This window comes from Streptomyces sp. NBC_01241 (assembly GCF_041435435.1).
GTDB lineage: Bacteria > Actinomycetota > Actinomycetes > Streptomycetales > Streptomycetaceae > Streptomyces.
On sequence record NZ_CP108494.1, the window covers coordinates 5,848,206 to 5,905,876 of the forward strand.

Here is a 57,671-nt window from a genome sequence, read left to right on the forward strand (position 1 = left end):
CCATTCGGTCGGCGATCCCGGGCGCCTCGGCCCGCCACTGCGGAGTGTGGAATTCCACCACCAGATTGGCCGCCCACATCAGCGAGGCCAGATCCTCCACGACCACCTGTCCGGCCTGCTTGTCCTCCTGGTGCGGCACCGGGGTGGTCCGTACCCAGGACGGCGTACCCGGCGGCGGATTCTTGGTGAAGAAGAGCTGCCCGTCCGGCCCGTCCGGATAGCGCAGGAAGGACACGGGCCGGCCGCGCAGATGCGCCAGCAGGGCCTTTGCCGCGGTGGTCGCGTAGTAGTGCAGCACCTCTCCCTTGGTGGTTCCCGTGGCCGGATACAGCACCTTGTCGAGATTGCTGAGCGCCAGCCGCCGCCCCTCCACCTCCGTGATCGGCGTCATACGATAAGAATCACATGTTTCGTGGATCTATAGGCATCTATGCGGATACAAGGGGTGAACGGTGAGGTCCATTTGGAACGGCGCCATCTCCTTCGGGCTGGTCAGCATCCCGATCAAACTGGTCAACGCCACCGAGAACCACTCGATCTCCTTCCGTCAGATCCACCTCGCCGACGGCGGCCGGATCCGTTACCGGAAGGTCTGCGAGATCGACGAGGAGGAGGTCACCGCGGCCGAGATCGGCAAGGCGTACGAGGACGCCGACGGCTCGGTGATCCCGATCACCGACGAGGACCTCGGCGCGCTCCCGCTGCCCACGGCCAAGACGATCGAGATCGTCGCCTTCGTGCCCGCCGCCTCGATCGACCCGCTCCAGATGGACGCGGCGTACTACCTCTCCGCCAACGGAGTTCCGGCGGCCAAGCCGTACATCCTGCTGCGTGAGGCGCTGAAGCGGAGCGAGAAGGTCGCCCTGGCGAAGTACGCGCTCCGCGGCCGCGAACGACTTGGCATGCTGCGGGTGGTCGACGATGTAATCGCCATGCATGGCCTCCTGTGGCCGGACGAGATCCGTAGCCCCGAGGGTGTCGCCCCGGATGCCGAGGTCAAGGTCCGCGACGCCGAACTCGACCTGGCCGACGCGCTGATGAACACACTCGGCGAGGTCGACATGGACTCGCTCCACGACGACTACCGCGAGGCGGTCGAGGAGCTCATCGCGGCGAAGGCGGAAGGCCGGAGCGTGGCGCCGGCGGAGACGGCGGAATCCGGCGGCAAGGTCATCGACCTGATCGCGGCGCTGGAGAGCAGCGTCCGGGCGGCGAAGGAGGCCCGGGGCGAGGAGCCGTCGGCGAAGTCCGAGGAAGAATCGGCGAACGCTCCCGTGGCCGAGGTCACTTCGCTCGCCGGCCGCAAGAAGTCGGGCGGAACCGGAGCGAAGAAGAAGGCCACGGCGTCAACCAAGAAGACGGCCGCGAAGAAGTCGACGCCGAGCAGGGCACCCGCCAAGAAGTCCGCCGGGCGATCGACGGCGAAGAAGCCGGCCGTCAAGTCCTCAGCAAACACGGGGACTTCGGGGAATTCCGCGCCCTCGGTGTCCTCGGCGAAGAAGTCGACCCCGAAGTCGGGCACCAAGTCGGATACGAAGCCGACGGCGAAGAAGGCCCGCCCCCGCAAGCGCGCCTCGGCCTGACGAGGCTCACAGAGGGAGTGCGTAACGGCGCCGGGGCCAGTCGGAACATGGTCTACGCCCATGGCAGTTGGGTCACCGAAGTGGTGGTGACGATACAGTTCGGGCCGACGTGAAATGCCGAACCCGTTCTGCGTTGGTGTAGACGTTCATCTGGGAACGCCGGAACACCGGGAATGCCAAAACGCCGGGAACCCCACCGCGAAATCGCCCCCCGGAAGTCGCGGTGTAGTGCATTCCCTATGGCGCGAATCCCGTCGGCCTGAAACCGCTCATCCGCCGCACGTATTTCCGGGCCACGGAATAACTCCGACAGCCCTGCCAGCAGGGTAATTTGACGATTACGCCGCCATTGCGAAACGAGGGTTTCGTCTACGGGTGGTACGGAGACCGCGAGAGAAAGGCGGAGGCCTGTGAAGAGGACTCTGATGTCCGGTGTTATCGCTGGGGCATGCATGGCGGCAGCCTCGGTTGTCACGGGAGCGGCGCCGGCGAGCGCCAACCCCAATGATTGCCCCAAAAATTACGTATGCGTGTGGGGCGACAGCAACTACGAGGGACGTTTCCTCTTCGTGCCGGGAACGGACCGTGCCAACGTCGGCAGGGCGATGAACGATCTGACCACCTCCCTCTGGAACCGCACCGGTTCCCGGGTCTGTTTCTACGACAACGACAACTACGGCGGATCGGTCCTGGCGATCGTGAGCCCGGGCGAATCGCGCGGCAATATCGGACGGACAGCCAACGACAGAATCACCTCATGGCGAGCCTGCTAGGACCTGTCTGACGGGTCCGTGACGGGTCGGGCCGGTGCAGCGTTGCGGTACGAACGGCTGCCCCGGAGCAGCGGCTCCGGGGCAGCCGGGTCATCAACCCGTACGTCAGTGCCGACGGTACGAGTTCACATATCCGGGCGCCGGAGTCCCGACCCCCGTCACGTCGTCGTACCCCTTGACGGCCTTGAGGGAGGCGTCCTTGCCGAGGCTGCGCACCGACGTCAGCAGTCCGTCCGTGGCGTCGAAACCGTTGGCGAAGTCGACCCGGGCCACCGCGAGGTCGCTCTTCGAGCCCAGCGGGTGGTCGGTGACGTCGTGGTACGCCTTCGAGCCGTACCGGGCGTAGATCGCCGGGTTGGCGAACCCGATGGGCAGACCGTGCCGGGCCTGCTGCGCGAGCGCCTGGACACCGGCGATGACCGGCGCGGCCAGCGACGTACCGCCGATGCGGTACTCGTCGTAGCCGAGCGAGCCGTCGGGCAGCGTCTGGGTCTGGCCGACCAGGAAGCCCGTGTTCGGGTCGGCGACGGCCGCGATGTCCGGGGCCGTGCGCATCCGCTGCTTCCCGTTCGCCTGCGCGAGCGAGTCCGGGACGACTCCGCGCTGGTAGGACGGCTGCTTCACCGTCGAGCTGGTGCCGCCGCCCGCGCCGGAGGTGTACGCGCCGGGGAAGCCGGTCCAGCTCTTGCTGTTGTCGGCGAGGTTGGCCTTCAGCGTGCCCCAGCCGGTCTCCCACTGGTACTTGTCGTTCTTGCCGACGGCCAGCGCGGTGCCGCCGACCGACGTCACCCAGGCGGAGTTGGACGGCACGTCGATCTGCTTCGTGCCCGTGGACGCGACGTTGTCGCCGTCGTCGCCGGAGGAGAAGTAGAAGCCGATGCCCTCGATCGCGCCCATCTTGAAGACCTGGTCGTACGCTGCCGCGATGTCCGGGGTCTCATTGGCTTCGATGTCGCCCCACGAGTTGGAGACGATGTCCGCGAGCCGGTGGTCGACGATCTTGTTCAGTCCGTCCAGCAGATCGTCGTCGTAGCAGGAGGCGCCACCCACGTACACGATGTCGGCGTCGGGCGCGACCGCGTGCACGGCCTCGACGTCGAGGGTCTCCTCGCCGTACCAGCCGGAGGCCCCGCACTCCTCGGTCTTCGTGTAGTCGGCCGGCAGCACCTGGCTGAGCTGCCCGCGACGGTAAGGGGCGTCACCGTTGCGCTTGGCGTACTCGGCGGCGTCCTTCGCGATGGTCGGCGAGGCGTACGCGTCGGTGATCGCGACGGTGACGCCCTTGCCGGTCCAGTCGCCCGCCCCGTACGCGGCGCGCAGCTGCTTGCCGGTGTAGCCCTTGACGGCGTACGGCACCGTGTGCCCGTAGGCCTTCGGCAGCGTCGACGCGGTGTTCGATCCATAGTACGAGGAGAAGGGGCCGGCGTTGCGGAACACATCGTCCGGCGGCGGCAGCGTCTCGTCGTGGGTCGACTTGTGCGGCGCGTTGTCCAGGCCGGAGACGGCGAGAACGGCATCGCTCAGCGCGGCGGGCACGGAGGCGGTGGAGGCCGGGGCGCGGTAAGTGTGCCCGCCCTTGCGGTAGTTGCGCAGCTGAGTGCCGAACGCCTTCTCGGTGGCGGCGACATCACCGGTGGCCGACACGTAGTGCTGGTTGGCTCCGGTGACGGTCAGCCCGTTCGACTTCAGCCACCGGCTGACCTGGTCGATCTGCTGCTGCGTGGCCCCGAACTGGGCCTGCGCCTGCTTGGCGCTCAGATACTTCCCGTACGAAGCGGACTGCGGATCGGACACGGCGGCGGCGTAGGCGGCCAGCCCCTTCGGGTCCCGTCCGGACAGATGGACCCGGATACCGACCTTCCCGCTGTCGGCCGAGGCCCCCTGGTCGGCGGCGGCGGTCGCCCAGGCCGGCTTGGTGCCCTGCAGCGCGTTCCGTCCGCTCGGCGCGGAGTCGGCGCTGGCGTTCGGTATCCCGAGGGCGAGCGCACCGGCGAGCAGTGGCAGTGTCGCTGCCATGCTCAGCACGGCGCGACTTCTCGCGCGGCTGGTTCTCATATAACCCCCTGCGATGTGGTTCTTCGCGTGTGGAGCATGTGCCGGATGATGTGCACATGTAATGCGCCACTCTGGCGAGGAACCCCTCATGTAAGGGGCATGCATTCACCAAGAATCGACCAAGTGAGCGTGACAATGGGGTACTTGGTGTGGATCCTCCAAGATTACGCACGAGGGCGTATCGCACTCGTGTGCGCTGCCGGCCCAGGCGGAGGGTGCCGCGGGGCGGGGGACCGGCTTCCTGCCGGTGCCCGGCGGCGCCGAGGGCGGGGGCTACCCGAGATCCCTCACGAACGCCTGCCAGGCGCCCCGCCCGAACCCGATCACGGGCCCGGCGGCGCGCTTGCTGTCGCGGACGGGGACGAGGTGGGGGAGGTTGGTGGCGATCTCCACGCAGTCGCCCTGGCCGCCGCTGTAGCTGCTTGTGCGCCACGCCGCCCGGATCATGTCAGGTGCTGGACCTATGGCAGGGTCATTGCTGATGCTCCTTGGCGATGCGATGGATCAATGCGAGCGATTCCGTCTGCGGCAGTGCCGCTGTGCGCGCGTCGTCGAAAAGGGCGCGGTAACGGGCGACTTCGGGCTCCCGCTCCGTCCAGATGTTGCCGGTCGGAGTCTCCGACAGTGCCAGGTCGAGAGACGAAACCTGCGGAAAGCTGAGCAGTAGGTACGGACCGAACATACCTGAATGCGCCCCGCGTTCGAACGGCAGAACCTGGACGGTGAGCTCGATCTGGTCCCGAAAGGTGTCGCTGAGCACATCGGCGTACTGGTGCCACCAGCCGTCGCGCCGACGCCGGTTGGCCCTGCGCGTGAGGGCCTCCAGGCGCTCACGGGCAGCTTGATCAGTGACCCCATATGCCTTCATCAGTGCGACAAGATCAGGCGTAGGGACGGGAACGTGGCCATTATCTATGCGGCTGATCTTGCCCTTCGTGCAGTCCAGGCCTCCGCCGCGATGGCGGTGGTGAGGCCGGCGGCTCCGCGGAAGCGCCGAAGTTCGTCGCCGAGTTGGCGCCCGAGCACTGTGGAGGGGCGCGGGGCACTGCTCCGGCTGGAGGTGAGCGACGCGGGGGAGGGACGGCCACGGATGCGGCGCCCCGGCACGCTCGAAACGACCGGCCGCGGCCTCCAACTCGTCGACGCACTGGCGGACCGGTGGGGCGTGGACGAGCGGCGGGGCGGCATCGGGAAGACGGTCTGGGCGGAGCTGCTGGCTCCGGGAACCGTCCCCGTAGCCCTGCCCGTCGGTACGGAGGTCGCGGCGGTGACCGTACGGCCGGGACAGTCGGTACGCGCATGGGGTACCTGGCACACCGTTCGCAGCGTGCGCAGTGAGCGGTACGCGTCCGGCGGCCTCGCGGTCGTCATCGGGCTGGACGACGGCCCGGCCCTGCGGCTGCCCGCGTCGGAGCCCGTGACGGTGCGGACCGAGGACGGGGCGACGACGCGCGCGGGCCAGGTCTTCCCGTGCTGAGTGCGTGGTGGACCAGGCTCCGACGGCGCCGGGCTCGCTCGCTCACCCGCCCGGTCGAGTCGGGCCTCGTCATCTCGGACCGACGGCTGCGGGAAACGCCGACAGATCACCGACCGCACGTCTCCGCGCCTATGCTCGCTGGATGGAGCAGAGCGAAGTGGTGAAGCGTGTGGTGGGAATCCTCACGGAGGCGGGGGAGATCCGTCGGCTCCTCGAAGAGAACGTCGACCGTGACGACGTGGAAACCGACTCGAGCGTGGTGACCGCGCTCCTGAACGAGACGATGCCCCGGATCACGATCCCCGAGGATGCCTCGATCGAAGAGGTCGCGGTCCTGGTCGGCCGGGAGGTCGGCGGTGCGGTGGAGCAGCTGGTCGGCGCGTTCACGCTGGCCTTCGCGATGCTGGCCCAGGTGCACGACTCCGGGCAGACGGACGTGTCCTCCGCCGACGTACTGCAGGATCTGGCGCTGCGAGCGGAACAGATCGGTTCCGGCGGACCGGACGACCTGGACTCGTAGGCCGCGCCGTGGTCGCCCCGGGTCGGGCCGGCTCGTTTGCTGGCCCAGCGGACCGACCTGCTCGGTGTTCCCGTGACCGACGCGGGAACACCGGCAGGCCAGAACCGCTGTCGATGGGCGCGGGCGCAGAAGGTCAGGGGGCCCGGAGTACGGTCACTTCCGCGGCGGCCGCGAACTGCTGGCCGTTCACGGCGCTCAATGCGGTGAACCGTACGTAGCGAGCCTGCTGCGCGGCGAAGGTCACCTCCTTCTCATTCTTCGAGCCGCTGCAGGTGCCCGCGAAGACCTGGCGGAAGGACTCGTTGTCGTCGCTGATCTCTACGGTGAAGCGGGCCACGTCACCATTGGCGCCGCTGTCCTGGCGGGGCAGATAACGCAGACCCGAGACGGGCTGGGTGGTGCCGAGATCGAGGGTCAGCTGATGGGGCATCGGGGCGACGGAGGGGCTGTACGCCGTGTGCCACTTGGTGGCCGGGTTGCCGTCGATGGCGTTGGCGGCGCGGCCGTTCTCCGCGGCGGTCTCCTCGCTGTCCACTGAGGCGATCGTGATGCTCTTGCGATCGACCGGGACCTGGCCACTCAGGCCCGGCTTGATCGTTGCTGTGTCGGCGGCGTACGACCTGCCCTTGTCGGTGGTCAGGCGGGCGGTGTATGGGTACGCATCGGCGATCGCCGTGTCCGGGACGGTCACAGGGACGGTGACCGAGATCTGCCCCCCGCTGGGGACCGTGGGTACCTTGACCGCCGGAGCCGACCATCCGTCGGGCAGGTCGAGCCGAAGCTCGCCGCCCGTGAGGCGGTTCCGTTCCTGGTTGGTGACCATCACGGTGAAGCCGCTGGTCCGGCCCGCGGGAAGCGACTCCGGCGGGGTCACGGTGAGAGGCGCGCAGACGCCGTTCAGCCAGTCGTCGCCGAAGCGGGCGAAGGTGATCTTCTCGTAGGGGTGGGACGTACCGCGCTCGTAGAGCAGTCCGACGGAGCCGTCGCGAAGACGGGTGAGGGTGGAGTAGGCGGACGGGCCCGCCTCGACGGTGCGGCGGATCGGCCAGGTCCTGCCGTCGTCGCAGGACATCTTGACGGTGGTGTTGGCGCGGTCGGTGGTGCTCTCGTTGTTGCTGAAGAGCAGCTTGTGGGCCTCCGGACTGCGCGGCGCGGCATTGGGGTTCCAACGGATGACGGAACCGTTGTCACCCGGGTCGATCAGGTTCGGGTCGGCGTGCAGTCCGGACCAGGTGGCACCGCCGTCGGAAGAGTAGGCGACGAGGCGATGGGGGCTGGACCGGACGTTGAGCATGAGACGGCCGTCGGCCAGCTCCACGCTCTTGTTCTCGTCGGTGCCGGGGCCCACCAGCTCTCCCATGTGCCAGGTCTCACCGTGATCGTCGCTGTAGGCGCTGGCCGCCCAGTTGCCGTTCTTGTACCGGACGGAGTACTGCTGAACCAGTCGCCCCGCATACGGGCCACGCTTGATCTGGATGCCCTGGCCGCTGGCGGCGAACATGCCGCCCCAGGCGGGATCCTTGATCTCGTGGGTGATGCGGCGGTGCTTCCAGGTGCGGCCGTCGTCGTCGGAGTAGCTGTAATCGGCCTGGAGCACGTTCGGATCGTTCTCGTCCGTGCCGGTGGCGCTGCCGAAGTACCCCTGGTTCTGTCCGGCAGCGTAGAAGAGGAAGATCCGGCGGCTCTGTCGGTCGACGAGCAGGCTCGGGTCGCCGTAGCCGTGCGGGGACGGGTCCTTGCGGACGATCTGCTGCGACTGCCAGGTCCGGCCGTCGTCGGTGCTGCGCCGCAGCATGATGCCGATGTTGCTGGGCAGGTCGCCGAGGGTCGGGCGGGCGTCGTAGGCCGCCAGAACGGTTCCGGACTCCGTCGTGGTCAGCGCGGGAATGCGGTAGTAAGGGGAGCCGGTGCCTGCGGTCGCCAGGTCCTGCTGGGAGAGGGTCCCCGTGTCGGAATGCGCGGGCGCTGCCAATGCGGTGCCCGTCGCCAGTGCCAGGGCGACTGCTGCTGCCACGGTGGCCGGAGCGGTTCTCTTCATGCCGGAGATGCCTTCCTCGGAAGCGTACTGATGGGCGGCGGCCCTACTGGACTAGACATCAGATGTCGGAGGTCTGATGTCTCGGACCGTAGATGTGCCCCGGGTGCACGTCAATGGCTGGAACCGTGAAAGATCAGGGAATGTGGGGGAGTTGGTGGCGAGGGTGACACCGACGACGGAACGCGAGTCAGCCCTCTCTGACCGATGTGGTCGTGCCGTGAACAGCCCGGCAGCCCGGAGAGGCGTTCTGTTCGCCGCCGACCCTGCCGAGCACGGTTTCCTGGTCGACGAGCCGCACCGCGTCCGGGCCGGCGCCGGCCTCTTCGGCGGTCACGGCGAGGGCGACCGTGTTGGTTCCGCGGGCCTTGAGGAAGCCCGACGGGATGACGAACTCGCTCTACGGCCCGACGTTGTTGACGTATGGGCCTGTGTTCCATCCGTTGACGAAGATCTGGGCCCGGTACGTCGCCGCTCGCGCGGAGGCGTCCTCGATGCGCAGCCCCACCTCGGTGTCGGCGCCGCGGGCAGATCGAGGTCGACGGCGGTGCGATACCACCGCACACCGTATTGGCGGCATCCGGCTTTCCAGAATAATTTCTGCAAAAATACTTTTGGAGAGCCTCTGATGGTTCTACTCTCCCGTCATGGTCAGCGACGAGCAGAGACGCGTACTCGATCCCGAGCGGGACGCAGCAGCCCTGAAGGCCCTCACGCACCCGCTACGTATCCGGCTGCTCGGGTTGCTGCGGCAGGACGGCCCAGCAACCGCGAGTGAACTCGCGGTCAGGACCGGGGAGTCATCCGCTTCCACCAGCTATCACCTGCGGGTTCTGGCGAAGTACGCGTTCGTCGCCGAGGCCGAACACCGTGACGGGCGGGAGCGCCGCTGGCAGGCGGTGCACGCCGTGACTTCCTGGAGCAGCAAGGCGATGGAGGACTCGCCGGGCAGCCGCGCCTACGTCAGCTTGTCGCGCAGGGCCCAGATCGAGCACCTGGAGGCTTCTCTCGTCCGGCACGAGGCCGACATCGCCGATGGGCGGCTGGGACAGGAGTGGGTGGAACCGTCCGGGATCAGCGACCTGATGCCCCGTCTGACCCCCGAGTCGCTCACCGAACTCTGGGACGTGCTCGATCGGAAGCTGGAGGAACTGACCACCCGCGATGCAGAAGATCCGCGCGCTGCGCAGGTCATACTCCTCACCGCCGGATTGCCCTTGGCGCCGCGCGGCCCCGGCACTGAGGCCGACACCTCTGCCCCTGCGGGGACAGATGCCGAGGACGCGTCATGACCGGCCCGCTGGACATACGCACCGCACGCCGCCGCTACATCACGGTCTGCGTTCTGTTCTGTCTGCCGCTGGGGCTGAGCATCGCTCCCCAGATCCTGCTGTTCACCGAGCGCGGCATGACCATGGCGGCCATCGCGGGCTTTTTCGCCGCGCACTCCCTCACCGCCGCCGCGCTGGAACTGCCCACCGGAGGACTGTCCGACGTCCTCGGACGCCGCGCTGTTCTGGCCTCCGCCGGCCTGCTGAACCTGGCCGCGTTGATCCTCGTGGGTCTGGGCACCGCCCCCTGGCTGCTCGGCCTCGGCATGGCTCTGGTGGGCGCGGGCCGTGCCCTGTCCAGCGGACCGGCCGAAGCCTGGTACGTCGACACCGTCCAGGCGCACTCCGGCCCCGACGCCGAACTGCACACCGGGCTGGCCCGCGGCGGCACCGCGACATCCGCCGCCCTCGCCACCGGCACCCTGCTCGGCGGTGCCCTTCCCTGGCTGCTCGGACTCGGCCCCGACCTCGGCGCCCGACTGAGCGAGGCAACGTCCGAGCTGGTGCTGCCCCTTTCCGTTCCGATGCTGCTCGGCGCAGCAGTAGAAATAGCCTTCGTGCTGTATGTCCTGACCGCTCTGCGGGAGCCGCCCCGACCGGCGGCCACCTTGCGCGTGGTACTCCGAGGGATCCCGGCCACCGTCGTGGGCGGACTGCGGCTGGGGGGCCACGATGCGCTGATCCGCCGGGTGCTCCTCAGCGCAGGGGCCGCCGGCAGCGCCCTGGTCGCGATCGAACTGCTCACGCCGGGTCGTGCCGCGGCCCTCACGGGCGCGTCGGAGTCGGGGGCGGTGCTCTTTGCCGCACTCGCCTGCGCAGGATTCATCTGCTCGGGTATCGGCAGCCACCTCTCACCGCTGACCGCGCGGCTTGCGGGCAGTGGCGAGCGTGCGGTCATGGTCAGCCTCGGCGCGAGCGCGAGCGGCATGCTTCTGCTCGGCGTCACCGCGGCGTTCACAGGAGTGGGCTCCATGGTCCTCGCGGCCATCGGCTACGGCCTGGTCTACCTCGGGCTCGGCGCATCCGGGCCGAGTGAGAACGACCTCTTGCACCACCGTGTCACACGTTCGGGCCGGGCCACCGCGCTGTCCGTCCAGTCTCTCGCTCTGCAACTGGTGGGAGCGCTCACGGGCTTGGTTATCGGTGTCCTTCCGTCAGGTCCGCTGCCGTGGCTGCTGGGAGGCACCGCACTGCTTGCAGGAGCTCTCCTGTGGATGCACCGCAGCGGGCCCACACCCCCGACTCCGGCGGCAACGCCTCAGCCACACCCGCACACTGTGTCGTCCTCCCCGAGCGCCGTCGGCTCCGACCCTCATCACCAACATGCCGATCAGTAGCGCCGGGACCAACAATCCGAAGACCGCGCAAGCGCATGGGTGACCGAAGGGTGCCGCGCCTGTTCGCGAACACACGGCCCGTTCGCGCGGCAGTGTCGCCGCCACCGCTCGCCGCCGGCCGGTTCGTGCGGAGCCGCGCCGTTCACGACCGCCGGACCGAGTCCTGGGGTGGGGCAGGCCATACCGCAGGTCCTCGGCCTGGAGGGATGGTTCGAGCAGAGAACGGGCTTCTACGGTGGTGCCATGCGCTCACGCAACGTGTGGCAGGCCATGGCCCGACCCGGTTACCTGCTCTCCGCCTGGCCCTGGCGGTCGGCCGGATATCTGCTCAGCAGCGCGCCGGTCGGCATTGTGGTGCTGCTGGCGATCGTCATCGGGGTGTCGGTGGGCAGTGCGCTCGCCATCGTGCTGATCGGGCTGCCACTGCTCGCGCTGCTGGCGTTCACCGGAGTGCCGGTGGCCGCGTTGGAGCGCCGCAGGCTGCGGCTGGTCGACAGCAGGCCCGCCCCCACCCCGCACCACGAACCGGCCGAACCGGGGCTCCTGCCCTGGGCCCGGACCCGCTTCCGCGAGCAGGCGACCTGGCGGGAACTGGGCTACGCGCTGGCGTTCGCGACTCTGCTGTGGCCGCTGGACCTGCTGGCGGTCGGAATGGCGCTGAGCGTGCCGCTGGGCCTGCTGGCGACGCCCGTGATGATGGCCATGCTCTATGACGGCACCGAGGCACCCGTACTCAAGCTCTGGACGGTGACCTCCTGGCCGGAGGCGATCGGCGTCGCGTTCGTGGGGCTGCCGATGCTCGGGGTGTGCGGATACGTGCTCGGCGTGGTGGCCGTCGCACGCGCGGAACTGACCCGGATGCTCATCGCCCCCCGGGAGCCGGAACTGGGGGAGCGGGTCACCGAACTCGTGCGTTCCCGAGCCCGGTTGGTCGATGCCTTCGAGGCGGAGCGCCGCCGGATCGAACGCGACCTCCACGACGGTGCGCAACAGCGCCTGGTCGCCCTCACCATGACGCTCGGCCTGGCCCGCCTCGACGCCTCGCCCGGCCCCCTCGCGGACCAGCTCGCGAAGGCCCACTGCGAAGCGGGCACGGCCCTCGCCGAACTCCGCGACCTGATCCAGGGCATCCACCCCAAGGTCCTGGCCGACCGCGGCCTCGGCGAGGCGATCGCCGACGCGGCCGACCGGTCAGCCGTCCCCGTGGACGTGGGCATCGACCTGCCCGGACGCCTGTCCGAAGCGGTCGAGGCCGCCGCGTACTTCGTGGTCTGCGAGGCGCTGGCGAACGTCGGCAAGCACAGCGGGGCGAGCCGCGCCGAAGTGACCGGCCGTCACGAGGACGGCCGCCTGACCGTCGAAGTGCGCGACGACGGCCGCGGCGGAGCGGACGCCGGTAAGGGCACCGGACTGACCGGACTCTCGGACCGGGTGTCCGTACTGGATGGCAGACTTGCGCTGTCCAGCCCGCCCGGCGGACCGACCCTGCTGCGTATGGAGATTCCTTGCGAGTGGACCGAGACCGAGCGCTCCGCGTAGTGCTGGCCGAGGACAGCGTGCTGCTGCGCGAAGGGCTGATCGGCCTGCTCGGCCGGTTCGGACACGAGGTCGTCGCAGCGGTCGGTGACGCCGACGCCCTGGTGGCGGCGGCCACCGAGCACGGACCCGACATCGTCGTCACCGACGTCCGGATGCCGCCGGGCTTCCAGGACGAAGGCCTCCACGCGGCCGTACGCCTGCGCACCGACCGGCCCGCGCTCCCGGTCCTCGTCCTCAGCCAGTACGTCCAGCGCACGTACGCCTCGGAGTTGCTCGACTCCGGGGACGGCTCGGGCATCGGCTACCTGCTCAAGGACCGGGTCGGCCAGGTCGAGGAGTTCCAGACCGCCCTCCAGGACGTCGCGGCGGGCGGCACGGTCGTCGACCCCGAAGTCGTACGCCAGCTGCTGCGCCGCCGCCGCGATCCCCTGGAGCGCCTGACGGCCCGCGAACGCGAGGTGCTCGGCCTGGTGGCGGAGGGCAAGTCCAACGCGGCGATCGCACGCCAACTGGTCGCCTCCGAGGCGGCGGTGGGCAAGCACATCGGCTCGATCCGCGCGAAACTGGACCTGCCCCCGGCGGACGACACGCACCGACGGGTGCTGGCAGTGCTGGCGTTCCTGCGCTCGTGAGGCCCGACGCGTCCACGACCGGCGAACGTCGGCGCGCGCACCTTTACTCCGGACAGCTGGCCCAGCCCCTCGGACACGCCGCCGATACGGCGACGTCGCAGCACCCTCCGCAAGGCTGGGACAAGCCCCTGCGGGTCCCCCGCCGGGCACCGTTCAGCAGCCCGTACGGAGGAGCTCGATGCACCGTCGTCCCGCCACCACCCTGACCGCCGCCGCTCTCGCCCTGCCTCTGACGCTCGGCGTGGCCGCCTCCCCGGCCTCGGCCGCCCCCGCCGACAAACCCCAGGTCCTGAGCAGGTTCACGCAGACCCGCGCGAGCAGCTACCACGCCTGGCTGGCCGCCCGCCGGAATCAGTCCGCGTGGAGCGCGTACGGCTTCGACTGGTCCACCGACTACTGCACGGCCGCCCCCGACAACCCCTTCGGCATCCCCTTCCAGAACTCCTGCGCCCGCCACGACTTCGGCTACCGGAACTACAAGGCCGCCGGCACCTTCACCGCCAACAAGGCCCGCCTGGACAACGCCTTCTACGCCGACCTCAAGCGCGTCTGCGCCAACTACCGGGGCCTGAAGAAGAATGCCTGCGCCGCCGCTGCCTGGACCTACCACAAGGCCGCCGACGAATTCGGCTCCGCCGCTTTTCCCATCGCGGTCACGCGCTGAACCTGCGTGAGCACGGATCGCGGACCGGGGCTCGCCGGAGGCGGCGTCACGGTCGGTTCGATGGTCGACCGGACATAGATCCGAGTGGTGCCGGGCCTGAATTCGTGCACGAACAGGTCGATGCAACGCTGAAGGTACTTGCCTTCAGGAGAGTCGAGTTCGTCGGGGCAAAGGCTGGTCTTCCGCAGTCCTTGGACGAACGTCTCCGGCTCGGCCAGCCCAAGATGGGCGAAGGCAGCAGCAGGCCGGTATTCCTTTTTCTCGGGATGAAAGTTCCCGATCATCTTGGTGCCTTCCCGGACAAGCCGGCCCGTGTTGGCTTCAGCCTCCTCGCTGGGCAGAACGAAGGACAGCAATCCGGTGTCGTAGCGCTGCCCGACCTTGTAGCCCGCGCGCCGGTCCGATGCCGTCTCCGGGATACGGATGCCCATCTGCCCGCTCATCCAGGCCGGGGTGGCTCCTTCCTTCCAACAGCAGTTCATCTCCTGGTCCGACAGGTCCGACGACACATCGTCGGCGACGCAGGCGACCACGCCGATCGCGGCGGCGACGCAGGCGACGAAGACCAGAGCGATATCGACGGCGACCGGCAGCCGACGGTGACGCGCGGGCTGCTCGTCGGCAGCGATCTCGCTGGAGCTGTTCATCGGGTGGATCTCTATCGCCCTTCCTGCTGCTCGCGGCCGGGGTCTGTGCGGTCACCCCTGCCCGCCATGTCAGTCTTCTCCTGTCGCATATCCCAGCTGCCCACTGTGTAGCTGGGATATCCTGAACAGTTCTGTCAGCAACGGCTGTTGGGAGCGGAATGGGTAGCAGCGTGCAGGGAATGCCTCTCGAGGTGCAGCACATCAGGAAGGCGTTGCTTCGGGAGTTCCAAGGTCTGATCTCCATGGATGACTTTGAGAAGAAGGATCCCAAAGAGCGCGAGACGGCGCTGCTGTCGAGGGCTGTGTCTGCCAAGGCGGCCCGGATTCTCGCCGACTGCACTCCGGAGGAGGCGGCGGCCGGGGTCATCGATGGCCGTGACGACTTCGGGATCGACTGTGTTGCGTTCTCTGCGTCGGGTTCCGAAATCTGGTTGATCCAGGCGAAGTGGAGAGACAAGGGGACGGCCGGCTTCGATACGGAGGCTGCCCTCAAACTGGTGCACGGGCTGAAGAAGCTCGACAACCGCGACCTCGACCACTTCAACGAGAGGCTGCAACTTCTCTCCGACCGTGTCCACGGCGTCCTTCAGCTGCCCACCTGCAAGGTGAACCTGGTCATCGCGCTCATGGGAGATGGCCGTCTGTCTCAGGAGACCCGCGACATACTCGACGAGGCGGCGCGCGAGTTCGGCGGGCTCGGGCGGACCGTTGCATATCGGGTGGTAAATCAGGCCAACTTCCACAGGGCGATCCGGGAGGATCTGGAGCCCCAGCCGATCACACTCAAGGCAACCATGAACCGGGAGTGGTATACCCGCGACACTCCCTTCAAAGCTGTGATCGGCGAGGTCAGCGCCGACCAGCTGGCGCGCTGGTACGGGGGCAAGGGGGAGGGCGAGGGGCATGGCGAGCGCCTCTACGACCGCAACGTGCGTCGATCGCTCGGGCTGACAGGGGTCAACCAGACCATGGTCGACTCGATGCTGGAGGACCCCGAGGGCTTTCTCTACCGCCACAACGGCATCACCGTGCAGTGCGACGAGATCGCGCAGGAATACCCCTTCAAGAGAGCGGTGGGGCAGCCGACCGTCCTCACCCTGACCAACGCCAGCGTCGTCAATGGCGCGCAGACGGTCACCTCCGCATTCCGGGCGTACGAGAAGAACGCCGATCTTGTGGCAGAGGCATACGTCATCGTGCGGATCATCTCTTTGGACGGAACGCCGGAGGGGTTCGGCCGGTCCATCACCAAGGCCACCAACACCCAGAACCACATGGAGCGCCGGGACTTCATCGCCATCGACCCCGTCCAGAGCGAGATCCAGAAGGATTTCCGACTGTCCCTCGACAAGGAGTACGTGTTCCGGCGGGGCGAGCTGGACCCCGCACCCGAGTCGGGCTGCTCGGTCACGGAGGCTGCGACGGCCCTTGCCTGCATGCACCGGGACTCGTCGCTCGCCGTCCGGGTGAAAGGCTCCACCAATGCTCTGTGGAGCGAAGGGCAGGGCGGCGCCTACACCCGCCTCTTCGGACAACAACCGAGCGCCCAGCAGGTGTGGCGTGCCGTCCAGGTGTTCCGGCTGGTACGTGACGAACTGACGACAACGCGAGCGAAGCTCAGCGGGCGTCCGGCCGCGGTGGCGGACAGCGGTGCGCTCCTCGTCGCCCACTTGGTCTTCCAGCGTATTGGCCGGGAACGGTTCGACGAGTCCGAGGGTGAATGGGAGAACACGCTCGCTGAGACTCCGGACCAGGTGCGGGCCGTGCTGGCCTGTCTCATCAGCATGGTTGACACCCTCTTCAACAACAAGAGCTTCATCACCAGCACCTTCGCGAATGAGGAACGCTGTGCGCGGCTGGCCGTGGCCGTGCTCGGGACACTCGATCGGGGGGTCGGACCTGACTCCCCGATGAACCTCAAGGCCCTGATGGAGACGTCCGGCCGGAAGCGCCAACGACGACCCCAGACGGTGCGCCTGCTGGTCGACCACGACGCCATCGAGGAGGGCACTCGCTTGGAATACGCCCCCAGCGCCGTGGAGGAGCTCGCCATCGGCGCATGGCTCGACGCCGATCCGCGCCGCCGTCGCGCGAGCTGGGTGAACGACCGCAAGACACCGCTTCTCTGGGAGGCCGACGGCCGGCGCTACTCGCCCACCGGGCTGGTTTCCCAGATGTGGAATGCAGCCGACTGGAAGGAACAGTGGAGCGCGGTTCAGGGCCCCAAGCAGTGGCGGGTTCCGGGAGAAGGGACGCTGGTAGAAATTGCCGAGCGGCTCTGGCAGCGGATCTCCGATGGGGAGGAGCTGCTGGAGGAGGACGTGCCGTAGCCGCGCGGGGCTGGTGAACAGGGGCAGGAGCCTGCGCCTGGTCGATCACGTGCTGCTTCCCCCGGGTGGGCTGGGCAGCTCGGCCCAGACGACTTTTCCGGACGGAAAGCGGGGCTCGACGCCCCAACGGGAGGCGAGCACACCCACGAGGAGCAGCCCCCGCCCCTGCTCACTGTCCGGGCACGGCTTCGGTACCGGGGCGGGATGTCGCTCGCCCCGGCAGTCGGCTACCTCGATCCGGAGAGTGCCAGGTGCGCCCTCCGGACGAGTAGTCAGTGTCATCGCGAGCAGGAAATCCCGCCCTCGCACGTGGCCGTGAGTGACGGCGTTCGAAGCGAGCTCGGCAACGACGTGTGCGGCAGCCGCCATCGGGTCGCTGTCCCTGCCCCACCCCCATCTCGCCAGTTGCTCGACCGCGAGCAGGCGGGCAAGACGCGCCCCGCGCCGTGTCGCGCTGAACTGCTGGTGGAAGTGCGCTGGGTGAGGTGCAAGGAGAGACACAAGAGGACTGCTACGGATTTCGTCTTTCACGTGACAGAGAGTGTCCGGTTGGTCGTACGCTGACCAGAGGAACCACCGGTACGGCACGCGCCTGTACCGCTGCTGAGGGTTGCGTGTCCGTGTTGACGAGAGTAACCGGGCGGTGCGCGGGCGGGTTGGGGGATAAGTGATGACATCAGGGTCCCGCCAGGGCGACAGCGAAGGCCGCCCCGATGCGTCGGCGGAGGAAACAGACGGTCTCGTCGACTTGAACCGAGCTGTGGGCAAGCAGGTCAAGTTGCTGCGGGAACGGGCCGGCCTCACCCAGAAGGAATTGGGTGACCGCCTTGGGTACGGCGAGGACCTCGTCTCGTCCTTGGAGCGGGGCCGCAGAACGCCACAACCGGAGTTCTTGGACGCAGCGGACGATCTGCTCGGTGGCGGAGGGCTGCTGAAGGCGACCAAGGACGACGTGTCGCGGGCAAAAGCCAAGGCGAGGGTGCGGCATCCGGCGTGGTTCCGGGACTACGCGCGGCTGGAGGCGGAGGCCGTCGAGGTCAACTTCTACAACAACCACGACATTCCGGGGCTCTTTCAGACCGAACGGCGCACTCGCGCGTTATATGAGATGCGCAAACCGCTACTTGACGAAGAGACGATCGACCGGCGAGTGGCGTCAAGAATGGACCGCCAGCAGATTCTGACGCGTTGGCCTCCGCCCATCGTGACCGCTGTGGTGGAAGAAGTGGTACTGCGGCGGCCTGTCGGAGGGCTGGAGGTACACAAGGAGCAGTTGGAGCGACTGCTTGGGCTTGGTGAGCTGCGCACCGTCGAGTTGCAAGTGATGCCCACGAACCGGATCGAACATGCTGGCATGGGAGGCCCGTTCACCTTGCTCACGCCCAAAGGGAAACCGCAAGTGGGGTACACGGAAGTGCAGAACGTTGCACGACTGGCTACAGACGTTGACGAGGTTCGTATCCTGGCCGCACGCTACGGCAGCATCAGGGCTCAGGCTCTCACCCCGAGCGAGTCCATGACCCTGATCGAGAGGATTCATACAAACGATGAGTACTGAGAGCTCCCGACGGCTTGTCTGGCGCAAGAGCAGCTACAGCGGCAACGAGGGGGGAGAGTGCATCGAAGTAGCCGTCACTCCGGCAGGCGTGTACGTACGCGATTCTAAGGACACACGCCGACCACATCTCTCTGTACGGTCTGCTGGCTGGGCCTCGTTCGTGCAATTCGCGGCTGAAGGCTGAGCAGCCGCGGCTGACCACCGTGCGCGCGGGGAGGGGCCGTTGGGTTCACGCTCGAACCCCAACGACGCCTCCCCGCGAACGTCGCGACTACGGCAAGGCCTCCGCCACCTTGCGGAAGTGTGCGGCTGCCTCGTCGAGTTGGGACGCGACTTCGAAGGCGATCTCTTTCGGGGAGCCGAAGTCCTCAACGTCCGGGGCGAGGTAGGCCGGTAGGTCGAGGTTCGTCTTCGGGCGGTCCAGCAGGTCGTTCACCGGATAGCGGCGGAAACGCTTCGACTTGGTCCGTGCGGCGAAGCCGTCCGCAGGCAGGCAGGCGGCGATGAAGTCGTCGAAGTCTTCTTCGGTCACAGGGTTGCCCGTGTCCGTGTGGTGGTTTCCGGTGCGGGCGTCGTACACCCACAAGTCGCCCGTGACGGCCTTCTGATCCGGCCTGGGGGTGGACACGGTGAAGAAGAGAATGTTCGACTTCACGCCCTTGCGGTGGAACAGCCCGGTGGGCAGGCGAAGAAGCGTGTGCACATCGCAGTTCTTCAGCAGGGCCCGGCGGACGGTGGCCGCGGCGCCACTGCCGAACAGGACCCCGTCGGGTACGAACACAGCAGCTCGCGTGTCCTTGGGCAGGGTGACCATCAGGTGCTGGAGGAAGTTCGTGGGGAAGTCCCCGTAGGCCAGGAAATCGTCCCGCATGGTTGAGTCCGGCACCACGCCGTTGCTCTTGAACGGTGGGTTGCAGATCGCCACGGTGGGGTTGACGCCGGACTCGGCCCGTACGATCGGAAACTTTCGCGTGAGCGTGTCCGCGAGCCGCACCGGGGCCGGGTCGGAGAAGGGGCGCACCGTGTTCAGCAGGATGTTCATCGTGGCGAGCCGGCACATCTGCGGGTCCAGATCGGCACCGGCGATCGCGGAGCGGTCATGGGACTGCATCGCCTTGTGTGCCGCTATGAGTGTCGTTCCGGTGCCGCATGCCGGGTCAATGACGATGTCGTCCGGGCCCACGCCGAGCACCTTGTTGACGGCATTCAGGACAGGGACAGGGGTCAACGTCTGACCCGTATCGATCTTGCGGTCGATGTCCTCGGCGCAGTCACGCAGCATCGAGGAGAAGGCCTGACCCAGTTCGGCTTGGGGGGCGGTCCGCCACTGGTAAGGATCGATCTCGTCGGTAATCAGCTTGGCGAGCTCGGCCATACGGTCGAGGGGCCAGGGCTGCGCGTCGCGGAAGACCATGCTTGCGGTCTGCTGGCCGGGGTGGTCGACCAGGGCCTGGTCGCCTAGTTTCTTCATGAGGGAGGAGAGCCCGGTGTGCAGGGCCTCACCGCTGAGCAGCACCAGGTTCGGCCAGGCGTCGACAGGTGCTACCGGCTTCCGGGCGAACTTGCTGGAACGGTTGGCGCGTTCGTGGTCCAGCTTGAGGAAGAGCAGATAGCCGATGTGCTCCACGAACTGGAGTTGGGTGATGGCGCGGGTGCTGGTCTTTTCGCGGTAGAACTTCCAGAGCCGTGCGGTGATACTCGCCTCTGTCCAGGAGCTCTCCGGCGGAATACCCGTTCCCGCTGCCGAACCGTTGCTTTGGCCGAACCCGTTGACCATGTGTCACCCAGTCCCTGTGTCAGTACCGGTGAGCCTTCTGGGGCCGTACGTCGGTACGGCCCCAGAAGGCTCACAATCCCGATCTCCGGAGCGGACTCCGGCAGGGCCCTTGGCCATGAGCCCGGGTGTTGGGCATCGGTGGGCGAGGGACTGGAGCCGGACTACCGCTCTCGGTCTGCTTCTTCGGTGATGCTGGTGATGCTGGAAGCGCTGCTCGGGTCCTTGTCTGCGGCCGGGGCGGTCGCAGCTTCGGTTGTCACACGGACGGTCTTCTTGAGGGCCTGTGCGACAGCGGTGAACTCGGCCAAGGCAGTCTCCAGTTCGTCCACAATCTCCTGGGCGATCACATCCGGCGGTGCAAGCGCAACGGAGGCGGAAGCTGGCTGAAGAACCGTCAGGTCAAGATTAACCTTGTCGCGAGCAACCAACTCATCGTACTCATATGACCGGAAGCGATCACTGGGTTTCCGGGCGGAGTAGTCCGTGCCCCCCGAGTGGAAGGCAGCGACGAAGCCGTCCAGGTGTTCGCGGCGCAGGGCGCGCTGCTTCAGCGTGAAACGCTGGTCGGTGCGGAAGTCGTATACCCACAGCTGCTTGGTGGCGGGCTTGCCGCCTGGGCGAGGCGGAACCTTGTCGAAGAACAGCACATTGGCCTTGACGCCGTTGGCGTAGAAGATGCCGGTGGGCAGCCGCAGCAGGGTGTGGACGTTGGTGAGGTCCAACAGCCGGCGACGGATCTCAGCGCCGGCACCGCCCTCGAAGAGGACGTTGTCGGGCAGGACGAGCGCTGCCCTGCCGTTCGTCTTGAGCAGGGTGTAGATGTGCTGGACGAAGTTCAGCTGCTTGTTGGTGGTCTGGGTCCAGAAGTCCTTGCGGGCGCCGTACGCCTCGCCGGTGACCGAGCCCACGCCGAAGGGCGGGTTGGCCAGGACGATGTCGTAGAACTTGTGCGGCGACTTGGCCAGCGAGTCCTGGAGCGTGATCAAGGGGCGGCCCTCGGACGTACCGATGCCGTGCAGCAGCATGTTCATCAGCGCGAGCCGGGCGGTCTCCCGGACCAGCTCATAGCCGGTGATGGCGCCGGTCTGAAGCTTGCGCGCCTGGTCGCCGTACAGCTGGTCCTCGTAGCGCTCGGCGATGTGGGCGTGCGCCGCGATCAGAAAGCCGCCGGTGCCGCATGCGGGGTCGGTGATCGACTCGCCGGGCCGGGGCTGCACACAGTCGACCATGGCGTCGATGAGCGGGCGGGGCGTGAAGTACTGGCCCGCGCCGGTCTTGCGGTCCTCGGCGCCACGCTGGAGGAGGCCTTCGTAGGCATCGCCCTTGAGGTCCTGGTTCTCACGGGTCCAGGTGTAGGGGTCGATCAGATCCTTGACGAGCCGCTCCAGAACGGCAGGCTCATGGATCTTGTTCTGCGCCTTGGTGAAGACCTCGCCGAGCATGGTGCCGCCCTTGCGGCCCAGCTCCCGCAGGACGTGCTCGTAGTGCTCCAGCAGATCCTCGGCCGATCGGCTGGTGAGGCTTGGCCAGTCCAGTCCCTCCGGGACGAGAGGCTCTTCCGGCATGTTCTTGCGGAACTTTGCCGGGCGGTTGGCGCGCTCGTCGGCCATCTTCAGGAAGAGGAGATAGGTCAACTGCTCGACGTAGTCGAGGGTGGAGACGCCTGAGTGCCGCAGCAGCTCGCAGTATGACCAGAGGCGGTTGACGAGTGTCGAGGTCGTCTCCCCGGCGAAACGGGTGGGGGAGGTGGCGCTGTTCACTAGGGCGGGGGTGGTGCTCATGAAGGCAGTTCTTCCTGACCGGGCGCTGAGGGGCGGGGCTTGCGGGCCGCGCGCTTACGAGGGGCCTTCTTAGTCCTAGTCCCTTGCTCGGCGCGGATGCGGTCGAGCAGCGTCGATGCCGGTTCGTCGGCTGGGTCCTGGGGGACGAGGGTCCCCGTGAACGCGGCGTGCAGGAGAGCGGCGCGGAGGTCCTGGGCGTGACTCAACGCGCTCTCGGCTGTTGTCCGGGCGGCCGTCACGTTCTCCAGGTGCAACTCGATCGTTTTCACCAGCTGCTCCTGAACTTCGCGCGGAGGGACTGGCACGGGGAGAAGTTTAATCTTGCGGAGACTGATAGACGCCAGATTGACGGATTGGGTCCCGTTCCGATCACACCACGCCTTACCAAAACTATTGGCGTGCCAGGCCAGCAGCTTCGGATGAATTTCATCCTGCGCTACTCGCGCACGGAACACATGGTTTTGGTGGATGCAGTTTTTGATTTGACCTTCCCACACCCAGCCTCGTCCGAGCTTGTCTCGGTCGCCGCCTTCGTTGAGGAGTATGTCCCCGTGTTTCAGATAAAGGGAATCCGCCTTGGTCGGAGGTACGCGGATTGTGGTGACTTTGTCGAGTACTAGCTGTCCGCGCTGAACATTGGCGACGCGCAGGTAGGGGACTTCGACGTACTCCGGGTCGTCTTGGCGCTTACTGTCCTTGGTGACACCGCCAACTACGGACGCGATATCGCCGAGCCGGGCCCACTTCCAGCCAGCGGGGAGGTCGGGAATTGGGCCATCGTCGATATCCGCCTTCGGCAAGGCTGCTTGGAAGAGCTCAACCTCTTCCAAGCAGCCGCGAGAGCCTTGGGTGGTGACTTGCTCGGCCAAGGTGGTGGCGTTTGTCAGCGCGGTGCGTGCTGCCGTCTCACCCGCCTCTATACGAGCGATCTGTTGCTCAATTTCGGCGGCGACGCGCAGCTGTTCTGCGTGAGGGGGAACCAGGATTTCCGTGCTCATCAACCACGGAACCTCAAGTGAGGCGACCGTAGTCCCACGCTTGCGGCAGTTTTCCAGGATGTACTGCTCCTGTGAGCGAATGGCCCACGCCAGCCAGCGCCCATCGATCCCCTCGTGGGGGAAAACTGCCTTCATGTCCTGATTGAGGGTTGCCTCAAAAGGAACGTAGGTGACGGGAACCTTCCGCTCCAGGATTCCGGAGCGAACAACCAAAGCCACCGAGCCCGCCGGAACCAGCTTCACGGCCGACTCGTCCAAGGCGGACTTGTGGATGAGGTCCTGAGTGGCCGCAAGAACGTCCGGCCCCATGTCCTTGGGCGAGAGCCAAGGAAGGGTGCCATCGGTCCAGAATTCCGGCCGCTTCTTCGAGGGCGTCCCCCCACCGAACCATTCGCCGAGCTCGCCCAGTGGCGCCCGAGCCCAACCCGCCGGAAACTCCTCCGCGGATCCCTCAATAGGCCCGGCAGGTCCTCCAGCCCCGCCCCCCACAGCCACATTCAGCTCCAGCGTCACGCGCCCAGCTCCCTGTCCAGTTCGTCGAGGATCTCTTCCGCCCTCGTCTCGCCGAACTCCGCGAGCAAGCCGTCCGTGCCGTTCCTCATAGTGAACGGGGCGTAATCGAGGTCGGCGGTGTCGAAGCGTACACGCTCGACCGTGGCACCGGCGATGTGGTCCAGCCACCACCGCTCGGCCTTGGTGAAGGTCACACCGGCCTGCTCCTGCTTGGTGAGCCAGGCCGCATACCGCTCTCTTACCACCTCCGCGTGCGGGCGGGGTGGCTCGGTGCCGTGCTCCGCGCCGCCCGCCAGCTCGTACCGCAGCAGGGCGAGCAGATCGGCTGCTGTCCGGGCGGCGGAACGATCCGCGGCCACGGCCTCGCCCACCTGCTCATAGGCGCGCCAGAGCCGGTCGGCCGTCCAAGCACGTGGTGGGCGGGAGATGGACCGGGCCAGGTCCTTGAGGCGCTTGAGGGCCTCGCGAGGCGGGACCTGCGAATCGGCTGCGAAGGCGATGGAGAGCGCCGCGATCTCGTCTCGGTGCTCCTCTATGTAGGCACGCCAGTCCTGCACGGTGTCGTGCGCCGCCGACTCGTCCTCCGGAACGGCGCCGGCTGACACCAGGGCATCCCGGCTGTTCTCGTCGTACAGGATGTCCTTCGCCCGGCGCATCTCCAGCAGGCGGTTGCGCAGCTCGGGGTTGGATGCCAGCGGCCGCAGGGCGCGCTCGACCGCGTCCCGGATGGCCCGCTCCGGATCGAGGCCCAGGCGTTCCGCGGCTTCGCGGGTCTTGGCCTGTTCGTCGACGGCGACGGCCTCGACCATGTTGTGCACGATGGTCTTCAGCGGCACGCCGCCGGTGAGGCTCTCCGTCTCGGCCCGTTCCTCGTCCGTCATCTGGAGGTCGAGCTTGGCAAGGCGGGCGGCCAGGGTGGAGACATGCTCGTCCTCCGCGATGCCACGGGCGGTGAGGCGGAGGAGTTTCTCCAGGTTGAGGTCCTTCTCCGTGTGCCGTTCCAGTGGCCCCGCGTCCACCTTGTCCTTCCGGGTGACCCCCACCGCGTCGACGATCACGAAGCGTGTCTTGGGGCCGACACCCGGCGTGACCCGCTCGAACTCGGTCAGCGACAGGGTCCGTGCACCCCGGCCCTTCATCTGCTCGAAGTACGCCCAGCTGTTGACGTCCCGCAGGAAGAGCAGGCACTCCAGCGGCTTGACGTCCGTGCCGGTCGCGATCATGTCCACGGTGACCGCGATACGCAGCTGCGGCAGGTTACGGAAGTCGGAGAGGCGTTCGGCGGGCTTCTTCGCGGCGTGCGTGATCTTCGCGCAGAAGTCGTCGCCCTTACCGAAGATGTCGCGGACGACTTCGACGATCTCCTCGGCGTGGTTGTCGTTCTTCGCGAAGATGAGCGTCTTCGGGACGTACATCTCGTCCCACAGAAGCTCACCGGTCTGCTCGTCACGTTTGGCGCGCTCGGGGAAGATCTCGATGAACAGTCGCTCGCGGAAGGTGCGGATGACGGTCCGCAACTGGTCCTTGCTGATCACGCCGACACCGACTTGCCCGGCGCTGTATGTGATGTCCTCGTCGAAGTCTTCGTAGCGCTGTCGGCGGGTGCGCCGGTCGCGGACCGGGATGGTGCCTTGGGCGATGACGCCGCCCTCACCCGTTATCCGGGTCAGGATTTCGTACACCTGGAAGTCGACGTTGACGCCGTCGGCGACGGCCTCCGGGTAGGTGTACTCGCTGACCAGGTTGCCGTTGAAGTAACCGAAGGTCTGCGCGACGGGTGTTGCGGTCAGGCCGACGATCGGCGCGTCGAAGTACTCCAGGACGGAGCGCCACTTGCCGTAGATGGAGCGGTGGCATTCGTCGACGACGATCAGGTCGAAGGACTCGGGAGGGATCCCCTGGTTGTATCCGACGGTGATGTCGCCGGGCACCTCGTACGAGTACTCCTCCTCGCCGTCCCCGCCGGTCCTCGTGGGCACGCTTGCACCCGTCAGCTCCATGTACAAGCGCTGCACCGTGGAGACGACGACCTTCGCGGACGCGTTCATGCCCTCGGCGCCAAGACGCTGCACGTTGAACAGATCGGCGAAGACGCGGTTGGTGTCGGGCGTGACGAAGTTCTCGAACTCGGTCTGTGCCTGGGCGCCCAGGTTGTTGCGGTCCACCAGGAACAGGACACGCTCCGCCTGGGCGTGCTTGAGCATCCGGTAGGCGAACGTAACGGCTGTGTACGTCTTGCCGGCACCGGTCGCCATCTGTACGAGGGAACGGGACTGGCCTGTTCCCTGCTGGCCCTTGCCAAGCGCGACGGACTCCTCGACCCCGCGCACCGCTTTGATCTGGGCGGGACGGAGGGGGCGTTCGTCGAGATCGGGCATCCGGGTCCGCAGCCGCGCCCGGTACGAGGGCGCCTGCGGGTCCTGCTCGGCCTGGCGAATCCACCGGGCCAGAGTGCGGGGCTGATGGAAGGAGAAGATCCTCCGGGTGCGCGAGTCCGGGTCGAGGGTGTTGCGGAATCGCGTCTCGCCGCCGTCCGAGACGTAGCGGAACGGAAGCGGGGTGCGCCAGGCGATGAGGCGCTGTTGTGCGTCGGTGGGGTGGTCCGCGTATCGGTCGGCCTGCTCCTGGGCAGCGGTCAGGTCCGCGCCCTCACGCTTGGCCTCGATCACCCCGACCAGCTTGTGCTCCACGTACAGGGCATAGTCCGCGCGGCCCGTCGCGGTGGTCGTCTCACGGACCGCGACACCAGTGCCACGCCGATCGCCCTGTACGTACAGGTTGAGGTCGGCTCCGGCGTCCTGGACGCTCCAACCGGCCTCGGTGAGCATCTCGTCCAGGCGCGTGCGCACCTGGGCCTCGGTGAGAGGCTCGCGTGCGGCCTGCTCGGCGTTGTCCAGCAGACGGGCGCGTTCCGCCACGGCCTCGGAGGCGGCAGTACGGTCGACGGCCTGCGCGCGCAGCACCCGGGCGTCGTCCTCGGACTGCGCCTGCTGGAGCGCCGCGAGCCGGTCGCGCATGGCTTCGACTTGGCGGGCCAGATCCTCACGCTCGGCGGTGGCGGCGGCCAGCTCCTGTTCGGCGGCGGCGCGTGCGGCTTGCTCGGCCTGCGCCTGCGAAGCCTGCCCCTCGTAGCTGAGGCGGGCCTCTTCCAGAGCACGACGGGCCTCCGCCACCTGCGTGCGCAGGGCCCTGTTCTCTCCGGCCGGGGTGCGCGCCGGGTCCGGCGGCACGAAGGTCTGCTGGTCGCGGGAGGCGGTGAGGAGGCGGTAGTACCAGACGCCCAGCCGGTGGCAGGTCCGCAGCGCCCGGAAGGCGTCGCCGGGGTTGTCGTAGCCATCATGGTTGGCCTTGTTGCCCAGGACGCGGACCTCGTGGAAGGCATCTTTCACGTTGCCGTGCAGATAGCCCTCGCGGTCCAGGGCCGCCAGGCGCTCGATCTGCTTGCTGCCGGAGTATTGGACGCGGCCCCGGAGAACGAGATCGGAAGCGAGGGCCTCGCCGAACTGGCGGGACTTCAGTAGAGAGGTGTTCGGGTCGGTGAAGACATGGGTCTCCGCGGCGGCGCCGTAGGCGACGAGCAGTGGCAGATGGTCGTACAGGAAACCGAAGTTGCGTGAGGCTCGGGCGAGTTGGGCAAGCTTGGAGTCTGGTGTTCGTGCCGCGCCACCTGCGCTCATCAGATGCGTACGCTCTCTCTCGGCCAGCTGAGGACACCCAGCCAGCCTCGGGCTATTCGGGTGCAGTGAGGATCTTTGAGCCTAGCGTTGCGGGTATGGCGGTGCCACGGCTTTCAGCCTCGAGATGGGCGGGGCGACGATGCGGAGATGGAGCTGCTCCAGATCGTCGTCGTCTCGGTAGTCGCTGACCGCAAGTGCCGTCGATTTGCTTGAGTGCTCGACGATGCCATGGGTCCGCGCGCAGCGTCTCTCGCGAGTGGCAGGAACAGGCATGAAAAAGGCCTCCTGCCCAACGTTGTTGTTGGTCAGAAGGCCTTTAAGACACTTCCTGCGAAGTGCCCCCGGCAGGATTCGAACCTGCGCACACGGCTCCGGAGGCCGATGCTCTATCCCCTGAGCTACGGGGGCGTGTCGCTGTGTTGCTCGGCGACGGGAGAAACACTACCAGCTTCCACAGGGTGTCCGTGAACAGGTATTTCGGCGCTGCCGGGCGGTGGCTGCGCGGGCCCCCGGGGAGCGGGAGGGCGGAACGTTCTGCGTACATCCGGCCACCTCGCCGTACCACTCGTCCGGGGTCGGAAATGGGCAAAACCCGGACGCAGCCCCTACACCCCGCCTACCCTCGAAGGGTGTCAGGGGCATGTGGCCGCGTGCTTGTTGTCGACGACAACAAGGTCATCCGGCAGTTGATCAGGGTCAACCTTGAGCTTGAGGGCTTCGAGGTCGTGACCGCGGCCGATGGTGTCGAGTGTCTCGATCTGGTGCATCGGGTCCGTCCCGACGTGATCACGCTCGATGTCGTCATGCCCCGGCTGGACGGTGTGCAGACCGCCACCAGATTGCGCTCCGATCCGCGGACCAGACATGTGCCCGTGGCGATCGTCAGCGCCTGCACGCCCCACGAGGCGGACAACGGAGTCGACGCGTTCCTGGCGAAGCCGTTCGAGCCGGGTGAGCTGGTGCGGCTCGTACGGCAGTTGATGGCCCGGAAGGACCCGTCGGCGCTCGACGGCAGACAGGGCGCCGGGAGGGCGGAGCGCGCCGCCGGGTGACCGGATGGCGAAACCGGGTCGCGAGGCAGCCCCTGTCCTCCCATACGCTTGTCCTGTGACCCCCGCCGATCTCTCCAGGACCGTGCTGCACGCCGTGCGCCGCGCGGTCGACGAGGACGCCTTGCGCGCGCCGGTGCCCGCGCGCGTGCGGGTGGAGCGGACCCGGCCCGGCGGGCGTGGGGAGTACGCCTGCGCCGTCGCCCTCCAGCTGGCCGGGCCCGCCGCGCTGCCGGCCCGGGAAGTGGCCGAGATCCTTCGGGTACGGGTCCAGGGGGCGCCGGGAATCGGTGGCGTCGAAGTCACCGGGCCGGGGTTCCTGAACTTCACCCTCCGAGGCCCCGACCCCGTCGACATGGCGGTCCGGGCCGTCGAAGCAGGCGGTACGCGCTACGGCCACGGGGACGGCCTCCTCGGCGTGACCGCGTCGTTCGCACTCGTCGACGAACTGCGCGCCCGGGTCGTCACCGAGACCGTCGAGCGGCTGCTCCGGGCCCAGGGGGCCGAGGTCGGGGAGCGGACGGCCGACGGGGAAGCGCTGCACGTGGTGCCCTTGCCCGCCGCCGACCGCGATCTCTTCGAGCGGCTCGGGAGCGACGCCGCGCGCTGGGCGCTGCTGCGGGCCGCGCCGCACGACCGCGCCCGGTGCACGGGCAGCGACGAGCTCCTCGTACAGGGGGAGAGCAACCCGCTGTTCCGGGTGCGGTACGCGTACGCCCGGACCCGTGCCCTGAGCCGGAATGCCGAGCAGCTCGGGTTCCGTGCCGGGTACGAGGAGAGCGTGGAGGCGCCCGCCCTCGGGACGTTCCTCGCCGATCATCCCGGGGTGCTCGCCGCCGCCGCCCGCCACCGTGAGCCCGACCGGCTCGCCCGGCAGCTGGAAGCGGTCGCGCAGGCCTTCTTCGACTTCCACGACAGCGCTTCGCCGCTCCCTGTCGGTGACGAGAAACCCTCGGCCGCCCACCGGTCCCGGCTCGCCCTCGCCGAAGCCGCCGGGACGGTGCTGGCAGGCGGCCTGTCCCTGCTCGGCATCAGCGCACCAGAAGTCCTCTGAGAGACCCGAGAGAGCAGAGCAACACGATGAGCCGATCCGCACACCCCGCCGGGCCCCGTCACGCCGACGTCATGACGGAAGGGCACTACACCGCCCCGCCCGCCGACCTCAACGCCCTGGACGCGAAGGTCTGGGCCCGTACCGTCACCCGCGACGAGAACGGTGCCGTCACCGTCGGCGGGATCGAAGTGACGCGGCTGGCCGAGGAGTTCGGCACCCCCGCCTACTTCCTCGACGAGAGCGACTTCCGGGCCCGCTGCCGGGCCTGGGCCGACGCCTTCGGGCGGGACGCCGATGTGTTCTACGCCGGAAAGGCGTTCCTGTCGCGCGCCGTCGTGCGCTGGCTCAAGGAGGAGGGACTCAACCTCGACGTCTGCTCCGGTGGCGAGCTGACCTGCGCGCTGGACGCCGGAATGCCCGCCGAGCGCATCGCCTTCCACGGCAACAACAAGACCGTCGGGGAGATCGAACGGGCGGTCACCGTCGGCGTCGGGCGGATCGTGCTCGACTCCTTCCAGGAGATCGCCCGGGTCGCGCACATCGCGCAGCGGCTCGGCAAGCGACAGCGCGTACAGATCCGGGTGACCGTCGGCGTCGAGGCGCACACCCACGAGTTCATCGCCACCGCCCACGAGGACCAGAAGTTCGGGATCGCGCTGGCCGGCGGACAGGCCGCCGAGGCCGTGCGCCGGGCCCTCACCCTCGACGGCCTGGAACTCATCGGCATCCACTCGCACATCGGCTCGCAGATCTTCGACATGGCCGGCTTCGAGGTCTCCGCCCGGCGCGTGGTGCAGCTGCTCGCCGAGGTGCGCGACGAGCACGGCGTCGAGCTGCCCGAGATCGACCTCGGCGGCGGTCTCGGCATCGCCTACACCTCCGAGGACGACCCGCGCGAGCCGCACGAGATCGCCAAGGCGCTCGGCGACATCGTCACCCGCGAGTGCGAGGCGGCCGGCCTCGCCACCCCCCGGATCTCCGTCGAGCCGGGGCGCGCCATCGTCGGCCCCACCGCCTTCACGCTGTACGAGGTCGGCACCATCAAGCCCCTGGAGGGGCTGCGTACGTACGTCAGCGTCGACGGCGGGATGTCGGACAACATCCGCACGGCGCTGTACGACGCCGAGTACAGCGTCGCGCTCGCCTCGCGGACCTCCGACGCCGAGCCGATGCTCGTCCGGGTCGTCGGCAAGCACTGCGAGAGCGGCGACATCGTGGTCAAGGACGCGTTCCTGCCGTCCGACCTGGCGCCCGGCGATCTGATCGCCGTGCCCGCCACCGGCGCGTACTGCCGCTCCATGGCGAGCAACTACAACCACGCCCTGCGCCCGCCCGTCGTCGCCGTGCGCGACGGGGAGGCGCGCGTGATCGTCCGGCGCGAGACGGAGGAAGATCTCCTGCGTCTGGACGTCGGCTGATGTCGTTTTTCCCGGGATATGCCCCCGGACACCCATAGATGTCTCAGGATCCGGACGGGTGGCAGGAACGCCCGTCCGGTGAGTGAGACTGGACCACACATCAAGAGGTAGAGGAAACGAGGTCGGATGATGCGTACGCGTCCGCTGAAGGTGGCGCTGCTGGGCTGTGGAGTGGTCGGCTCAGAGGTGGCGCGCATCATGACGACGCACGCCGACGACCTCGCCGCGCGCATCGGCGCTCCGGTCGAGCTCGCCGGTGTCGCCGTGCGCAGGCCCTCCAAGGTGCGGGAAGGCATTGATCCGGCGCTGATCACCACCGATGCGACAGCCCTGGTCAAACGGGGCGACATCGACGTCGCCATCGAGGTCATCGGGGGCATCGAGCCCGCCCGTACCCTCATCACGACCGCCTTCGAGCACGGTGCGAGCGTCGTCTCCGCGAACAAGGCGCTGCTGGCCGAGGACGGCGCAGCGCTGCACGCCGTCGCCGAGCAGCACGGCCGGGACCTCTACTACGAGGCCGCCGTGGCCGGTGCCATCCCGCTCGTACGGCCGCTGCGCGAGTCCCTCGCCGGTGACAAGGTCAACCGGGTCCTCGGCATCGTGAACGGCACCACCAACTTCATCCTCGACCGGATGGACACGAGCGGAGCCGGATATTCCGAGGCGCTCGACGAGGCCACCGCCCTCGGCTACGCGGAGGCCGACCCGACCGCCGACGTCGAGGGCTTCGACGCCGCCGCGAAGGCGGCGATCCTCGCCGGCATCGCCTTCCACACCCGGGTCAGGATCGGTGACGTGCACCGCGAGGGCATCACCGAGGTCACCGCCGCCGACATCGCCTCCGCCCGCCGCATGGGCTGCACCGTCAAGCTCCTCGCCATCTGCGAGCGCGCCGCCGACGGGCAGTCCGTCACCGCTCGGGTGCACCCCGCGATGATCCCGCTGAGCCACCCGCTGGCCTCCGTCCGCGAGGCGTACAACGCGGTCTTCGTCGAGGCCGAGGCGGCCGGGCAGCTCATGTTCTACGGCCCCGGTGCCGGCGGTTCGCCGACCGCGTCCGCGGTCCTCGGCGACCTGGTCGCGGTCTGCCGCAACAAGCTCAACGAGGCCACCGGCCCCGGCGAGTCCGCGTACACGCGCCTGCCGGTCAGCCCCATGGGCGACGTCGTCACGCGGTACCACATCAGCCTCGACGTGGCCGACAAGCCTGGCGTACTCGCCCAGGTCGCGACGGTCTTCGCCGAACAGGGCGTATCGATCGATACCGTCCGTCAGCAGGGTAGAAATGTAATCAGCGGCGACGCGGTCGCCTCCGCCGAGGGTGGCGGCGGGCGACGGGAGGGCGGCGAGGCCTCTCTCGTCGTCGTCACCCACCGCGCGGCCGACGCCGCCCTCTCGGCGACCGTCGAGGCGCTGCGCAAGCTCGACACCGTGCGCGGTGTCGCCAGCATCATGCGTGTTGAAGGGGAGTAAGGACCCATGACCAGCAAGGGCACCCACCAGTGGCGCGGCATCATCGAGGAGTACCGGGACCGCCTTCCGGTCACGAGCGCGACGCCTGTCGTCACGCTCCGTGAGGGCGGTACGCCGCTCGTCCCCGCTCAGGTCCTCTCCGAGCGCACGGGCTGCGAGGTCCACCTCAAGGTCGAGGGCGCCAACCCCACCGGGTCCTTCAAGGACCGCGGTATGACGATGGCCATCACCCGGGCCAAGGAGGAGGGCGCGCAGGCCGTCATCTGCGCCTCCACCGGCAACACCTCCGCCTCCGCCGCCGCGTACGCGGTACGGGCCGGCATGGTCTGCGCCGTCCTCGTGCCGCAGGGCAAGATCGCGCTCGGCAAGATGGGCCAGGCGCTCGTGCACGGCGCCAGGATCCTCCAGGTCGACGGCAACTTCGACGACTGCCTGACGCTGGCCCGCTCGCTGTCGGACAACTACCCGGTGGCGCTGGTCAATTCGGTCAACCCGGTCCGTATCGAGGGCCAGAAGACCGCCGCGTTCGAGATCGTCGACGCGCTCGGTGACGCCCCCGACATCCACGTCCTCCCGGTCGGCAACGCGGGCAACATCACCGCGTACTGGAAGGGCTACAAGGAGTACGCGGCGGACAGCATGTCCACGCACACCCCGCGCATGTGGGGCTTCCAGGCCTCCGGCTCCGCGCCCATCGTCCGCGGCGAGATCGTCAAGGATCCGTCGACCGTCGCCACCGCGATCCGGATCGGCAACCCGGCCTCCTGGCAGTACGCGTTGGACGCGCGGGACGAATCGGGCGGATTCATCGATGAGGTGACGGACCGTCAGATCCTGTCCGCCTACCGGCTACTGGCCTCCCAGGAGGGCGTCTTCGTGGAGCCCGCGTCGGCCGCGTCCGTCGCCGGTCTGCTGAAGGCCGCCGAGCAGGGCAAGGTCGACCCGGGCCAGAAGATCGTCTGCACGGTGACCGGCAACGGCCTCAAGGACCCCGACTGGGCCGTCGCGGGCGCCCCGCAGCCGGTCACGGTCCCCGTCGACGCGGCCACCGCCGCTCAGAAGCTGGGCCTCGCGTAACCACGGGGACCCCCGTTCCGGGCAGGGGCGTGGGACGGAAGACGCGGGCGGCGCCACCGCTTGCCCGTACGACTCCGGCGCCACGCCCCCGACGCCCCGCGCACTGTCGCGGGAAGCCCGGTCGTCCGCCGGCAGGAACCCAGCTCAACCGTCCCTTTTCGGGGCGGAGAGCGCATAGGAGGCGGGCGACACGCATCGTGCGCCTCCTGTGCGCCCTATGTCGCGACAGAACCTTCCTTCGATAAGCTGTAATCAATCCACCCCGCCGCATCTGCTGCGGCGCATGGATCGTTGTGGCCGTCGGTTCCCCGGAATCCCACTCCCCGCCGTCACGACGTCCCGCACCGTCGAGAAAACGCTTCACCACCCCCGCCGCCTCACAAGGAGAGTCGTCCAACCGATGGCCGGTCCCGCTTTCCGAGCCGCCGCCGTCCGGGTGCGCGTCCCTGCGACCAGCGCCAACCTGGGCCCGGGTTTCGACGCCTTCGGCCTCTCGTTGGGGCTGTACGACGACGTCGTCGTCCGCGTAGCCGACTCCGGACTGCACATCGACATCGCGGGTGAGGGTGCGGACACGCTGCCCCGCGACGAGAGCCACCTTCTCGTACGTTCCCTGCGCACCGCCTTCGACCTGCTCGGCGGACAACCCCGCGGCCTGGAGATCGTCTGCGCCAACCGCATCCCGCACGGGCGCGGCCTCGGCTCGTCCTCCGCCGCCATCTGCGCCGGCATCGTCGCCGCCCGCGCCGTGACGTCCGGCGGTGATGCCCGGCTCGACGACGCCGCGCTGCTGGAGCTCGCCACCGAGATCGAGGGCCACCCCGACAACGTCGCGGCCTGCCTGCTCGGCGGTTTCACCCTTGCCTGGATGGACGGCGGATCCGCCCGTGCGATCAGAATGGACCCCGCAGATTCCATCGTTCCGGTGGTTTTCGTCCCCAGTACGCCGGTCCTGACCGAGACCGCCCGCGGACTGCTGCCGCGCTCGGTCCCGCACGTCGACGCGGCCTTCAACGCCGGCCGCGCCGCACTCCTCGTCGAGGCCCTGACCAGCCGCCCCGAACTGCTGCTCACCGCTACGGAGGACCGGCTGCACCAGGAGTACCGCGCCCCGGCGATGCCGCAGAGCGTGGAGCTCGTGAACCGACTGCGCGCCGACGGCGTACCCGCAGTCATCTCCGGTGCCGGGCCGACCGTGCTCGCACTGGCCGAGGACGGTGCGGCCGACAAGGTCGCACGGCTGGCGGGCGAGGGCTGGGCGGCCAATCGGCTCGCTCTCGACGCCGCGGGCGCGAGTGTGCTGCCGCTCGCCCCGTAGCCGAGAAGTGATTGCCGGTAAGTGAGAGGGGGAATGTTTGTCGGAGCCGGTAGTGTTAACCTCAAGTCAGCAGCCGACGTCTATGTGGCGCGTTGCTTCGTGTCCCTTTCCGGGACCACCAATTCTTCCGGGAGCCTCCCCAACTGCCTGAGCAGCCTGCCTGAGCAGTTTCGTGCACGCTCCGGAACCGGCACGACACCCCTCGCTTGTCCAGGAGTGGGCCGAGCAGGGGGATGCTCGCGCCGGACCCTTGCACACTTTCATCTCTCCGCCGTACCCGCGGCGGACCACCGCCCCGGCCCGGTCCGCAAGAAACAGACCGCAGTCGGACAGCACAACCGGTCGCCGAGCCAGAAGGCCGACGTCCGCTCCAGGGAAGGACCCTTCGTGAGCGACACCACCGATCTGATGGGCGTGACTGCCGACAAGACCGTCGACAGCGCCGCGCCCGCCGAAGGTGCTGCCACTGGCACCACCGCACGGCGCCGCCGCTCCGGCACCGGCCTTGACGGCATGGTCCTGGCCGAGCTGCAGCAGGTCGCGTCCGGCCTCGGCATCAAGGGCACTGCGCGGATGCGCAAGGGCCAGCTGATCGAGGTCATCAAGGAGGCGCAGGCAGGTAACACCGCCGCGCCCAAGGCCGCCGCGCCCGCCGCGGAAGCCGAGACCAAGCCGAAGCGCCGTGCCACCTCCAAGGCGCGCGCCGGGGACGAGTCCGCGGCTGCCGCGCCTGCGGAGAAGGCTGCCCAGCAGCAGATCGACATTCCCGGTCAGCCGGCCAGCGACGACCAGCCCACGGGCGAGCGTCGTCGGCGTCGTGCCACCGCTCAGGCGGGCAGCCCGGAGACCAAGGCGGAGAGCAAGCCGGCCGCCGAGGCCAAGGCGCAGACGCAGGACGAGCCGAAGGGCGACGACCGCACCGACGCCAAGGCCGAGTCTGCCGCCGACACGGCCGAGGGCCGCCGGGGCGACCGTCAGGACCGCGGTCAGCGCGGCGACCGGGGCGACCGCCAGGAGCGTGGCGAGCGCGGGGAGCGTCGCGACCGACAGCGTGACCGCCGCGGCAAGGGCGAGGAGCAGGGCGGCGGCCAGGGCCAGCAGAGCGGCCAGCGCCAGCAGCGCCAGGGCCAGCAGGGCGGCGGCGGCCCCCAGGACGACGGCTACGACGACGAGGCCGGCGGCCGTCGCGGTCGCCGGGGCCGCTACCGCGACCGCCGTGGCCGCCGTGGCCGGGAGGACTTCGCCAGCGAGGTCCCCGTCTCCGACGACGACGTCCTGATCCCCGTCGCGGGCATCCTGGACATCCTCGACAACTACGCGTTCATCCGGACCTCCGGCTACCTGCCGGGCCCGAACGACGTGTACGTCTCGCTCGCCCAGGTCCGCAAGAACGGCCTGCGCAAGGGTGACCACGTCACGGGTGCGGTACGCCAGCCCAAGGACGGCGAGCGCCGCGAGAAGTTCAACGCGCTGGTCCGCCTCGACTCCGTCAACGGCATGGCGCCCGAAACCGGCCGCGGCCGCCCGGAGTTCCAGAAGCTGACCCCGCTCTACCCGCAGGACCGGCTCCGTCTGGAGACCGACTCCAACGTCCTGACGACGCGGATCATCGACCTGGTCGCCCCGATCGGCAAGGGCCAGCGAGGCCTGATCGTGGCCCCGCCGAAGACCGGCAAGACCATGATCCTGCAGGCGATCGCCAACGCGATCACGGTCAACAGCCCCGAGTGCCACCTGATGGTCGTCCTGGTCGACGAGCGTCCGGAAGAGGTCACCGACATGCAGCGGTCGGTGAAGGGCGAGGTCATCTCCTCGACCTTCGACCGCCCCGCCGAGGACCACACCACCGTCGCCGAGCTGGCCATCGAGCGCGCCAAGCGTCTCGTCGAACTGGGTCACGACGTGGTCGTCCTGCTGGACTCCATCACCCGCCTCGGCCGCGCGTACAACCTCGCGGCCCCCGCCTCCGGCCGCATCCTGTCCGGTGGTGTCGACTCGACCGCGCTCTACCCGCCGAAGCGCTTCTTCGGTGCCGCGCGCAACATCGAGGACGGCGGTTCGCTGACCATCCTGGCCACCGCGCTCGTCGAGACCGGCTCGCGCATGGACGAGGTGATCTTCGAGGAGTTCAAGGGCACCGGCAACATGGAGCTCAAGCTCGACCGGAAGCTCTCGGACAAGCGCATCTTCCCGGCGGTGGACGTCGACGCGTCCAGCACCCGTAAGGAAGAAATCCTGCTCGGCAGCGACGAGTTGGCGATTGTCTGGAAGCTGCGCCGGGTGCTGCACGCGCTCGACCAGCAGCAGGCGATCGAGCTCCTCCTGGACCGGATGAAGAAGACCCAGTCCAACGCGGAGTTCCTGCTCCAGATCCAGAAGACGACGCCTTCTCCGGGCAACGGCAACGACTGACCGCCGTACCGGATCGGCTGATTCCACACAGGGCCGCCCCCGCCACTTCGGTGACGGGGGCGGCCCTGTGCCGTCCGGGCGCGCGGGTGTGACACGGCCGATCCGGCCCTTTCGGTCGATCCGAGACCTTCGCCACATGTCGACCGCCGTGCCGGGTGCCGCAGCATTGGCTGTAACGGGCAAGAAACCGCAGGTGAGCGCCGGATCACCGGCCGTTCATCCATCGCGTACACCCCCTTTGTCCCCATGTCGTCCTCACTCGGACGTGACAGGCCGCTGTGCAACCCTTCTTCGGGCCGCAGCGTCGTACGAAGTACCGACAAGTCGCCCAAGCCAGTGAAAAAGCCGAGGAGCCAGTGCCCGAACACCGTTGCAGGGGAGGGCCGGTCCGGGAACAGCTGACGACCGAAGGAGACGGATGACCGAGCAGAGCGGGAGCGGTGGCCGAATACGCCCCACCGGCAAACGCCGGAAGAAGCCTTCCCGTCGCCGCAGGGCGACGGTGATCGGTGCCTGGACCCTGGCCGGTGCCGTGATCGTCGGCGGCGGTGGGCTCGGATACGCCTACTTCAAGCTCAACGGCAATCTCAAGGCCGTCGACATCAACGCGGCGCTCGGCAAGAACCGCCCCGTCAACGTCGACAACGGTTCCGAGGACATCCTCGTGCTCGGCTCGGACTCCCGCTCCGGGGCGAACTCCGCGTACGGTGCCGACGAGGGCACGGCCCGCTCCGACACCGCGATGGTCGTCCACCTCAACAAGGGCCACAAGACGGCCTCCGTCGTCTCCATCCCGCGCGACACCCTGATCACCCGCCCCGACTGCACCAGCGACACCACGGGCAAGACCGTCACGGGCCGGCAGCGTGCCATGTTCAACACGGCGTACGAGGTCGGCGGACCGGCCTGTGCGGTCAAGACCGTCGAGTCGATGTCCGGCATCCGCATGGACCACTACCTCGAAGTCGACTTCACCGGCTTCAAGAAGCTCATCGACGAGCTGGGCGGCGTGAAGATCACCACCACCGAGGCGATCCACGACACCAAGAGCCATCTGAATCTGGAGCCCGGCACCCACACCCTCGACGGCGAGCAGTCGCTGGGCCTCGTCCGCACCCGCAAGAGCGTCGGTGACGGCAGCGACCTCGGCCGCATCCAGCTCCAGCAGGCGTTCATCAAGGCGCTGATGGAGCAGGCCAGGAGCGTCGGCGTGTACGCGAACCCGAAGACGCTCTTCGACCTCGCGGACACGGCGACCAAGGCCATCACCACCGACTCCGACCTGGATTCGGTCAAGCGGCTCGCCGACTTCGCGAACGGCCTCAAGGGGCTCGGCTCGAAGAACGTCCACATGGTCACGCTGCCCGTCCAGTACGACCCGGCCGACCCGAACCGCGTCGTACCGCTGGCAGAGTCCGCCCAGCAGGTCTGGACGGCGCTCAAGCAGGACAAGGCGATTCCCGCCTCCGCCACCGAGAAGTCGGCGGGCGACAAGGGCGCCGCGGGCCGCATCGTCCAGTGACCGGGGGCCGGGCAGGCCGGGAACGCGGGCCGGAATGCGCACCGGGAACGCGGACCGGGAATACGTGCGGCCCGCCCCCGGTTTTGGGAGATACGGCCGGTCCTGGCAGACTGGTACGTCGGCCCCGGTTCACGGACGCGCAATCCGCGCGTACGACCCGGTGCCCTCCCGAATCTAGGAGAAACCCTTGAAGCGCGACATCCACCCCGAGTACGTCGAGACGCAGGTCAGCTGCACCTGTGGCGCGTCGTTCACGACCCGGAGCACCATCGGCGGCGGCAACATCCGCGCCGACGTCTGCTCCGAGTGCCACCCGTTCTACACGGGCAAGCAGAAGATCCTCGACACCGGTGGCCGCGTGGCCCGCTTCGAGGCCCGCTTCGGCAAGGCTGCCGGCTCCGCCAGCAAGTAGCGAGCCACTGCGCCGGTTCTCGGTGCCCTCTTCCCGGGGGCGTCGAGACCGGCGCTTTTTCCGGCCCGGGGTACGGGGCCGTCCCCCATCCCGGCCCGGACAGCAGCACGCCGTCCAGCAGGCACGTTCGAATGAAGAAACCAGGAGCCCGAAGATGTTCGAGGCGGTCGAGGAACTGATCGGTGAACAGACCGATCTTGAGAAGAAGCTCGCGGACCCGTCCGTCCACGCCGACCAGGCCAACGCGCGCAAGCTCAACAAGCGCTACGCCGAGCTGACCCCGATCGTCGCCACGTACCGCTCCTGGAAGCAGACCGGGGACGACATCGAGACGGCCCGCGAGCTGGCCGCCGACGACCCCGACTTCGCCGCCGAGGTCAAGGACCTGGAGAAGCAGCGCGAAGAGCTCACCGAGAAGCTCCGCCTCCTCCTGGTCCCGCGCGACCCGAGCGACGACAAGGACGTGCTCCTGGAGATCAAGGCGGGCGCGGGCGGCGACGAGTCCGCCCTGTTCGCCGGCGACCTGCTGCGGATGTATCTGCGCTACGCCGAGCGCGTCGGCTGGAAGACCGAGATCATCGACTCCACCGAGTCCGAGCTCGGCGGCTACAAGGACGTCCAGGTCGCCGTGAAGACCAAGGGCGGCAACGGTGCCACCGAGCCCGGCCAGGGCGTGTGGGCCCGGATGAAGTACGAGGGCGGGGTGCACCGCGTGCAGCGGGTGCCGTCCACCGAGTCCCAGGGTCGCATCCACACCTCCGCCGCCGGCGTGCTCGTCACGCCCGAGGCCGAGGAGGTCGACGTCGAGATCCATGCCAACGATCTCCGTATCGACGTCTACCGCTCCTCGGGCCCCGGCGGCCAGTCCGTCAACACGACGGACTCGGCGGTCCGCATCACCCACCTGCCGACCGGCGTCGTCGCCTCCTGCCAGAACGAGAAGAGCCAGCTCCAGAACAAGGAGCAGGCCATGCGCATCCTGCGGTCGCGCCTGCTCGCCGCCGCCCAGGAGGCCGCGGAGCGGGAAGCCTCGGACGTACGACGCAGTCAGGTGCGTACGGTCGACCGATCCGAGAAGATCCGTACATACAACTTCCCGGAAAACCGGATCTCGGACCACCGTGTCGGTTTCAAGGCGTACAACTTGGATCAGGTGCTCGACGGCGACCTGGACGCGGTGATCCAGGCCTGCGTCGACGCCGACTCCGCCGCCAAGCTCGCTGCCGCATAAGCAAAGCCCGCCCCGCCCGTAACCCGTACGGAGAACCGCGATGAACCTGCTGCTCGCCGAGGTGGCCCAGGCCACTCAGCGGCTGGCCGACGCCGGTGTGCCCTCCCCGCGATTCGACGCGGAGGAACTCGCCGCGTTCGTGCACGGCGTGAAGCGGGGCGAACTGCACCATGTGCCGGACGCGGACTTCGACGCCCGCTACTGGGAGGCCATCGCCCGCCGCGAGGCCCGCGAACCGCTCCAGCACATCACCGGACGCGCCTTCTTCCGCTACCTGGAACTCCAGGTAGGCCCCGGCGTCTTCGTCCCCCGCCCGGAGACCGAATCGGTCGTCGGCTGGGCGATAGACGCCGTACGCGCGATGGACGTCGTCGAACCGGTCGTCGTCGACCTGTGCAGCGGCTCGGGCGCCATCGCCCTGGCCATGGCCCAGGAGGTGCCGCGCTCCCGAGTGCACGCCGTGGAGCTGTCCGAGGACGCCCTCAAGTGGACCAGGAAGAACGCCGAGGGGTCCAGGGTCACCGTCCACCGGGGAGACGCGCTCACCGCCCTCCCCGAGCTCGACGGCCAGGTCGACCTGGTCATCTCCAACCCGCCGTACATCCCGCTCACCGAATGGGAGTACGTGGCACCCGAGGCCCGCGACCACGACCCGGAGATGGCCCTCTTCTCCGGCGAGGACGGCCTCGACACCATCCGCGGCATCGAACGGACCGCGCACCGCCTGCTGCGCCCCGGCGGCCTCGTCGTCATCGAGCACGCCGACACCCAGGGCGGCCAGGTGCCGTGGATCTTCACCGAGGAGCGTGGCTGGGCCGACGCGGCCGACCACCCCGACCTGAACAACCGGCCGCGGTTCGCCACGGCCCGCAAGGCCATGCCGTGACCGGCGGCCACCGCCCGCACGACCCGTACCCGCCCTACCCGTACACGCTTGAGGAGGCCGGCTGATGGCACGGCGATACGACTGCAACGACGCGACCGACCGTACGACGGGTCTGCGTGAGGCCGCGTCGGCCGTCCGCCGCGGCGAACTGGTCGTGCTGCCCACCGACACCGTGTACGGGCTCGGTGCGGACGCCTTCAGTTCCGAGGGCGTCGCCGACCTGCTGGACGCCAAGGGCCGCGGCCGCAACATGCCGACCCCCGTCCTGATCGGCTCCCCGAACACCCTGCACGGGCTGGTCACCGACTTCTCCGAGCAGGCCTGGGAACTCGTCGACGCCTTCTGGCCCGGTGCCCTCACGCTCGTCGCCAAGCACCAGCCGTCGCTCCAGTGGGACCTCGGGGACACCCGTGGCACCGTCGCCATCCGGATGCCGCTGCACCCGGTCGCCATCGAACTGCTCACCGAGGTCGGCCCGATGGCCGTCTCCAGCGCCAACCTCACCGGCCACCCGGCCCCCGAGGACTGCGACGCCGCCCAGGAGATGCTCGGCGACTCCGTCTCCGTCTACCTCGACGGCGGCCCGACGCCCGGCATCGTGCCGTCGTCGATCGTCGACGTGACCGGCAAGGTCCCCGTACTGCTGCGCGCGGGCGCGCTCTCCGTCGAGGAACTCCGCAAGGTGGTACCCGACCTCGAGGTGGCCAATTGACCGCCCCCGAGGGGCGTGGCATAGCGGGGCGGACCGACACTTTCCGCATCCTCCACGTCAGCACCGGCAACGTCTGCCGCTCACCGATCACCGAGCGGCTGACCCGGCACGCCCTGGTGGACCGCCTCGGCGATCCGCGGCAGGGCGGACTGATCGTGGAGAGCGCGGGCACCTGGGGTCATGAAGGCGCCCCCATGGAGGCCAACGCCGAGACCGTCCTCGCCGACTTCGGCGCCGACACCACCGGCTTCGTCGGCCGGGAACTCCTCGACGAGCACGTGATCCGCGCCGACCTGGTGCTCACCGCCACCCGCGACCACCGGGCCCAGGTCATCTCGATGGGTCACTCGGCCGGCCTGCGGACCTTCACCCTCAAGGAATTCACCCGGCTGGTCCGGGCCATAGACCCCGCCACGCTGCCCGACCCGCGCGACGAGGGCGTCGTCGAGCGCGCCCGCGCACTGGTCCGCGCCGCGGCCGCGCTGCGCGGCTGGCTGCTGGCCCCCACCGCCGAGGCCGACGAGGTGTACGACCCGTACGGCGCCCCGATCACGTTCTTCCGGTCCATCGGCGACGAGATCAATCAGGCCCTCGACCCGGTCGTGACGGCCCTGACGGGCATCACGGCCAGCCACTGAGGACGCGGTCCTGCCGCCCGTCCCGGCGGCCGGAGGCCGGCGCAGCGGGCCGAAGCCCGGGAGGCCCCCTGGGGCCGAGTGGTGCGAGGGGCGCGTCGGGAATGGTGTTCGACCAGGCCCTCGACCCGGTCGTCACGGCCCTGACGGGCATCACGGCCAGCCACTGAGGACGCGGTCCTGCCGCCCGTCCCGGCGGCCGGAGGCCGGCGCAGCGGGCCGAAGCCCGGGAGGCCCCCTGGGGCCGAGTGGTGCGAGGGGCGCGTCGGGAATGGTGTTCGACCAGGCCCTCGACCCGGTCGTGACGGCCCTGACGGGCATCACGGCCAGCCACTGAGGACGCGGTCCTGCCGCCCGTCCCGGCGGCCGGAGGCCGGCGCAGCGGGCCGAAGCCCGGGAGGCCCTCCGGGGCTTAGCGGCGTGTCCGGAACGGTGTTCACCGGCGTACCGGCCCCGCGCTGAGCGCAGACCGCTCCAGCGCCACTCCGACGGCTGTACGTCCGGACCCGGCACTAGGGGGGGCCGGGCGGGTGTACGACGTCGCCGTACAGCGGGCAGGGGGCCCCTTCCGGGCCTACATTTGGAGCTGACCCAAGCGCACCCCTCCCCAGGCCCGGAGCTTCCCGATGCCGGTCACCACTCCTGCCGCACCCCCCTCCGACGCCGGGACCAGCCTGCCGCAGGACTTCGGCGCCCTGCTCCGGGAAGATCCGGAGATCGCCGCCGTGCTCCTGGGCGAGCTGCACCGGCAGTCGACCACCCTGCAGCTGATCGCCGCCGAGAACTTCACCTCGCCCGCGGTCCTCGCCGCCCTCGGCTCACCGCTCGCCAACAAGTACGCCGAGGGCTACCCCGACGCCCGCTACCACGGCGGCTGCGAGCACGCCGACGCCGCCGAACGCATCGCCTGCCGACGGGCCACCGAGCTCTTCGGCGCCGAACACGCCAACGTTCAGGCGCACTCCGGCTCCTCCGCCGTCCTCGCCGCGTACGCGGCCCTGCTGCGCCCCGGCGACACGGTGCTCGCGATGGGACTCCCGTACGGCGGACATCTCACCCACGGCTCGCCCGCCAACTTCTCCGGCCGCTGGTTCGAGTTCATCGGATACGGGGTCGACTCCGAGAGCGGCCTGATCGACTACGAGCAGGTGCGCACCCTGGCCCGTGCGCACCGCCCCAAGGCGATCGTCAGCGGCTCGATCTCGTACCCCCGCCATCCCGACTACGAACACTTCCGGGACATCGCGGACGAGGTGGGCGCGTACCTCATCGCCGACGCCGCGCACCCGATGGGACTGATCGCCGGGGGAGCGGCGCCGAGCCCGGTGCCGTACGCCGATGTGGTCTGCGCGACCACGCACAAGGTGCTGCGCGGTCCGCGCGGCGGGATGATCCTGTGCGGTGCGGAGCTGGCCGAGCGCATCGACCGCGCGGTCTTCCCCTTCACGCAGGGGGGCGCGCAGATGCACACGGTCGCTGCGAAGGCCGTCGCGTTCGGGGAGGCGGCCACGCCCGCGTTCGCGGACTACGCCCATCGTGTGGTGGCCCATGCCCGGGTGCTGGCCGCCGGCCTGGCGGCCGAGGGCTTCGAGATCACCACGGGCGGCACGGACACCCACCTGATCGTCGCGGACCCGGCCCCGCTCGGCGTCGACGGCCCGGTCGCCCGCGCCCGGCTGGCAGCGGCCGGCCTGGTGCTGGACACCTGCGCGCTTCCGTACGGGGACGCCCGGGGCGTCAGGCTGGGCACCGCGGCCGTCACCACCCAGGGCATGGACGTCGCCGACATGGCGCGGCTGGCGGCGCTCTTCGGAGCGGCGGTGCGTGAGGAGGGCGACATCCGGGCGGAGGTCCGGGAGCTGGCCCGGAAATATCCGCCCTATCCGGCGTAGACCTGGTCCGTGCAACCATCGGCCCGTCCTCCGTGTCCTCAACCACGGGTCCCACCTCGTTAAGGTGTGGGCTGAGATGGCCGGCGAAATCTGTGGGGCAGCCCGTGCGTGATTACCTGCTGACGCTCTGTGTCACGGCCGCGGTGACCTATCTGCTGACCGGCCCGGTGCGTAAATTCGCCATCGCGGTCGGGGCGATGCCCGCGATCCGTGCGCGTGACGTCCACCGAGAACCGACACCGCGGCTCGGTGGCATCGCCATGTTCGGCGGGCTGTGCGCGGGGCTGATCGTCGCGGCGCATCTGTACAACCTCGACTGGGTCTTCAAACTCTCCAACGAGCCGCGGGCGCTGCTCTCCGGGGCCGCGCTGATCTGGCTGATCGGTGTGCTGGACGACAAGTTCGAGATCGACGCACTGATCAAGCTCGGCGGGCAGATGATCGCCGCCGCGGTCATGGTGATCCAGGGCCTGACGATCCTGTGGCTGCCGATCCCCGGCGTCGGCACCGTCGCGCTCACTCAGTGGCAGGGCACCCTGCTCACCGTCGCCATGGTCGTCATCACGATCAACGCGGTCAACTTCGTCGACGGTCTGGACGGTCTCGCGGCGGGCACGGTCTGCATCGCCTCCGCCGCGTTCTTCCTGTACACGTACCGGCTCTGGTACGGGCACATGATCGAGGCCGCGGCCCCCGCGACGCTCTTCACGGCGATCCTGATGGGCATGTGCCTGGGCTTCCTGCCGCACAACATGCATCCGGCCCGGATCTTCATGGGCGACTCGGGTTCGATGCTGATCGGCCTCGTGCTGGCGGCGGGCGCGATCTCCGTCACGGGGCAGGTCGACCCGGACACGATGAAGCTCTTCGCGGGCAGCGAGCGCGAGGCCACCCACGCGATGCTGCCGGTGTTCATCCCGCTGCTGCTGCCGCTGACCATCATCGCGATCCCGGCCGCCGACCTGGTGCTGGCGATCGTGCGGCGTACCTGGAACGGCCAGTCGCCGTTCGCGGCGGACCGCGGCCATCTGCACCACCGGCTGCTGGAGATCGGCCATTCGCACAGCAGGTCCGTGCTGATCATGTACTTCTGGTCGGCGCTGATCGCCTTCGGCGCGGTCGGTTACTCCGTGCACTCGGCGTCCCTGTGGATCGTGCTGGTCATCATGGGGCTGAGCGCGCTGGGCCTCGTACTGCTGTTGATGCCCCGGTTCACCCCGCAGGCGCCGTACTGGGCGGAACGGTTCGTACCGCCCCGCTACCGTCGGCGCCGCGGCAAGGACGGGATGCCCGGCGCGGAACCATCGGCTCCGGGCGAGGCCCAACAGCGGCCCCTGGACACGCAGATGGGGCAGGAGGGGTACGAGCTCCAGGAGAGGGCCCCGGTCGTCGTGGGAGTTTCCGGCGTCAACGGGGCGACCGCGATCGGCCCCCGTTCGCGTCTTTCGGACAGAGACACGGCTGATTCAGCACGTTGACGATTCGGTCATCGAGGGGCAATACCAGACAAGACGTCGAGTTGCCTTGCTCACACGCGCGGGTTCGCCCACGTGTGTGACAGCGGGCACACTTTCTTGGTAAAGACCTCATCAAATAGTTTGTGATACCGTTCACGATGCCCGGTAACGGAGTCGAAGGACCTGAGTGCCACGGTCCATCGGCCCGAGGCATCGACTCGGACCGGGCCTACGCTCGTCCATGACGACACACTGCCCACCCCCTGCAAGCGGAGCTGCCGCCATGCCGTCCAACGACGTCCGGACTCTCCTTCAAGCCGCCGTACCCACCGCTGTCGCCGGCGCTGTTGCTGCCGCCGTCAGTGGTGGCGTTGCCGGCGGCAAGGGAGCCCTGGGCGCGGTCGTTGCGACGATCGTGGTGATCCTCTTCATGGGGATCGGACTCATGGTCCTGCAACGGACCGCGCGGTCCCTGCCCCACCTGTTCCAGGCGATGGGGCTGATGCTGTATACGACTCAGCTTCTCCTGTTGTTCGTTTTCGTCGCCGTATTCAAGAACACCACCATGTTCAACCCGAGGGCCTTCGCGATCACGCTGGTCGCGACGACTCTCGTGTGGATCGGCGCACAGACGCGTGCGCACATGAAGGCCAAGATCCTTTACGTCGAACCCGAGTCCGACAAGGGCGAAAAGCCCAAGAACACCGGGTCGAAGACGTGAAGGGTAGGGGCGGAATAAGTGCGAGTCCGGGACCCTGCTATCGTCCGGTTCCAACTGCGGCACTGCGGGCGCGGGCATGTGAGCTGACGCCTGCTCGATCGCGAGGCTCAATGCCTGACTGCCGCTCACACATCCGTAACACCAGTCCAGTGCCGAACCGCGGCTGCGCGCCGCGCCGACACAACGAGGTTGCCGTACCTATGCGCCACGCTGAAGGAGCCCGCGGTGAGTGCTGACCCGACACAGGTGCTCGCCTTCGAGACCGATTGCCACATCTTCTCCGGTTGTGGTTTCCCGGGTCCTGGCTTGCACTCTTTCCTGTTCGAGCCGATCTTCGGTGACGCGAACAGCAACGTCTACTTCAACAAGACGATGCTGCTGGCGCTCCTCGGTACGGTCATCATCGTCGGCTTCTTCTGGGCTGCCTTCCGTAAGCCGAAGGTCGTTCCGGGCAAGCTGCAGATGGTCGCCGAGGCCGGCTACGACTTCGTCCGCCGCGGCATCGTCTACGAGACGCTCGGCAAGCGCGAGGGCGAGAAGTACGTCCCGCTGATGGTGTCGATCTTCTTCTTCGTGTGGATGATGAACCTCTGGTCGATCATCCCGCTCGCCCAGTTCCCGGTGACGTCGGTCATCGCGTACCCGGCCGCTCTGGCTCTGATCGTCTACGTCCTCTGGATGAGCATCACGTTCAAGAGGCACGGCTTCGTCGGTGGCTTCAAGAACCTGACCGGCTACGACAAGTCGCTCGGCGGGGTCCTGCCGCTGATCATGGTCATCGAGTTCTTCTCGAACGTCCTGGTCCGCCCCTTCACCCACGCGGTCCGACTCTTCGCGAACATGTTCGCGGGCCACACGCTGCTGCTGCTCTTCACCATCGCCAGCTGGTACCTGCTGAACGGCATCGGTATCGCCTACGCGGGTGTGTCGTTCGTGATGGTCATCGTGATGACGGCCTTCGAGCTCTTCATCCAGGCCGTTCAGGCATACGTCTTCGTGCTCCTGGCGTGCACCTTCATCCAGGGCGCTGTCGCCGAGCACCACTGATCGCGCCTCCCATACCCCCAGTCGTCCGGTGGCCAACCCCCGCCGGTCCGTGAAAGAGAAGGAAGAACTGGCATGTCCCAGACCCTTGCCGCCGTCACCGGTTCCCTCAGCTCCGTTGGTTACGGCCTGTCCGCCATCGGCCCCGGCGTCGGCGTCGGCATCATCTTCGGTAACGGCACGCAGGCACTCGCCCGTCAGCCCGAGGCTGCCGGCCTGATCCGCGCCAACCAGATCCTCGGCTTCGCCTTCTGTGAGGCGCTCGCCCTGATCGGTCTGGTCATGCCGTTCGTCTACCCGACCTCCTGACTGATCGGGAACAGACCATCCGACGGAAGGCACTGACGTGAACCCTCTGGTTCAGCTCGCGGCGGAGAAGCCGGAAAACCCGCTTGTCCCGCCGATCCCTGAGCTCGTCATTGGCTTCATCGCCTTTGTCATCGTCTTCGGCTTCCTCGCCAAGAAGCTCCTCCCGAACATCAACAAGGTTCTGGAAGAGCGTCGCGAGGCCATCGAAGGCGGTATCGAAAAGGCCGATGCGGCCCAGACCGAGGCCCAGAGCGTGCTTGAGCAGTACAAGGCTCAGCTCGCCGAGGCCCGCCACGAAGCCGCGCGCCTGCGCCAGGAGGCACAGGAGCAGGGCGCCGTGATCCTGCAGGAGATGCGGGCGGAAGGCCAGCGGCAGCGCGAGGAGATCATCGCTGCCGGCCACTCCCAGATCGAGGCCGACCGCAAGGCCGCGGCTTCCGCGCTGCGTCAGGACGTGGGCAAGCTCGCCACCGACCTGGCCGGCAAGCTCGTCGGCGAGTCCCTCGAGGACCACGCCCGGCAGAGCGGCACCGTCGACCGTTTCCTCGACGAGCTCGAGGCGAAGGCCGAGGCCGTCCGATGAACGGCGCGAGCCGCGAGGCACTGGCTGCCGCACGTGAGCGTCTCGACGCGCTGACCGACAACACGTCGGTCGACGCGGCGAAGCTCGCCGAGGAGCTGGCCGCCGTCACGGCGCTGCTCCAGCGCGAGGTCTCACTGCGACGGGTCCTCACCGACCCGTCGCAGGCCGGCGAGGCCCGGGCCGAGCTGGCCGGACGGCTGCTGCGCGGTCAGGTGGGCGGCGAGGCCGTCGACCTGATCTCCGGCATGATCCGCTCCCGCTGGTCGCAGTCGCGTGACCTGGTCGACTCGGTCGAGGAACTGGCGAACATCGCAGACCTCACCGCCGCCCAGAGCAGCGGAGACCTCGACGACGTCGAGGACGAGCTGTTCCGGTTCGGCCGGATCATCTCCTCCGACAAGGAACTGCGCGCCGCGCTCACCGGCCGGTCCGGGTCCGCCCTGGCCAAGGGTGAGCTGCTGCGCAGCCTGCTCGGCGGCAGGGCAAGGCCCGCCACCGAGCGCCTGGTCGTGCGGCTGGTGACCCAGCCGCGTGGACGTAGCCTTGAAGCGGGACTCGAGTCCCTCTCCAAGCTCGCCGCGGAGCGCCGGAACCGGATGGTCGCCGTGGTGACCTCGGCAGTACCGCTGAGCGATCAGCAGAAGCAGCGCCTCGGCGCCGCGCTGGCGAAGATCTACGGCCGGCCGATGCACCTGAATCTCGATGTGGACCCCACGGTCCTCGGCGGGATCGCGGTGCAGGTCGGTGACGAGGTCATCAACGGCACCATCGCGGAGCGTCTCGAAGAGGCGACCCGTCGCATGGCCGGCTGACGAGCACAGCGCAGCAACAGAACAGAGCAAGACCAGCGGCCCGGTTGGGCCGTGCAGAAATTGCAGAAGATTCCTGGGGGTCGGCCCCCAGACCCCCTTAAGAAACTTCGGGCCCAACAAGGAGAGCAGGGAACCCAGATGGCGGAGCTCACGATCCGGCCGGAGGAGATCCGGGACGCGCTGGAGAACTTTGTCCAGTCGTACAAGCCGGACGCGGCCTCGCGCGAGGAGGTCGGTACGGTCAGCGTTGCCGGCGACGGCATCGCGAAGGTCGAGGGTCTTCCCTCGGCCATGGCGAACGAGCTGCTGAAGTTCGAGGACGGAACCCTCGGTCTCGCCCTCAACCTCGAGGAGCGCGAGATCGGTGCGATCGTTCTCGGCGAGTTCAGCGGTATCGAAGAGGGCCAGCCGGTGCAGCGCACCGGTGAGGTGCTCTCCGTCGGTGTGGGCGAGGGCTACCTCGGCCGCGTCGTCGACCCGCTCGGCAACCCGATCGACGGTCTCGGCGAGATCGCGACCGACAGCCGCCGCGCCCTCGAGCTGCAGGCCCCTGGCGTCATGGTCCGCAAGTCGGTGCACGAGCCGATGCAGACCGGCTACAAGGCCGTCGACGCCATGGTGCCGATCGGCCGCGGCCAGCGTCAGCTGATCATCGGTGACCGTCAGACGGGTAAGACCGCTCTGGCCGTCGACACGATCATCAACCAGCGCGACAACTGGCGCTCGGGCGACGTGAACAAGCAGGTGCGCTGCATCTACGTCGCCATCGGTCAGAAGGGTTCCACCATCGCCTCCGTGCGTGGTGCCCTGGAAGAGGCCGGCGCGCTCGAGTACACGACCATCGTCGCCGCCCCGGCGTCCGACCCGGCCGGCTTCAAGTACCTTGCGCCGTACACCGGTTCGGCCATCGGCCAGCACTGGATGTACCAGGGCAAGCACGTCCTGATCATCTTCGACGACCTTTCGAAGCAGGCCGACGCCTACCGCGCCGTGTCGCTTCTGCTGCGCCGTCCGCCGGGCCGTGAGGCCTACCCGGGCGACGTCTTCTACCTCCACTCGCGTCTGCTGGAGCGCTGCGCCAAGCTCTCCGACGACATGGGTGCCGGTTCGATGACGGGCCTCCCGATCGTCGAGACCAAGGCGAACGACGTGTCGGCGTTCATCCCGACCAACGTCATCTCCATCACCGACGGCCAGTGCTTCCTGGAGTCCGACCTGTTCAACGCCGGCCAGCGCCCGGCCCTGAACGTCGGTATCTCGGTCTCCCGTGTCGGTGGCTCCGCCCAGCACAAGGCGATGCGCCAGGTCTCCGGCCGACTCCGTGTCGACCTCGCCCAGTACCGCGAGCTGGAGGCGTTCGCCGCCTTCGGTTCCGACCTGGACGCGGCCTCGAAGGCGTCGCTGGAGCGCGGTAAGCGCATGGTCGAGCTGCTGAAGCAGCCGCAGTACGCCCCGTTCCCGGTCGAGGAGCAGGTTGTCTCCGTCTGGGCCGGTACCACCGGCAAGATGGACGACGTCCCGGTCGAGGACATCCGTCGCTTCGAGAGCGAGCTGCTGGAGTACCTGCGCCGTGAGCGCAAGGACCTCCTGACCAGCATCGCCGAGGGCGCCAAGATGTCCGACGACACGCTGCAGTCGATCGCTGACGCGATCGCCGCCTTCAAGCAGCAGTTCGAGACCTCGGACGGCAAGCTCCTGGGCGAGGGCTGATCGATGGGCGCTCAGCTTCGCGTTTACAAGCGCCGCATCCAAGCCGTCACCGCGACCAAGAAGATCACCAAGGCGATGGAGATGATCGCCGCCTCGCGCATCGTCAAGGCGCAGCGCAAGGTGGCGGCGTCGATGCCGTACGCGACCGAGCTCACCCGCGCGGTGACCGCGGTGGCGACCGGCTCCACCACCAAGCACCCGCTCACCACCGAGGCCGAGTCCCCGGTCCGCGCCGCGGTTCTGCTCATCACGAGCGACCGCGGTCTGGCCGGCGGCTACTCCTCCAACGCCATCAAGGCGGCGGAGCGGCTCCGGGAGCGGCTCGCAGGTGAGGGCAAGGAGGTCGACACGTACATCGTCGGCCGCAAGGGTGTCGCTTACTACGGCTTCCGCGAGCGCAAGGTCGCAGACTCCTGGACCGGCTTCACCGACAGCCCGGCGTATGCGGATGCCAAGAACGTCGCTGCGCCGCTGATCGAGGCCGTCCAGAAGGACTCGGCCGAGGGCGGCGTCGACGAACTGCACATCGTCTTCACCGAGTTCGTGTCGATGATGACGCAGAACGCGGTCGACGACCGGATGCTGCCGCTTTCGCTCGACAAGGTTGCTGAAGAGAGCGGTACGAAGGGCGAGATCCTTCCGCTGTTCGACTTCGAGCCGTCGGCCGAGGACGTCCTCGACGCCCTTCTGCCACGCTACGTCGAGAGCCGTATCTACAATGCACTGCTGCAGGCAGCCGCTTCCGAGCACGCCGCCCGCCGCCGCGCGATGAAGTCGGCGACCGACAACGCCGGGGATCTGATCAAGAGCCTCTCCCGGCTTGCCAACGCGGCCCGCCAGGCCGAAATCACCCAGGAAATCAGCGAGATCGTCGGCGGTGCAGGTGCTCTGGCCGACGCGTCCGCGGGGAGTGACAAGTAATGACGACGACAGTTGAGACGGCCGCTGCCACGGGCCGCGTCGCCCGGGTCATCGGCCCGGTCGTCGACGTGGAGTTCCCCGTCGACGCGATGCCGGAGATCTACAACGCCCTGCACGTCGAGGTAGCGGACCCGGCCGAGGCCGGCGCCCGTAAGACGCTGACCCTCGAGGTCGCCCAGCACCTGGGCGACGGCGTGGTCCGCGCGATCTCGATGCAGCCCACCGACGGTCTGGTCCGCCAGGCTTCGGTGACCGACACGGGTGCGGGCATCACCGTCCCGGTCGGTGACATCACCAAGGGCAAGGTGTTCAACACCCTCGGTCAGATCCTGAACGAGCCGGAGGCCGAGGCGCAGATCACCGAGCGCTGGCCGATCCACCGCAAGGCCCCGGCCTTCGACCAGCTCGAGTCCAAGACCGAGATGTTCGAGACCGGCCTGAAGGTCGTCGACCTGCTGACCCCGTACGTCAAGGGCGGCAAGATCGGTCTGTTCGGTGGTGCGGGCGTCGGCAAGACGGTCCTCATCCAGGAAATGATCATGCGTGTGGCGAAGCTGCACGAGGGTGTGTCGGTGTTCGCCGGTGTCGGTGAGCGCACCCGTGAGGGCAACGACCTCATCGACGAGATGACCGACTCCGGCGTCCTGGACAAGACCGCGCTGGTCTTCGGCCAGATGGACGAGCCGCCGGGCACCCGTCTGCGGGTCGCGCTGTCCGCCCTGACCATGGCGGAGTACTTCCGCGATGTGCAGAAGCAGGACGTGCTGCTCTTCATCGACAACATCTTCCGCTTCACTCAGGCCGGTTCCGAGGTCTCCACGCTGCTCGGCCGTATGCCGTCCGCAGTGGGTTACCAGCCGACCCTGGCCGACGAGATGGGTGTGCTCCAGGAGCGCATCACCTCGACGCGTGGTCACTCGATCACCTCGATGCAGGCGATCTACGTCCCCGCGGACGACCTGACCGACCCGGCCCCGGCCACCACGTTCGCCCACCTCGACGCGACGACGGTGCTCTCCCGTCCGATCTCCGAGAAGGGCATCTACCCGGCCGTGGACCCGCTGGACTCCACGTCCCGCATCCTGGACCCGCGCTACATCACGCAGGAGCACTACGACGCGGCCAGCCGTGTCAAGGGAATCCTGCAGAAGTACAAGGACCTCCAGGACATCATCGCGATCCTCGGTATCGACGAGCTGGGCGAGGAGGACAAGCTCGTTGTCCACCGTGCCCGTCGCGTCGAGCGCTTCCTGTCGCAGAACACCCACGCCGCGAAGCAGTTCACCGGCCTGGACGGTTCGGACGTGCCGCTCGACGAGTCGATCGCCGCGTTCAACGCGATCTGCGACGGTGAGTACGACCACTTCCCGGAGCAGGCGTTCTTCATGTGCGGCGGCATTGATGACCTCAAGGCCAAGGCCAAGGAGCTCGGCGTCTCCTGAGCCCATGGCTCACCGAGGGGGACGGGTGCGTCCCGTCCCCCTCACCACGCCCCGTAGAATTGACCCAACACCCGGCATGAACGGCCGGGTGGTGACCCGAGGAGCCACCCTTGGCTGCTGAGCTGCACGTCGAGCTGGTCGCCGCGGACCGCAGTGTCTGGTCCGGCGAGGCCACCCTGGTCGTCGCGCGCACCACGTCCGGCGACATCGGCGTCATGCCCGGTCACCAGCCGCTTCTGGGTGTGCTGGAATCGGGCCCGGTGACGATCCGTACGAGCGACGGTGCGACCGTGATCGCCGCTGTGCACGGCGGTTTCATCTCGTTCGCGGACGACAAGCTCTCGCTGCTCGCGGAGATCGCGGAGCTGGCGGACGAGATCGATGTCCAGCGCGCCGAGCGTGCGCTGGAGCGTGCGAAGTCGGACACGGACGCCGCCTCTGAGCGGCGCGCCGAAGTGCGACTGCGTGCGGTGTCGGCGCCCTAGCGCACCGCGACCACGTAGCTTTACCCTCAGCCGCGGCCCGAGCTGGAGACCCCTCCAGACCGGGCCGCGGCTGAGGCGATGCAGGTGCAGTTGTAGTTCTGGCGGTATCCGTTACTCGACGACGCGAGGAGGTCGGTGGAGATGTTCCTCGCGCTGTGGGTGGGCGGGCTGGTCGTCGCACTGGTCGTGGTTGGACTCTTCGTCTTCGGTCTGCGCCGGCGGCTGATTCAGCGCTCCGGTGGGACCTTCGACTGCAGCCTGCGATGGAATGTGCCGGAGGAGCCCGATCTCTCGGGCAAGGGCTGGGTGTACGGCGTCGCCCGGTACAGCGGAGACCGGATCGACTGGTTCCGGGTCTTCTCGTACGCTCTGCGCCCGCGCCGGGGCCTGGAGCGTTCCGCGATCGAGGTGGTCGCCCGTCGGCTGCCCGAGGGCGAGGAGGAGCTGGCACTCCTGTCGGACGCCGTGGTGCTCGGCTGTCTTCATCGTGGGACCCGCCTGGAGCTGGCCATGAGCGAGGACGCGCTGACCGGATTCCTCGCCTGGCTGGAGGCGGCTCCGCCCGGCCAGCGGGTCAACGTCGCCTAGAGTCTTTCAAACAGCAGCACGCGAAAAGCCGGGGAGACAGGGGGCGGACCCGTCTCCCCGGCTGCTTTTCGGGGTGGTGCGCGGTACTGAGTGGGGGACTACTTCAGACCGTTGTTGATCGCGCCGACGAGTTCGCCGTTGCTGGTGTCACCGCTGAACTCCCAGAAGAACGCGCCTCCCAGGCCCTGGCCCTTCGCCCAGGTCATCTTGGACGCGATGGTGGCCGGGGTGTCGTAGCTCCACCAGTTGGTGCCGCAGTGCGCGTACGCGGTACCGGCGACTGTTCCGGTGGCCGGGCAGCTGGTCTTGAGGACCTTGTAGTCCTCGATGCCGGCCTCGTACGTGCCGGGGGCCGCTCCGGTGGCGGTGCCGCCGGGCGCGTCCTGGGTGACGCCGGTCCAGCCGCGGCCGTAGAAGCCGATGCCGAGCAGCAGCTTCGAGGCCGGGACACCCTGCGCCTTCAGTTTGGCGATGGCGTCGGCGGAGTTGAAGCCGGCCTGCGGGATGCCGTTGTAGGAGGTGAGCGGGGAGTGCGGGGCGGTCGGGCCCTTCGCGTCCCAGGCGCCGAAGAAGTCGTACGTCATCACGTTGTACCAGTCCAGGGACTGGGCGGCGCCCGCGTAGTCGGCGGCGTCGATCTTGCCACCGGTGGAGGCGTCGGCGGTGATGGCGGCCGTCACCAGGTTGTTGCTGCCGAACTTCGCGCGCAGCGCCGAGGTGATGCCCTTCAGTGCGGCCGGGCCGCTGGTGTCACAGGTCAGGCCGCAGGCGTTGGGGTACTCCCAGTCGATGTCGATGCCGTCGAAGACATCGGCCCAGCGGGGGTCCTTCACCAGGTTGTAGCAGGACTGGGCGAACGCGGCCGGGTTCTTCGCGGCCTCACCGAAGCCGCCGGACCAGGTCCAGCCGCCGAAGGACCACAGCACCTTGATGTTCGGGTACTTCGCCTTGAGCTTGCGCAGCTGGTTGAAGCTGCCGCGCAACGGCTGGTCCCAGGTGTCGGCGACGCCGTCGACGGACTTGTCGGCGGTGTACGCCATGTCGTAGTCGGCGTAGGAGTCACCGATCGCGCACTTGCCGCCGGTCACGTTGCCGAAGGCGTAGTTGATGTGCGTGATCTTCGCGGCCGAACCCGAGGTGTCCAGGTTCTTGACGTGGTAGTTCCGGCCGTAGACGCCCCAGTCGGTGAAGTAGCCGAGGTTGACCTTGCCGCCGGTGCCGGGGTTGCCGCCGCCACCGGTGGTGTGGACCTTGACCGCGCCGCTGACCGGACCGGTCTGGCCGGCGGTGTCACGGGCCTGCACGGTGTACGAGTAGTCCGTGCCCGCGGTGAGACCGGTGTTGGTGTACGTCGTACCGGTGACGGTGGCGACGACGACGCCGTCGCGCAGCACGTCGTAGTTCTTGATGCCGTTGTCGTCGGTCGCCGCGGTCCAGCTCAGCTTGACCGAGGTGTCGGTGATGGAGCTCGCGGTGGGGGTTCCCGGGGCGGAGGGGGCGTTGTCGCCGGGGACGCTGCCGCCGTCGCAGGAGGCGCCGTTCAGCTTGCAGCCGGTGGGGGCGCCGGAGCCGGTGCCGTTGAAGCCGAAGGAGACGCTGGCGCCCGGTGCGACCGAGCCGTTCCAGCCGGCGTTCTTGGCGGTCCAGTGGGTTCCGGAGCCGGTGACGGTGGCGTCCCAGGCGGAGCCGACCGCGGTGCCCGAGGGGAAGTCCCACTCGATGGTCCAGGAGGAGAGGGCGGTGGTGCCGGTGTTCTTCACCGTCCACTGGCCCTCGAAACCGCTGCCCCAGTCGGACTTCTTGAGGTACGTGGCGGTTGCCGAGGTGGCGGCTTCGGCGGGGGCGGCCAGGCCGACCATCGCGGCGAGCGGAAGAAGCAGCGCGGTGAGGCCCGCGACGGCTCTGGATCTGGTGGCTCTGCCGGTCCCGAATCTGAATCGGGTCCGGTGCAGGGGGGTTTCAGTGCTCAACGGTGCTCCTCGGGTGAGGTCCGGACAAACGGGGGTGGTCCGTGGGCTGCAAACCCTGCGCCGCCCTGAGCATGCCTTGTCATGGCGTGCTCACCGCAGTGTGCTCGGTGAGATTAGGAAGGTCTGGACCAATCGTCAAGAGGTCCAGACCAACGTTCGGAGCTAAACCTCAGACACCCAACTCCCGTGCCAGCACCGCCGCCTGGACCCGGCTGCGCAGCTCCAGCTTGCCCAGCAACCTGCTGACGTGCGTCTTCACCGTCGCCTCGGCCATCGAGAGCCGGACCGCGATCTCGGCATTCGACAGCCCCGCGCCCAGAGCACCGAGCACCTCGCGCTCCCGCCGGGTGAGCGCGTCAAGTACCGCAGGATCGGGCGCGTTCACCGGCCGTACGGGGGTGTTCCCCGCGAACTCCGCGATCAGACGGCGCGTCACGGCCGGGGCGATCAGCCCCTCGCCGCGTGCCACCGTACGTACCGCTTCGAGCAGATCGCGTGCCTCGGTGTTCTTCAGCAGGAACCCCGCCGCCCCCGCCCGCAGCGCCCCGAAGACGTACTCGTCCAGATCGAAGGTCGTCAGCACCAGCACGTCCGCGAGTCCCTCGGCCACCACCTGTGCGGTCGCCGACACCCCGTCGAGCCGCGGCATCGACACGTCCATCAGCACCAGATCGGGCCGCAGCTCGCGGGCCAGCCGCACCGCCTCCTCGCCGTCCCCGGCCTCGCCCACGACCTCGATGTCCCGCGCGCTGCGCAGAATGAGCACCAGCCCCGCACGGACGGCCGACTGGTCCTCGGCGACCACCACCCGGATCGTCATGCCCTCACATTCCCTTCCGCCACGGGCAGTTCGGCGCGTACCCGCCAGATCATCGGTCCGTCGCCGGTGCGCACCGGACCCGCCTCGATCGCTCCTCCGAGCAGCACCACCCGCTCCCGCATACCCACCAGACCGGCCCCCGAGCCGGGCGCGCGCGGCCCGGCACGGTCACCGAACACGCTGCTCACCTCCACGGCGAGCAGCGGCCCGGCCCACCCGAGCCGCACCACCACCGGGCCGGGCGCGGCATGCTTGAGCGCGTTCGTCAGCGACTCCTGGACGATCCGGTACGCGGCCAGCTCGACCGGTGCGGGCAGCGGCCCCCGCTCGTCGCGGACGTCCTCGAAGACACAGGTCAGACCGCTCGCCGCGGCGTTCGTACGGGCCTGCCCGATCAGCGCGTCCAGCGAGGCGAGCGTCGGCGAGGTGCTCGGCTCCGGGTTCGCGCCACCGGTGCGCAACAGCCCGATCAGCCGGCGCATCTCGGC

The 57,671-nt window shown here is 68.5% G+C and carries 53 protein-coding genes and 1 tRNA gene (2 of these 54 cut by a window edge); 37 read left to right on the top strand and 17 right to left on the bottom strand.

Features of this window, described 5'->3' with window-relative positions; translation table 11 throughout:
- Positions 1–391, bottom strand: partial view of a non-homologous end-joining DNA ligase gene (gene ligD / locus OG306_RS26335; RefSeq protein WP_266748543.1) — the 5' end (the start) only. Its footprint begins 506 nt before the window's first position; only the first 391 of its 897 coding nucleotides appear in the window; the start codon lies at positions 389–391; its stop codon lies beyond the left edge, outside the window.
- A gap of 61 nt (positions 392–452) precedes the next feature.
- Here ligD and OG306_RS26340 point away from each other — a divergent pair, with 61 nt between their 5' ends.
- Both OG306_RS26340 and OG306_RS26345 read left to right on the top strand, forming a co-directional pair.
- Positions 453–1,583, top strand: a complete 1,131-nt coding sequence (locus OG306_RS26340) for a Ku protein (RefSeq protein WP_266748545.1) — start codon at positions 453–455, stop codon at positions 1,581–1,583.
- 425 nt (positions 1,584–2,008) lie between these two features.
- Entirely contained in the window at positions 2,009–2,356 is a 348-nt protein-coding gene (locus tag OG306_RS26345) for a peptidase inhibitor family I36 protein (RefSeq protein ID WP_432762240.1), read from the top strand.
- A gap of 105 nt (positions 2,357–2,461) precedes the next feature.
- Here the strand turns inward: OG306_RS26345 and OG306_RS26350 are convergent, their stop codons facing one another.
- From OG306_RS26350 to OG306_RS26360, 3 genes are all read right to left on the bottom strand, one after another.
- The gene (locus OG306_RS26350) at positions 2,462–4,411 is read right to left on the bottom strand and encodes a S53 family peptidase (RefSeq protein ID WP_266905440.1); all 1,950 of its coding nucleotides are present in this window, start codon (positions 4,409–4,411) and stop codon (positions 2,462–2,464) included.
- Between the two features lie 273 nt (positions 4,412–4,684).
- Complete coding sequence (locus tag OG306_RS26355; protein WP_266748549.1) at positions 4,685–4,858, bottom strand: DUF397 domain-containing protein; 174 nt, start codon at positions 4,856–4,858, stop codon at positions 4,685–4,687.
- A gap of 25 nt (positions 4,859–4,883) precedes the next feature.
- The gene (locus OG306_RS26360) at positions 4,884–5,171 is read right to left on the bottom strand and encodes a Scr1 family TA system antitoxin-like transcriptional regulator (protein ID WP_323187804.1); all 288 of its coding nucleotides are present in this window, start codon (positions 5,169–5,171) and stop codon (positions 4,884–4,886) included.
- A 330-nt stretch (positions 5,172–5,501) separates the two neighbouring features.
- Between OG306_RS26360 and OG306_RS26365 the strand changes: the two genes are divergently transcribed.
- Together OG306_RS26365 and OG306_RS26370 are read left to right on the top strand one after the other, a co-directional pair.
- The gene (locus OG306_RS26365) at positions 5,502–5,888 is read left to right on the top strand and encodes a hypothetical protein (protein ID WP_266905438.1); all 387 of its coding nucleotides are present in this window, start codon (positions 5,502–5,504) and stop codon (positions 5,886–5,888) included.
- A gap of 142 nt (positions 5,889–6,030) precedes the next feature.
- On the top strand, positions 6,031–6,408 hold the full coding sequence (locus tag OG306_RS26370) for a hypothetical protein (protein ID WP_266748552.1): 378 nt from the start codon (positions 6,031–6,033) through the stop codon (positions 6,406–6,408).
- A gap of 133 nt (positions 6,409–6,541) precedes the next feature.
- Here OG306_RS26370 and OG306_RS26375 read toward each other — a convergent pair whose 3' ends face one another.
- From OG306_RS26375 to OG306_RS26385, 3 genes are all read right to left on the bottom strand, one after another.
- Positions 6,542–8,446, bottom strand: coding sequence for an exo-alpha-sialidase (locus OG306_RS26375; protein WP_371665667.1), 1,905 nt, complete (start codon positions 8,444–8,446; stop codon positions 6,542–6,544).
- Between the two features lie 187 nt (positions 8,447–8,633).
- Positions 8,634–8,780: a hypothetical protein gene (locus tag OG306_RS26380; RefSeq protein ID WP_266905436.1), complete on the bottom strand. Its 147-nt coding sequence runs from the start codon at positions 8,778–8,780 to the stop codon at positions 8,634–8,636.
- Between the two features lie 63 nt (positions 8,781–8,843).
- On the bottom strand, positions 8,844–9,023 hold the full coding sequence (locus OG306_RS26385; RefSeq protein WP_266748554.1) for a beta galactosidase jelly roll domain-containing protein: 180 nt from the start codon (positions 9,021–9,023) through the stop codon (positions 8,844–8,846).
- Positions 9,024–9,090: 67 nt separating this feature from the next.
- Here OG306_RS26385 and OG306_RS26390 point away from each other — a divergent pair, with 67 nt between their 5' ends.
- From OG306_RS26390 to OG306_RS26410, 5 genes are all read left to right on the top strand, one after another.
- A complete protein-coding gene (locus OG306_RS26390; RefSeq protein ID WP_266748555.1) occupies positions 9,091–9,735 on the top strand; it encodes a helix-turn-helix domain-containing protein in 645 nt (214 codons plus the stop codon).
- A complete protein-coding gene (locus tag OG306_RS26395; protein ID WP_266748556.1) occupies positions 9,732–11,111 on the top strand; it encodes an MFS transporter in 1,380 nt (459 codons plus the stop codon). The genes OG306_RS26390 and OG306_RS26395 overlap by 4 nt, the downstream gene beginning before the upstream one ends.
- Positions 11,112–11,354: 243 nt before the next feature.
- Positions 11,355–12,650 carry a sensor histidine kinase gene (locus tag OG306_RS26400; protein ID WP_266748557.1) on the top strand — a complete coding sequence of 432 codons (1,296 nt, stop codon included), beginning with the start codon at positions 11,355–11,357 and terminating at the stop codon, positions 12,648–12,650.
- Entirely contained in the window at positions 12,650–13,282 is a 633-nt protein-coding gene (locus OG306_RS26405) for a response regulator (RefSeq protein ID WP_371666273.1), read from the top strand. The genes OG306_RS26400 and OG306_RS26405 overlap by 1 nt, the downstream gene beginning before the upstream one ends.
- 178 nt (positions 13,283–13,460) lie before the next feature.
- The gene (locus OG306_RS26410) at positions 13,461–13,946 is read left to right on the top strand and encodes a phospholipase (protein ID WP_266748560.1); all 486 of its coding nucleotides are present in this window, start codon (positions 13,461–13,463) and stop codon (positions 13,944–13,946) included.
- Here OG306_RS26410 and OG306_RS26415 read toward each other — a convergent pair.
- Positions 13,886–14,593, bottom strand: a complete 708-nt coding sequence (locus OG306_RS26415; protein WP_266748561.1) for a hypothetical protein — start codon at positions 14,591–14,593, stop codon at positions 13,886–13,888. The genes OG306_RS26410 and OG306_RS26415 overlap by 61 nt on opposite strands.
- A 179-nt stretch (positions 14,594–14,772) precedes the next feature.
- On the opposite strand from OG306_RS26415, the gene OG306_RS26420 reads away from it, so the two are divergent.
- The gene (locus OG306_RS26420) at positions 14,773–16,923 is read left to right on the top strand and encodes an AIPR family protein (protein ID WP_371665668.1); all 2,151 of its coding nucleotides are present in this window, start codon (positions 14,773–14,775) and stop codon (positions 16,921–16,923) included.
- Positions 16,924–16,968: 45 nt separating this feature from the next.
- Here the strand turns inward: OG306_RS26420 and OG306_RS26425 are convergent, their stop codons facing one another.
- Entirely contained in the window at positions 16,969–17,511 is a 543-nt protein-coding gene (locus OG306_RS26425; protein WP_371665669.1) for an ATP-binding protein, read from the bottom strand.
- A gap of 82 nt (positions 17,512–17,593) precedes the next feature.
- Between OG306_RS26425 and OG306_RS26430 the strand changes: the two genes are divergently transcribed.
- The gene (locus tag OG306_RS26430) at positions 17,594–18,481 is read left to right on the top strand and encodes a helix-turn-helix domain-containing protein (protein WP_266748564.1); all 888 of its coding nucleotides are present in this window, start codon (positions 17,594–17,596) and stop codon (positions 18,479–18,481) included.
- Positions 18,471–18,665, top strand: a complete 195-nt coding sequence (locus OG306_RS26435) for a DUF397 domain-containing protein (RefSeq protein WP_266748565.1) — start codon at positions 18,471–18,473, stop codon at positions 18,663–18,665. The genes OG306_RS26430 and OG306_RS26435 overlap by 11 nt, the downstream gene beginning before the upstream one ends.
- Positions 18,666–18,752: 87 nt before the next feature.
- On the opposite strand, the gene OG306_RS26440 is transcribed toward OG306_RS26435, so the two are convergent.
- The 5 genes from OG306_RS26440 to OG306_RS26460 all read right to left on the bottom strand — a co-directional run bounded on the left by OG306_RS26440 (position 18,753) and on the right by OG306_RS26460 (position 27,635).
- Positions 18,753–20,258, bottom strand: a complete 1,506-nt coding sequence (locus OG306_RS26440; RefSeq protein WP_266748566.1) for an HsdM family class I SAM-dependent methyltransferase — start codon at positions 20,256–20,258, stop codon at positions 18,753–18,755.
- A gap of 161 nt (positions 20,259–20,419) precedes the next feature.
- Positions 20,420–22,039, bottom strand: coding sequence for an N-6 DNA methylase (locus OG306_RS26445; RefSeq protein WP_371665670.1), 1,620 nt, complete (start codon positions 22,037–22,039; stop codon positions 20,420–20,422).
- Positions 22,036–23,550 (bottom strand): restriction endonuclease subunit S, encoded by a 1,515-nt coding sequence (locus OG306_RS26450; RefSeq protein WP_266748569.1) that lies wholly within the window; start codon positions 23,548–23,550, stop codon positions 22,036–22,038. Before OG306_RS26450 ends, OG306_RS26445 begins: the two co-directional genes overlap by 4 nt.
- Entirely contained in the window at positions 23,547–27,227 is a 3,681-nt protein-coding gene (locus OG306_RS26455; protein WP_266748570.1) for a DEAD/DEAH box helicase family protein, read from the bottom strand. Before OG306_RS26455 ends, OG306_RS26450 begins: the two co-directional genes overlap by 4 nt.
- Before the next feature lie 336 nt (positions 27,228–27,563).
- Positions 27,564–27,635, bottom strand: a tRNA-Arg gene (locus OG306_RS26460).
- 242 nt (positions 27,636–27,877) lie between these two features.
- Between OG306_RS26460 and OG306_RS26465 the strand changes: the two genes are divergently transcribed.
- The 25 genes from OG306_RS26465 (at position 27,878) to OG306_RS26585 (ending at position 54,393) form a co-directional block, all read left to right on the top strand.
- The gene (locus OG306_RS26465; RefSeq protein WP_266905418.1) at positions 27,878–28,279 is read left to right on the top strand and encodes a response regulator; all 402 of its coding nucleotides are present in this window, start codon (positions 27,878–27,880) and stop codon (positions 28,277–28,279) included.
- Between the two features lie 55 nt (positions 28,280–28,334).
- Positions 28,335–29,330 carry an ArgS-related anticodon-binding protein NrtL gene (gene nrtL / locus OG306_RS26470; protein WP_266905416.1) on the top strand — a complete coding sequence of 332 codons (996 nt, stop codon included), beginning with the start codon at positions 28,335–28,337 and terminating at the stop codon, positions 29,328–29,330.
- Between the two features lie 26 nt (positions 29,331–29,356).
- On the top strand, positions 29,357–30,748 hold the full coding sequence (lysA, locus tag OG306_RS26475; protein WP_327258760.1) for a diaminopimelate decarboxylase: 1,392 nt from the start codon (positions 29,357–29,359) through the stop codon (positions 30,746–30,748).
- Positions 30,749–30,874: 126 nt separating this feature from the next.
- A complete protein-coding gene (locus OG306_RS26480; RefSeq protein WP_266905412.1) occupies positions 30,875–32,224 on the top strand; it encodes a homoserine dehydrogenase in 1,350 nt (449 codons plus the stop codon).
- A 6-nt stretch (positions 32,225–32,230) separates the two neighbouring features.
- Entirely contained in the window at positions 32,231–33,301 is a 1,071-nt protein-coding gene (gene thrC, locus OG306_RS26485; RefSeq protein WP_371665671.1) for a threonine synthase, read from the top strand.
- Positions 33,302–33,701: 400 nt separating this feature from the next.
- Positions 33,702–34,619, top strand: a complete 918-nt coding sequence (gene thrB, locus OG306_RS26490) for a homoserine kinase (RefSeq protein WP_266748578.1) — start codon at positions 33,702–33,704, stop codon at positions 34,617–34,619.
- 387 nt (positions 34,620–35,006) lie between these two features.
- A complete protein-coding gene (rho, locus tag OG306_RS26495) occupies positions 35,007–37,031 on the top strand; it encodes a transcription termination factor Rho (protein ID WP_266748579.1) in 2,025 nt (674 codons plus the stop codon).
- A gap of 418 nt (positions 37,032–37,449) precedes the next feature.
- The gene (locus tag OG306_RS26500) at positions 37,450–38,553 is read left to right on the top strand and encodes an LCP family protein (protein ID WP_266748581.1); all 1,104 of its coding nucleotides are present in this window, start codon (positions 37,450–37,452) and stop codon (positions 38,551–38,553) included.
- Positions 38,554–38,740: 187 nt separating this feature from the next.
- Positions 38,741–38,965 (top strand): 50S ribosomal protein L31, encoded by a 225-nt coding sequence (gene rpmE, locus OG306_RS26505; protein WP_037689259.1) that lies wholly within the window; start codon positions 38,741–38,743, stop codon positions 38,963–38,965.
- Positions 38,966–39,119: 154 nt separating this feature from the next.
- A complete protein-coding gene (gene prfA, locus OG306_RS26510; protein ID WP_266748584.1) occupies positions 39,120–40,196 on the top strand; it encodes a peptide chain release factor 1 in 1,077 nt (358 codons plus the stop codon).
- A 40-nt stretch (positions 40,197–40,236) separates the two neighbouring features.
- The gene (gene prmC, locus OG306_RS26515) at positions 40,237–41,082 is read left to right on the top strand and encodes a peptide chain release factor N(5)-glutamine methyltransferase (protein WP_266748585.1); all 846 of its coding nucleotides are present in this window, start codon (positions 40,237–40,239) and stop codon (positions 41,080–41,082) included.
- Positions 41,083–41,146: 64 nt separating this feature from the next.
- A complete protein-coding gene (locus OG306_RS26520) occupies positions 41,147–41,794 on the top strand; it encodes an L-threonylcarbamoyladenylate synthase (RefSeq protein ID WP_266748587.1) in 648 nt (215 codons plus the stop codon).
- Entirely contained in the window at positions 41,791–42,432 is a 642-nt protein-coding gene (locus OG306_RS26525; protein ID WP_266748588.1) for a protein-tyrosine-phosphatase, read from the top strand. Before OG306_RS26520 ends, OG306_RS26525 begins: the two co-directional genes overlap by 4 nt.
- A gap of 623 nt (positions 42,433–43,055) precedes the next feature.
- Positions 43,056–44,321: a serine hydroxymethyltransferase gene (gene glyA / locus OG306_RS26530; RefSeq protein ID WP_266748590.1), complete on the top strand. Its 1,266-nt coding sequence runs from the start codon at positions 43,056–43,058 to the stop codon at positions 44,319–44,321.
- 92 nt (positions 44,322–44,413) lie between these two features.
- On the top strand, positions 44,414–45,799 hold the full coding sequence (locus OG306_RS26535; RefSeq protein ID WP_327258758.1) for an MraY family glycosyltransferase: 1,386 nt from the start codon (positions 44,414–44,416) through the stop codon (positions 45,797–45,799).
- Positions 45,800–46,061: 262 nt separating this feature from the next.
- A complete protein-coding gene (locus OG306_RS26540; RefSeq protein WP_266748593.1) occupies positions 46,062–46,499 on the top strand; it encodes a hypothetical protein in 438 nt (145 codons plus the stop codon).
- Between the two features lie 210 nt (positions 46,500–46,709).
- Entirely contained in the window at positions 46,710–47,546 is an 837-nt protein-coding gene (atpB, locus tag OG306_RS26545) for a F0F1 ATP synthase subunit A (protein WP_266752447.1), read from the top strand.
- Positions 47,547–47,618: 72 nt separating this feature from the next.
- Complete coding sequence (locus OG306_RS26550; RefSeq protein WP_072483720.1) at positions 47,619–47,852, top strand: F0F1 ATP synthase subunit C; 234 nt, start codon at positions 47,619–47,621, stop codon at positions 47,850–47,852.
- Positions 47,853–47,889: 37 nt separating this feature from the next.
- Positions 47,890–48,435, top strand: coding sequence for a F0F1 ATP synthase subunit B (locus OG306_RS26555; RefSeq protein ID WP_266748595.1), 546 nt, complete (start codon positions 47,890–47,892; stop codon positions 48,433–48,435).
- Entirely contained in the window at positions 48,432–49,247 is an 816-nt protein-coding gene (locus tag OG306_RS26560) for a F0F1 ATP synthase subunit delta (RefSeq protein WP_266748596.1), read from the top strand. Before OG306_RS26555 ends, OG306_RS26560 begins: the two co-directional genes overlap by 4 nt.
- Before the next feature lie 138 nt (positions 49,248–49,385).
- Positions 49,386–50,957 (top strand): F0F1 ATP synthase subunit alpha, encoded by a 1,572-nt coding sequence (gene atpA / locus OG306_RS26565; protein ID WP_266748597.1) that lies wholly within the window; start codon positions 49,386–49,388, stop codon positions 50,955–50,957.
- 3 nt (positions 50,958–50,960) lie between these two features.
- Positions 50,961–51,878 carry a F0F1 ATP synthase subunit gamma gene (locus OG306_RS26570; RefSeq protein ID WP_266748598.1) on the top strand — a complete coding sequence of 306 codons (918 nt, stop codon included), beginning with the start codon at positions 50,961–50,963 and terminating at the stop codon, positions 51,876–51,878.
- Positions 51,878–53,320, top strand: coding sequence for a F0F1 ATP synthase subunit beta (gene atpD, locus OG306_RS26575; protein WP_266748600.1), 1,443 nt, complete (start codon positions 51,878–51,880; stop codon positions 53,318–53,320). The genes OG306_RS26570 and atpD overlap by 1 nt, the downstream gene beginning before the upstream one ends.
- Before the next feature lie 110 nt (positions 53,321–53,430).
- Positions 53,431–53,805, top strand: a complete 375-nt coding sequence (locus OG306_RS26580; protein WP_266748601.1) for a F0F1 ATP synthase subunit epsilon — start codon at positions 53,431–53,433, stop codon at positions 53,803–53,805.
- 141 nt (positions 53,806–53,946) lie between these two features.
- Positions 53,947–54,393, top strand: a complete 447-nt coding sequence (locus tag OG306_RS26585; RefSeq protein ID WP_266752449.1) for a DUF2550 domain-containing protein — start codon at positions 53,947–53,949, stop codon at positions 54,391–54,393.
- Positions 54,394–54,491: 98 nt separating this feature from the next.
- Here OG306_RS26585 and OG306_RS26590 read toward each other — a convergent pair whose 3' ends face one another.
- The 3 genes from OG306_RS26590 to OG306_RS26600 form a co-directional block, all read right to left on the bottom strand.
- Positions 54,492–56,363, bottom strand: coding sequence for a glycosyl hydrolase family 18 protein (locus tag OG306_RS26590; RefSeq protein ID WP_371665672.1), 1,872 nt, complete (start codon positions 56,361–56,363; stop codon positions 54,492–54,494).
- Between the two features lie 169 nt (positions 56,364–56,532).
- Positions 56,533–57,183, bottom strand: coding sequence for a response regulator (locus OG306_RS26595; RefSeq protein WP_266748604.1), 651 nt, complete (start codon positions 57,181–57,183; stop codon positions 56,533–56,535).
- Positions 57,180–57,671, bottom strand: partial view of a sensor histidine kinase gene (locus tag OG306_RS26600; RefSeq protein WP_266752451.1) — the final stretch only. It continues 705 nt past the right edge of the window; only the last 492 of its 1,197 coding nucleotides appear in the window; the start codon falls outside the window, past its right edge; it ends in the stop codon at positions 57,180–57,182. The genes OG306_RS26595 and OG306_RS26600 overlap by 4 nt, the downstream gene beginning before the upstream one ends.

Excerpts from the sequence above, each read along its gene's own strand:
- OG306_RS26345 (WP_432762240.1), top strand. The coding sequence starts at position 2,009 with ATGTCCGGTGTTATCGCTGGGGCATGCATGGCGGCAGCCTCGGTTGTC.
- OG306_RS26350 (WP_266905440.1), bottom strand. The coding sequence starts at position 4,411 with ATGAGAACCAGCCGCGCGAGAAGTCGCGCCGTGCTGAGCATGGCAGCG.
- OG306_RS26355 (WP_266748549.1), bottom strand. The coding sequence starts at position 4,858 with ATGATCCGGGCGGCGTGGCGCACAAGCAGCTACAGCGGCGGCCAGGGC.
- OG306_RS26365 (WP_266905438.1), top strand. The coding sequence starts at position 5,502 with ATGCGGCGCCCCGGCACGCTCGAAACGACCGGCCGCGGCCTCCAACTC.
- OG306_RS26370 (WP_266748552.1), top strand. The coding sequence starts at position 6,031 with ATGGAGCAGAGCGAAGTGGTGAAGCGTGTGGTGGGAATCCTCACGGAG.
- OG306_RS26375 (WP_371665667.1), bottom strand. The coding sequence starts at position 8,446 with ATGAAGAGAACCGCTCCGGCCACCGTGGCAGCAGCAGTCGCCCTGGCA.
- OG306_RS26385 (WP_266748554.1), bottom strand. The coding sequence starts at position 9,023 with ATGCCGCCAATACGGTGTGCGGTGGTATCGCACCGCCGTCGACCTCGA.
- OG306_RS26390 (WP_266748555.1), top strand. The coding sequence starts at position 9,091 with ATGGTCAGCGACGAGCAGAGACGCGTACTCGATCCCGAGCGGGACGCA.
- OG306_RS26395 (WP_266748556.1), top strand. The coding sequence starts at position 9,732 with ATGACCGGCCCGCTGGACATACGCACCGCACGCCGCCGCTACATCACG.
- OG306_RS26400 (WP_266748557.1), top strand. The coding sequence starts at position 11,355 with ATGCGCTCACGCAACGTGTGGCAGGCCATGGCCCGACCCGGTTACCTG.
- OG306_RS26410 (WP_266748560.1), top strand. The coding sequence starts at position 13,461 with ATGCACCGTCGTCCCGCCACCACCCTGACCGCCGCCGCTCTCGCCCTG.
- OG306_RS26415 (WP_266748561.1), bottom strand. The coding sequence starts at position 14,593 with ATGAACAGCTCCAGCGAGATCGCTGCCGACGAGCAGCCCGCGCGTCAC.
- OG306_RS26420 (WP_371665668.1), top strand. The coding sequence starts at position 14,773 with ATGCCTCTCGAGGTGCAGCACATCAGGAAGGCGTTGCTTCGGGAGTTC.
- OG306_RS26430 (WP_266748564.1), top strand. The coding sequence starts at position 17,594 with ATGACATCAGGGTCCCGCCAGGGCGACAGCGAAGGCCGCCCCGATGCG.
- OG306_RS26435 (WP_266748565.1), top strand. The coding sequence starts at position 18,471 with ATGAGTACTGAGAGCTCCCGACGGCTTGTCTGGCGCAAGAGCAGCTAC.
- OG306_RS26440 (WP_266748566.1), bottom strand. The coding sequence starts at position 20,258 with ATGGTCAACGGGTTCGGCCAAAGCAACGGTTCGGCAGCGGGAACGGGT.
- OG306_RS26445 (WP_371665670.1), bottom strand. The coding sequence starts at position 22,039 with ATGAGCACCACCCCCGCCCTAGTGAACAGCGCCACCTCCCCCACCCGT.
- OG306_RS26455 (WP_266748570.1), bottom strand. The coding sequence starts at position 27,227 with ATGAGCGCAGGTGGCGCGGCACGAACACCAGACTCCAAGCTTGCCCAA.
- lysA (WP_327258760.1), top strand. The coding sequence starts at position 29,357 with ATGAGCCGATCCGCACACCCCGCCGGGCCCCGTCACGCCGACGTCATG.
- OG306_RS26480 (WP_266905412.1), top strand. The coding sequence starts at position 30,875 with ATGATGCGTACGCGTCCGCTGAAGGTGGCGCTGCTGGGCTGTGGAGTG.
- thrC (WP_371665671.1), top strand. The coding sequence starts at position 32,231 with ATGACCAGCAAGGGCACCCACCAGTGGCGCGGCATCATCGAGGAGTAC.
- thrB (WP_266748578.1), top strand. The coding sequence starts at position 33,702 with ATGGCCGGTCCCGCTTTCCGAGCCGCCGCCGTCCGGGTGCGCGTCCCT.
- OG306_RS26500 (WP_266748581.1), top strand. The coding sequence starts at position 37,450 with ATGACCGAGCAGAGCGGGAGCGGTGGCCGAATACGCCCCACCGGCAAA.
- prfA (WP_266748584.1), top strand. The coding sequence starts at position 39,120 with ATGTTCGAGGCGGTCGAGGAACTGATCGGTGAACAGACCGATCTTGAG.
- prmC (WP_266748585.1), top strand. The coding sequence starts at position 40,237 with ATGAACCTGCTGCTCGCCGAGGTGGCCCAGGCCACTCAGCGGCTGGCC.
- OG306_RS26520 (WP_266748587.1), top strand. The coding sequence starts at position 41,147 with ATGGCACGGCGATACGACTGCAACGACGCGACCGACCGTACGACGGGT.
- glyA (WP_266748590.1), top strand. The coding sequence starts at position 43,056 with ATGCCGGTCACCACTCCTGCCGCACCCCCCTCCGACGCCGGGACCAGC.
- OG306_RS26540 (WP_266748593.1), top strand. The coding sequence starts at position 46,062 with ATGCCGTCCAACGACGTCCGGACTCTCCTTCAAGCCGCCGTACCCACC.
- OG306_RS26550 (WP_072483720.1), top strand. The coding sequence starts at position 47,619 with ATGTCCCAGACCCTTGCCGCCGTCACCGGTTCCCTCAGCTCCGTTGGT.
- OG306_RS26560 (WP_266748596.1), top strand. The coding sequence starts at position 48,432 with ATGAACGGCGCGAGCCGCGAGGCACTGGCTGCCGCACGTGAGCGTCTC.
- atpA (WP_266748597.1), top strand. The coding sequence starts at position 49,386 with ATGGCGGAGCTCACGATCCGGCCGGAGGAGATCCGGGACGCGCTGGAG.
- OG306_RS26570 (WP_266748598.1), top strand. The coding sequence starts at position 50,961 with ATGGGCGCTCAGCTTCGCGTTTACAAGCGCCGCATCCAAGCCGTCACC.
- atpD (WP_266748600.1), top strand. The coding sequence starts at position 51,878 with ATGACGACGACAGTTGAGACGGCCGCTGCCACGGGCCGCGTCGCCCGG.
- OG306_RS26585 (WP_266752449.1), top strand. The coding sequence starts at position 53,947 with ATGTTCCTCGCGCTGTGGGTGGGCGGGCTGGTCGTCGCACTGGTCGTG.
- OG306_RS26595 (WP_266748604.1), bottom strand. The coding sequence starts at position 57,183 with ATGACGATCCGGGTGGTGGTCGCCGAGGACCAGTCGGCCGTCCGTGCG.